The organism is Stenotrophomonas sp. 1337 (assembly GCF_031455455.1).
Classification (GTDB): Bacteria; Pseudomonadota; Gammaproteobacteria; order Xanthomonadales; family Xanthomonadaceae; genus Stenotrophomonas; species Stenotrophomonas indicatrix.
This window is the reverse complement of sequence record NZ_JAVDSR010000010.1, coordinates 1-56,024: the sequence shown is the minus strand read 5'-3', so window position 1 is coordinate 56,024 and position 56,024 is coordinate 1. Positions and strand designations below refer to the sequence as shown.

Below are 56,024 nucleotides of genomic sequence, written 5' to 3'. Positions count from 1 at the left end.
CCAGCGTGCGCAGGCCGCAGCTTCGGCGAAGCTGATGCAGGGCATGGCGCCGCTGTTCCGCCGCGCGCTGCCCGACGGCCTGGCGAGCCGCGCCTGCGCCCGCGTGGGTGTGCCGGTGGAATCGTTGCGCGAGTGGCCGGCATTGCCCCGGTAGGCGCCGACCTTGGTCGGCGCGCCTTGCCGCGGTGCCCATCCACGCCACGTGTGGATGGCGAAAAACTGCCAACCGAGGTTGGCGTCTACCCATGGAAATAAAACGGGCGCCTTTCGGCGCCCGTCTGCGTTACATCACCACACCTTGACCCGCTTGTCCGGGGCCAGGTACAGCTTCTGGCCTTCCTTCACTTCAAACGCCGGGTACCAGGCGTCGATGTTGCGCACCGTCAACGCGCGGAACTGGCCCGGTGCATGCACGTCGGTCAGCAGCGAATTGCGCAGCGCCTGCTCGCGGCTCTTGCTGCGCCAGGCCTGGGCGAAGCCGAGGAAGAAGCGCTGGTCCGGGGTGAAACCTTCCAGGGTCTGGCCCGGCTTGCCCTGCAGCGACAGCTGGTAGGCGTCGTAGGCGGTACCCAGGCCGGCGACATCGGCGATGTTCTCGCCCAGCGTCAGCTTGCCGTTCACATGTACACCCGGGAACGGCTCGTAGCTGCTGAACTGCGCGGCCAGTGCATCGCCGGCCGCGTTGAACTGCTTGAGGTCTTCGGCCGTCCACCAGTTGTGCAGCTTGCCGGTGTCGTCGAACAACGCACCGGCGTTGTCGAAGCCATGGCTGATTTCGTGGCCGATCACCGCGCCGATCGCACCGTAGTTCACTGCGTCGTCGGCGGCACCGTCGAAGAACGGCGGCTGCAGGATCGCCGCCGGGAACACCAGGCGGTTTTCCAGCGGCACGTTCATCGCGTTGATGGTCTGCGGCAGCATCGCCCACTCGCTGTGGTCGACCGGCTTGCCCAGCTTGGCGATGTTGCGCTGGTACTCGAACAGCTCGGCGCGCTGCGCATTGCCCAGCGGATCATCACGACGGATGTCCAGGCCGGTGTAGTCGCGCCACTTGTCCGGATAGCCCATGCCCACGGTCAGGCCGGCCACCTTGGCCTTGGCGCTGGCCTTGGTCTGCGGTGACATCCAGGCCAGTGCATCGATGCGCTTGGCGAAGGCGGCGATGATGTTCTTGGCCATCTCGTCGGCACGTTCCTTGGTCTTCGCATCGAAGTGCTTTTCGACGTAACGCTTGCCGATGGCCTCGCCGACGGCATGGTTGGCGTCATCCACGGCACGCTTCCAGCGGTCGCTCTGCTGCGGCGTACCGCTCAGCGCGGTGCCGTGGAAGGCGAAGCGCGCATCGGCGAACTTCTTCGGCAGGTAGGCAGCGGCGCGGTCCAGCGCGTGGAAGGTCATGTAGTCCTTCCAGGCATCCAGCGGCTCGGTGGCCACCAGCTTGGACAGGCCGGCCACGGCCTTGGGCTGCCACACGATGAAGTCCTGCTGCTGGCCAAGCTTGGCGGCGTCCAGGAACGCGGCCCAGTCCATGCCCGGGGCCTTGGCGTTGAAGTCGGCCTGGGTCCAGGGGTTGGCGCCCTTGGTCACGTCATTGGTTTCTTCCTGCGTGGCATGCGCCTGGGCGATCTTCGTTTCCAGGGCGAGGATGCGCTGCGCCTTGCCGGCCGGGTCGGCCACGCCGGCCAGCTGCAGCACCTGCGCGATGTAGGCCTGGTACTGCTTGCGCAGGTCGGCCATGCGGCCACCGCCCAGGTAGAAATCGCGGTCCGGCATGCCCAGGCCGCCCTGCACCAGGTACGGCGCGGTACGGTCCGGCTGCAGCAGGTCCACCGACACCCACAGGCCGAACAGGCGGCCGGTGTAGAAGTTGGTGGCATTGAGCAGGTCGACGTCGGCGCGCACGTCGCCGCCGAGGGCGCGGGCCAGGCCGGCCTTGTCGGCGATCGCATCGATGTTCTTCAGCTGCGGCTGCACCGGTGCCAGGCCGCGCTGCTCGATGCCGGCCTCGTCCATGTAGGCGGCGTAGTAGTCGCCGATCAGCTTGTCTTCGCCGCTGGCCTGGGCGTTGCCGGCAGCGCCTTCCAGGATCGCGCGGGTGTCGGCCTGGGTCTTCTCGGCAATCACGTTGAAGCTGCCGAAGCGCGAGCGGTCGGCCGGAATCTCGGTGTTCTTCACCCAGCTGCCGTTGGCGAAACCGAAGAAGTCGTCACCGGCGGCGATGCTGCGGTCCATGCCACTGGCATCGAAACCAAAGCTGCCCAGCATCGGCTTGGCGGCAGCGGGGGTCGCCTCGGCCGGTGCGGCGGTGCCGGCGGCCGGATCGGCCGGGCGGTCGCAGGCGGCCAGGGACAGGCTGGCAACGATGGCCAGTGCCAGGGTGGGGCGGCGCAGCTTGGACATGGACTTCTCTTGCGGCGGAAAACTCCAAGTCTAATCCGCTGCGGGCCGGCTGGACGTGCTCGACAGGGCCAGCACTGTGCGTGATCTGGCTGAACACGCCGCAGCGATCTTCACGCGGTCACCGGCGTGGTGCATGCTGCGGGCTGGATGTCTGCAGCACCCGGGGGAGGGCGCATGCAGGACGGGTCGAGGCGTCAAGAATGGCGTCCGCCGGCCGTTGAGGTCGGGGATGTGGAGGAATCGTTCGCGCATGAAGCCAGCCGACTGCACAGGGAAGACCGACCGATGCCGGCGCTGAGACACGCGCTGGCCCGGCCGTTGCGTGCCATTACCTGGGGCGGCGTGGTGCTGGGCGTGCTGCTGGCGGCAGGCCTGGCCGCGATGCTGGCCAACGATTACCAGCGCCGGCTGGAAGCCGCGCAGCGGCAGAGCCGGGCGCTGGCGATAGGCAGCGAGCGCCTGCTGGCACTGGAGCTGCGCAACCTGGAACGGGCGATGGCCGGCATCGCCGCCGATGCCGCCGAGCTGTTCCGCACGGTGCCTGCGCAGGCGCCCGCGCTGCTGGACGCCGCCATAGCCGGCGTGCTGCGCCGGCACGCCGAACTGCACAGCATTGTCGTGCTCGATACCTATGGCCGCGCCCTGACCGCCGGCAAGGGCGACCTGCAGCTGCCACTGTGGACCGATCCGCAGCGACGGGGGCAGGGCAGTGCGCTGTACATCGGGCCGCCGCAGCGTGCCAGCGACGGTGGCTGGGTGGTGCCGCTGGCGCTGCCGATGGCTGGCGATCGCTGGCTGCTGGCACGGCTGCGCTGCGGCGAACTGCAGCGGATCGTGGGCGGTCTCGATGTGGGGCCCAGTGGCCTGGCCTCGATCAGCGACGCCGATGGCTACATGCTGGCCCGTGTCCCCGATCCGCACGGCACCGTCGGCCGCCGTTACACGCTGCCGGCACGCACGCTGCTGGGCCGGCAGGCAGTGGTCGAGCTGGGCAGCATTCCCGGCGCGGTGGACCAGATACCGCGCATCTCCACCATCAGCACCCTTGAGCGCAGTCCACTGGCGGTGCAGGTCGGCCTGGCAAACGAAGATGTGCTGAAGCCGTGGTGGCCGTATCTGCAGGCGGCGATTGCCATCATGCTGGCCTACGTGGCGCTGCTGCTGGTGCTGCTGTACGCGGTGCGCCGCAGCACGCACCGGCAGCAGTCGATGGCCGAAGAGCTGCGCACCGGCCACGCCGAGCTGCGCCTGGCCCATCAGGTGGGCCGCGTATGCACTTGGTATGTCGACGAAGACGCTGCGCTGCTGCGCTGGTCACCGCTGGCGCGCGAGATCTTCGGTGTGCAGACCGATGCGCTGCCGGTGGCCGAATTCTTCGCCCGCGTGCACCACGATGACAGCGCACGCATGCAGCAGGCCTTCGATCAGGCCTTCGCCGGCAACGCTGTACTCGACGAAGAATTCCGCCTGGTGCTGCCCGGCGGTGCAGTTCGCTGGGTTGCCGCGCGTGGCCAGCGGGTAGCGGTGGTCGATCGGCAGCGGCGCATGATCGGCGCACTGACCGACCTCAGCGAGCGCTACCAGGCACGCGAGCAGATGCGCCAGGTTGAACGCCGCTTCCGCCTGTTGTTCGATCGCAACCCCGCGCCATTCTGGGTGTTCGACCCGGACACCTTGCGCTTCATCGAGGTCAACGAGGCGGCCGTGCAGCAGTACGGCTACAGCCGCGATGAATTCCTGGCGATGAGCATCCTCGACATCCGCCCACGCGAGGGCTGGGACGAGGTCAAGGGCGCGATCGCGCAGGTGCGCAGTGGTGAACTGCAGGACGCTGCGGTGCGCCTGCACCAGCGCAAGGATGGCACGGTGTTCGAAGTGCGCGTGCACCTGTCGCAACTGGATTTCGATGGCCAGCCCGCGTGCCTGGTGCTGGCCGAGGATGTCAGCGAGCGGCTGGCCTACGAGCGCGACCTGGCCTATCACGCACGCCACAACCCGGCCACCGGCCTGCTCAACGTGCGCGCACTGAGCGAACAGCTGGACGAGCAGGCCGGCGCCTACACCATCGCCTATGTGCAGCTGCGCGGGCTGCAGCTGGTGGCCGATACGCTGGGCCGCGAGATCGGTGATGCGGTCCTGCAGTCGATGGCCTCGCGCCTGGGCGGGCTGGGCGCGCGCTTCGGCCTGCTGGCGTTCCAGCCGGCGGAGGATTTCGTGCTGGCGATCGCGCCGGAACACAACACCCAGCGCGTGCTGGACGATCTGCTGCAGATCGTCTCGGCACCGATGCGCGGCCAGGATTCGCTGCACCAGTTCGAACCCCGCATTGGTGTGGCCGTACATGACGCCGACGCAGGCCACAGTGCCGAACAGGCGATCGGCATGGCCGCGCAGGCGGCGCACGCGGCCCGCGCCGAAGGCAACGTGGTGGCCTGGTTCGATGCGGCGGTGACCATCCGCCTGGCCGACCGCCTGCGCCTGGCCGGGCGCATCCACGCGGCCATCGACAACGAGTTCCAGCTGTACTTCCAGCCGATCCGGCACGCCAGCGATGGCAGCCCGGCGTCGCTGGAGGCGCTGCTGCGCTGGCCGCAGGCCGATGGCAGCTTCATCCCGCCCAGCGAGTTCATCCAGTTGTGCGAGGACACCGGCCTGATCCTGGCGTTGGGACGCTGGGTGATCCGCGCGGCAGCACAGGCGCAGCGGCGTCTGGTCGAAGCGGGGTGGGGCGAGCTGTCGATCGCGGTCAACGTGTCGGCGGTGCAGTTCTTCAACAGCGATCTGGTGGCCGAGTTCGCCCGCGCGCAGCAGGATTTCGGCCTGGCCCGTGGTGCACTGCACGTGGAACTGACCGAGAGCAGCCTGATGCGCAAGCCGGCACAGGCGATGCAGACCATGCAGCGCCTGCACGAGCAGGGCATCCGCGTGTCGCTGGACGATTTCGGTACCGGCTACTCGAGCATGTCCTACCTGCAGCACCTGCCGCTGGACGTCCTGAAGATCGATCGCAGTTTTGTGGCCGACGTGGAAACCAATCCGCGCAACGCATCGATCTGCCGGGCACTGCTGTCGCTGGGCCACAGCATGGGGCTGACGATCATCGCCGAGGGCGTGGAAACGCCGGGGCAGCTGGACTGGCTGGCCGCACATGGCTGCGACCAGGTGCAGGGCTACCTGCTGGGACGGCCGGCACCCCTGGAAAAGATCATCGCGCAGCTGGATGAGGTTGTCGCCTAGGCCGCGCTTCGCGCTCGCCGGGCATGGCCCGGCGCTACCGTGTCATGGGTGCGCTTCGCGCTTCGCCGGGCATGGCCCGGCGCTACCGTGTCATGGGTGCGCTTCGCGCTTCGCCGGGCATGGCCCGGCGCTACCGTGTCACGGGCGCGCCTCTGGTAGCGCCGGGCCATGCCCGGCGGACGCACGCTTACACCCCGGTTTCCACCAGGTAGTCGATGAAGCTGCGCACCTTGGGGGCGAGATGGCTGCGGCTGGTGTAGACGGCGAAGATGCCGATCGGCTCAGCTTCCCATCCGGGCAGGATGCGCACCAGGCGGCCATCGGCCAGCGCCTCGTGCAACAGGAAGTCCGGCTGCAGGATCACGCCCATGCCGGCAATCGCCGCTTCGCGCAGGACGTCGCCATTGTTGGCGCGCAGCAGGGTGGTCACTGCAACCTTCACTTCGCCACCCGGTCCCTGCAGGGGCCAGTGGTCGCCGGCGGCCCAGTAGCTGTAGCCGAGACAGGCGTGGGTCTGCAGATCCTCGGGGGCCTGCGGTGTTCCGTGTGCGGCCAGGTAGGCCGGTGCGGCACACAGGCTGATCCGCGATTGGCCCAGGCGCCGCGCGATCAGGCTCGGGCCCGGTTCGCGGGTGATGCGGATGGCCACGTCGTAGCCTTCTTCGACCATGTCCACCAGGCGGTCGGACAGCGCCAGGTCCAGTTCGACCTGTGGGAAGCGCTCGCGGTAACCGGCCAGCAACGGGCCGAGGCGGGCGATGCCCCAGCTGACCGGTGCGTTGATGCGCAGCGTGCCGGACGGCTCCAGCGCCTGTGCGCCGATGCTGGCCTCAAGCGCATCGAACTCGGCCAGCAGGCGCACGCACTGGGCGTAGTAGGCGGCACCGGCGCTGGTCGGGCTGACCCGGCGGGTGGTGCGGTGGAGCAGGCGGGTGGACAGGCGCTTTTCCAGTGCGGCGACCTGGCGGGTGACACCGGCCGTGGACATGTCCAGCGCCTGTGCGGCGGCGCTGAAGCCGTTGCGTTCGACCACCGCGACGAACACGCGCATGGCATCCAGGGTGTCCATTGTTGCGCCTTATGAAATAAATACGGTCGATCCATCGTATTTATCGGCAATAGAGGGCGCAATAACCTGTGCCCTGTCCCTACCGAGGTGCCCCATGAACGCGACCCCCACTCCCCTGTCCCCGCTCGCCCCGTACGCCGCGACCCTGCTGCGGTTGGCCCTGGGCGTGTTGTTCCTGGTCCATGCGCTGACCAAACTGCTGGTGTTCACTCCGGCAGGTACCGCGGCCTTCTTCGAGTCGCTGGGCCTGCCCGGCGTGTTGGGCTACCTCACCATCGCCGTTGAACTGGCGATTTCCGCAGCGCTGCTGCTCGGCATCTACGCGCGCTGGATCGGCCTGCTCGGTGTGCCGCTGCTGCTGGGCACCATCGTGACGGTGCACGGCGCCAACGGTTTCAGCTTCGCCAATGCTGGCGGTGGCTGGGAATACCCGGCGTTCTGGGCGCTGGCCCTGGTCGTGCTGTTCCTGCTGGGCGATGGCCGCTGGACCCTGCGTTCGCGCTGAACGTCCCCCGGCCCGCTGCCTGTTCCTGTGATTGGAGAAGATCATGTCCCGCCTGCCTTCGCTGTACATCTCCCACGGCTCGCCGATGACCGCCCTGCATCCGGGCCAGGTCGGCGTGCGGCTGGCCGAGCTGGCCCGCGATCTGCCAACGCCGCGTGCGATCGTCATCGCCTCGGCGCATTGGCTGGCCCGGCAGCCGCTGGTCGGCAACCATCCGCAGCCGCCCACCCTCCACGATTTCGGCGGCTTCCCACGCGAACTGTTCGCGCTGCAGTACCCGGCGCCCGGTGATCCGGCGTTGGCTGAAGAGGTGGCGGGCCGCATCGCCGCCGCCGGCCTGCCGGTGGCACTCGATCCGCAACGTGGCCTCGACCACGGCGCGTGGGTGCCGCTGCGTCTGCTGCACCCGCAGGCCGACATCCCGGTGGTGCCGGTGTCGATCCAGCCGATGCTGGGCCCGCAGCATCAGTTCGCGCTGGGCCGTGCGCTGGCGCCGCTGCGCGAACAGGGCGTGCTGCTGATCGGTTCGGGCAGCATCACCCACAACCTGCACGACTGGGGCCACTACCAGGACGGCAAGCAAGCGCCCTACGTGCGCCCCTTCATCGATTGGGTGGAGCAGCGGCTGGCCGCCAATGACCGCGATGCTCTGTTCGACTACCGCCGACAGGCACCGTTCGCCGAGCGTGCGCATCCCACCGATGAGCATCTGCTGCCGCTGTACTTTGCGATGGGTGCGGCGGGGGAGGGTGGCTTCGGTGCCAAGCGCATCGATGCGGGTGTCGATGCCGGCTTCCTGGCGATGGACCTCTACCGCTTCGATGGTGCCGACCGCGCTCAGGACGCGGCATGACCCCACCGCTGCTGCCAGGGCTGGAACGCCCTGCACAAGGACGCGTGCAGGGCCGGTTGGCAGTGGTGCATGACGACGTGGCCAGCACGCCGGCCTGGATCGGGCGGCGCTTGCTGTCGCGGTCCTGACGCGCATTCAGATCGCTGGGCGCAGTGGCGGCCTGCTGTGTTAAGTTTTTTCCCGTCCCCCGGCGCACTCCGGTTTTTCCGGCCCCACGCGCCGCTCCTGTGGAAGAAGCATGCACACCATCGAAGTCGTCCTGGCGATGCTGGTGGCCGTTGTCGCCAGCGGTTACCTGGTTCGCGTCCTGCCATTCTCGTTGCCGTTGCCGCTGGTGCAGATCGGCCTCGGCGCGGTGATCGCCGGCGTATTCAACCGCGGCCATGCACTGGAACCGGAAGTGTTCTTCCTGCTGTTCCTGCCGCCGCTGCTGTTCCTCGATGGCTGGCGCATTCCCAAGCAGGGCCTGTTCCGCGACAAGGGCGCGATCCTCGAACTGGCGTTCGGGCTGGTGGTGTTCACCGTGATCGGCGCGGGCCTGCTGATCCACTGGATGATTCCGGTGATGCCACTGGCGGTGTGTTTCGCGCTGGCCGCGATCGTGTCACCGACCGATCCTGTGGCGGTCGGCGCGATCGCTGCCAAGGCACCGATTCCCAAGCGCCTGATGCACATCCTGGAAGGCGAGTCACTGCTCAACGATGCCTCCGGCCTGGTCTGCTTCCGCTTCGCGGTGGCGGCGGTGATGACCGGTACCTTCTCGTTGGCGACCGCCTCGCTGACCTTCGTGTGGGTGGCGGTGGCCGGCCTGGCCGTCGGCGTGGCGGTCACCCTGGGCGTGTCTACGTTCCAGCGCTGGCTGTGGCGCCGTTTCGGCGAAGAGCCGGGCGCGGCGATGCTGGTCAACCTGCTGATCCCGTTCGCGGCGTACCTGCTGGCCGAAGAGATCAATGCTTCGGGCATCCTCGCTGCGGTCGCAGCGGGTATTTCGATGAGCTACGTGGAAATGACCGGCCGTGTCTCCGGCAGCATGCGCGTGCAGCGCGCCGGCGTCTGGAACATGCTGCAGTTCAGCTTCAACGGCATCATGTTCGTGCTGCTGGGCGAGCAGCTGCCGGGCATCGTCGAACGCGCCACCACCACCATGAACGAGAGCGGACACCAGAGCGCGTGGTGGCTGCTGGTGTACGTGCTGGTGATCAACGCGACGTTGATCGCGCTGCGCCTGCTGTGGGTGTGGCTGTCGCTGCGCTGGAACCTGCTGCGTGCGCGTCGCCGCGGCCTGGAGCGTGGCGAGGCACCGAACTGGCGCATCGTGGTGGCCACCTCGGTGGCGGGTGTGCGTGGTGCGATCACCCTGGCCGGCGTGTTGACGCTGCCATTGTTCCTGCCCGATGGCAGCCCGTTCCCGGCACGCGACCTGGTGATCTTCCTGGCTGCTGCGGTGATCCTGTGCTCGCTGGTCGGCGCCAGCGTGGCGCTGCCGCAGCTGTTGAAGGGCCTGCAGCTGCCGGCCGATTCGGGTGAGCGCAAGGAAGAGGATCTCGCCCGCAAGCTGTCCTCGAAGGCCGCGTTGGCGGGCGTGGAGCGCATGCGCCAGCAGCTGGTGCTGAACCAGAACACCGAGAACGTGCAGCTGTACAACGACGCCGCATCGCGGGTGAGCCTGCTGTATCAGCGGCATCTGGACCGCGACAACCCGGACGTGGACCCGGAAAAGGTGAACCGGATGGAGATGGGCTATCGCCAGCTGCGCAGCGCCGGCCTCAATGCCGAACGCGAGGAACTGTTCCGGCTGACCCGCCGCGGCGTGGTGTCGGACGAGATCGCACGGCGGCTGATCCGCAACCTCGACCTGCTGGAATCGCGCAAGCGCGAGTGACCGGTATGCCGATCGGGCTGCCGATCGGGGTCAGATCCCTTTCCGCAGGAAAGGGATCTGACCCCGCCCCGGGACCGCCGGTTACTCCGGCTTCTGTTCCAGGAAATACGCCTCGACCTTGCCCTTGACCTTGATGGTCATCGGGTTGCCGCGACGGTCACGGGCCTTGCCGGCCTGCACGCGGATCCAGCCTTCGCTGACCGAGTATTCCTCGACGTTGTCGCGCTCGACATCGTTGAAGCGCACGCCGACGCCGCGCTCCAGGGCCTGCGCATCGTGGAAGGGGCTGGCCGGGTTGATCGCCAGGTGGTCGGGAGGGGTATCGCTCATCGCTTCATTCACAGTGACGGCCACCACGGCCGGCTTCAGCAGTACAGGATAAACCGTAGAATGCCCCCCTGCTCCCGAGGACGTTCCGCCATGCCTGACAACAGCGACTATTTCGACTTCGAGGAAGACGCCCACGATTTCGACGAGGACGATTTCGAGGCGCGGGTCTGGAACCTACTCGTGCTGATCAACCCGGGCGACGAAGAGCTGGCCCTGCAGCAGTTCAACCGCTGGCGCGAGCATCTGTCCGAGGACGGCCAGCCGCTGGAGGCCGACAGCGATTGGCTGCCGGCCCTGTTCACGGCCATCGCCTGGCAGTCGGGCTTCGAGGTCGAGCGTGATGATTTCGATTCGCTGCAGTCGGCGGTGAACGAGCTGTCGGCGCGCTTCAACCTGCAGCTGGACTGGGGTGGCGACCTGGACGACGAGGATTTCGCCGCGGACCTGGATGGGGTGCAGCTGATGAGCACCGCCTTCGACCGCCTGCGCGAGCACAACTACACGCTGTGGAGCGTGGATGCCGGCAACGACGGCTTCAGTGGCTGGATGGCGCTGACCCGCGATGACGACGCCCTGCTGGCGCTGTGCTCGCTGCTGAACGTGGAAGTGCGCCTGGGCAGCGACCCGTTCTGAGATTCACCGGGAGCGCCGGGCCATGCCCGGCGGCTTCCCGCCGCGCTGCGCGCTCGCTGGGCGCGGCCCGGCGCTACCTGTACCAGCCTAGGGCCGGTACTGCGCCCTGGCGTTGGCGATTACTGCCTTCACCTGCGCCCGGTCCACATGCCGGGAAATGGCGACCGCACCCAGCGCGAGTGCCTGCGCACGCAGCTCGGCGGTGACATCGTAATGCGCCCCGCTCGCCTTGTTCTGGAAGGCCCGTGGAGGAATGCCGAGCTGCGCCGCCATCGCGTGCAGCTCGGCCAGGGTATCGGCCATCAGGTGCGCCCAGCGCTGACCGCGCCAGGGATGCACCGCGTCATCGACGTAGACCGACACCGCCGCCGCCGGATCAGGCCTGCGGCTTGCCGTCGGCGTCGGCGGCCGGAGTGGCCTCGGCGTCGGCAGCGCCTTCGGCGTCGGCAGTGACTGCAGCCGCTTCATCGGACGCTTCGCCTTCAGCGGCTGCATCTTCAGCCTGCTCGCTGGCGAACTCGGCCACCAGCTTGTCCAGGTACTCCTCGGCGGTCTGGCCCGCTTCTTCGGCCAGGGTGTCGAGCAGCTTCTGCATCAGCTCGGAATATTCCAGGGTGACCTTGCGGCCTTCGGCTTCCTGCACGTTGGACAGGTGCTTGAGCATGGCCAGCATCGGCACCGGGTTGTCGGCGTTGCCCATGGTCTGGCCGCCGATGGCCAGCAGCCACTCGCGGCCCTGCAGGCCGATGGCGGCCACGGCCTGGCCGTCTTCGTTGACCAGCACGGCATGGTTCTGCACCTGCTGCTGGGCGTTCAGACGGAGGAACGGACGCTTGGTCTGCTGCTTCTTGCGCTTGTCGCGCTTGGCCTTGGACAACTTGGACATGGGGGTGTGATCACCTGGAGTCGGAAAGACCGCCATTGTAGCGGCCGCGCGTAGGTGGGGTCAGATCCCTTTCCATGGGAAAGGGATCTGACCCCGGTTCAGCGCTGTGCGGACAAGGGTCCGCACCCACGGATTACTTTCCTGCCCCCTGCGCGGCCTGCACGTCCGGGTCCACGGTGGTTGCCGACAGGCCTACCTGCGGCCCGGCGCCGGCCAGCGCAGCTTTCTCGGCGGCCTTGGTCATCACCACGATGCTGATGCGGCGGTTGATCGGGTTCTGCGGATCGGCCTTGTCAAACAGCACCGACGAAGACAAGCCGACCACGCGGGTGATCTTGCTGTCTTCCAGGCCGCCATCGATCAGCGCGCGGCGCGCGGCATTGGCGCGGTCGGCGCTCAGTTCCCAGTTGCCGTAACCGCGTGCGGCCGAATAGGCGGTGATGTCGGTGTGGCCGGTCAGGCTGATCCGGTTCGGCACGTGGTTCAGGTACTCGGCCAGTTCGTGCAGGATCTGCTGCGTGTACGGCTTCAGGGTGGCGCTGCCGAGGTCGAACATCGGCCGGTTCTGCTTGTCCACGATCTGGATGCGCAGGCCTTCCGGGGTCAGGTCCAGCAGCAGCTGGTCCTTGAACGGTTCCAGCGCCTGGCTGCGGCTGATCGCTTCCTGCAGTTCCTTCATCAGCGCTTCCAGCTGCTGCTTGTCGCGCTGCTGCTCGTCCACCGGCTGCGGTATCGACTTCTGCTGGTTCTGGAAGGGATCGTTGCTGTTGCCACGCGAAACATCGGTGGCGCCGCCGAGCTTGATCATCGAGGTGCTGGCACCGCCCGGCCCGGCCATGCCCGGCGCCGGCGTCGCGCTGGAGCCGACCAGCGGGCTGGGGTTGCGGAAGTACTCGGAAATGGCTGCGCGCTCGGGCTTGCTGGTGCTGGCCATCAGCCACAGCACCAGGAAGAAGGCCATCATCGCGGTCACGAAGTCGGCATAGGCCACCTTCCACGAACCGCCATGGTGGGCGGCGTGGCCGGCCTTCTTGACCCGGCGGACGATGACGGTGGGCTTGGTCTCGGCCATGGCTTACTTGACCGTCTTCAGGTGCTGCTCGAAGTCGGAGAACGCCGGGCGCACGTTCGACGGCAGCGTCTTGCGGGCGAACTCCAGCGCGATCTTCGGGTTGTAGCCGCGCAGGCAGGCCAGCAGGGCGGTCTTCACCGACTCGTAGATGCGGCTGTCCTGCTCGGCACGGGCTTCCATCGCCGAGGCCATCGGGCCGACGAAGCCATAGCCCAGCAGGATGCCGAGGAAGGTGCCGACCAGCGCGCCGGCCACGTGGCCACCCACTTCGACGATGTCGCCGCCGATCGAGCCCATGGTGATGACGATGCCCAGCACTGCCGCCACGATGCCGAAACCGGGCAGGCCGTCGGCGACCTTGGTCAGCACCTGTGACGGCGCCATCGCTTCGGCGTGGTGCTTTTCCAGCTCCAGCTCCAGCAGCGGCTCCAGCTCATGCGGCTCGATGTTGCTGCCGATCATCAGGCGCAGGCAGTCGGTGATGAAGTCGATCAGGTGGTGGTCGGCCTGCACCTTCGGGTAGTTGCCGAACAGCGCGCTCTCGGCCGGGCGCTCGACGTGGTCTTCCAGCGCCATGAAGCCTTCACGGCGGGCCTTGTTGAGCAGTTCGTAGACCAGGCTGAGGACGTCGATGTAGTCCTGCTGCTTGTAGCGCGGGCCCTTGAACACGCCGACCATGGCCTGCAGCGTCTGCTTGACCGTCTTGGCCGGGGTGCCGACCAGGAACGCACCCAGCGCGGCACCGCCGATGATGACCAGTTCGTAGGGCTGCCACAGCGCCCCAAGGCGGCCGTGTGCGCCGAGGTAGCCGCCCAGCACGCTGATGATGACGACCAGGAATCCAACGATGATGAGCATGGCGCGACGCAAGGAGGGGGGATATCTCCTTGTCGGCCTGACACCGGTGTTTCTGAAGAGGGAATTCTGTGAAGTCGGTCAGCGGGGCATTGCGGCGCGTGTCAGCCCGCCACGCCGGCCTCCGCGCCGCCACGCTGCAGCGGATCGGGCCACGGCTCGCCGTTGCCGGTGAATGAAAGTGAGACCGAGTTCAGGCAGTGGCGCTCGTAGGTGGGCGGCGGACCGTCCGGGAACACGTGGCCCAGATGGCTGCCACAGCGGGCGCAGGTGATCTCGGTGCGGACCATGCCATGGCTGGTGTCGCGGATCTCGCGCACGTGCGACGGGTCGAACGGGGCGAAGAAACTGGGCCAGCCGGTGCCCGAATCGAACTTGGTGCTGGAGCGGAACAAGGGCAGGGCGCACAGGCGGCAGCAGTAGACGCCCTCGCGCTTGTTGTCGAGGAATACCCCGCAGAACGGCGCCTCGGTGCCGTGCTGCAGCAGCACGCGGCGCTCCTCGGCGCTGAGCCCGGCGACCAGGGCGTCGGTCTGCGTGGCGGTGGGGGGCGTCAGATCGAAAGCGCTCATGCCGGCTCTCCGTGGGGTTGTGGCCTGGGATGCCAGCAGACGTGGGGGTGTCGGCACACGCTTGCAAGTGTGATGGCCGTTCATGGCCGGCACACAGGGGCAGGCGCAGGGTAAGGGTGGCCCACCCTGGAGCGCGCGATGAAACCCCGCCTTGTCCTGTTGCTGTCGGCCCTGTTGCCTCTGCTTGCCCAGGCGCAGGTTCCCACCGGCAGTCCGACCGCCACCCGCAGCAGCGCGACGGTGGCACCGCCGCCTGTCGCCCCGCCACCACAAGCGGCGCGCCCGCAGCCGCAGGTGCTGCCCTCGCCGCAGCCGGCACAGCCGATCCGATCAACCGGCCCGGCCCAGGTGACCCCCACGCCCGCGCCGGCGCTGCCGGACAAGGTCTACGACCGCAACGGCCGCATCGTTCCCGGCGTCAAACCGGTCGGCCCCAACCGCGTGTTCGACTCGCGCACCGGCCGCTACTACGACAGCGTACCGACCGGCGACGGCCAGCAGATCAAGCGCTGACCCCAGCGCCCGCAACCAATCGCGCAACCCAAAGAGCGCGCAGCGACCCGCTGTCGCTCTTTTTTTTCTTTTTCTTTTCCGTGGCTGGCGCCCGCATGAACCTGTCCAAGGCCGGGCGGGTGGGCTGTGCAGGGGCGTAAGCGCCATGGGCCCGAGGCATGCCTCGGGCGGATTGGGCAGGACGCCCAACCCCGGTCTTGCCGTGTGCGCAGGACAGCGCACACGAGCAAGGCGCGCCCGAGCCTACAGGGGTGAGGGCGCTTTGCTTGCGAAGCACTGCTTCGCAAGCGCCCGAACGCACAGCCGCTAGCGGCTGGGCCGGTCTGGGGATTCACGGCGTCCCCTGCACAGCTCACCCGCCCGGCCTCACCCGCAATGCTGGAAGTATGCGCAGCCATGAGGGGCTCAGCCGTTGGCAGGAAACCCGCCACCCACATGAACGCCGGAAAACAGCCCCCGCCCTGCACACCCCGCATCACCCGTTTTTCGCCTGCGATTAACCGTGCCAGGACCACGGTGGACCTGCGCCGGCATCCCTGTCGTCGCGCTTCCCTCGTCCCCTTGGAATACGATCATGGCCAACCAGCAGAACCGTCATCCTGGCAAGGAACAGCAGGGCAAAACACCGCAGGAACAGCAGCGCCAGCAGCAACAGCAACAGCAGCCGAACGAGCAGCAGAAGAAGAATCCGCAACAGGGTTCCATGAAGAACCCGCAGCAGCGCTGATGCAGCCAGGGGCCAGAGCCCGCGTTGCGGGGTCTGGTCCCGCTGCCGCCAGTCGGTTCAATCCGGAATCGGCAGCGCCCAGGTCTCCTTGACCTCTTCCATCACGATGTAGCTCTTCGACTCACGCACATGTGGCAGGGTCAGCAGGGTGCTGCCGAGCAGCTTGCGATAGGACGCCATCTCGCTGATCCGTGCCTTCAGCAGGTAATCGAAATCGCCCGACACCAGATGGCATTCCAGCACGTTGGGCAGCTTCAGCGCCGAACGCCGGAACTCCTCGAAGATGTCGCCGGACTTGTAGGCCAGGCTGATCTCCACGAACACCAGCAGGCTCGCTTTCAGCGCACTGGGGTCCAGGTGCGCGTGGTAGCCGGTGATCACCGCTTCGCGCTCCAGCCGGCGCACACGCTCGGTGCACGGGGTGGTCGACAGGCCGACCCGTTCGCCCAGCTCGGTGAAGGAAATGCGGCCTTCGGCCTGCAGGATGCGCAGGATCTTGCGGTCGATCTTGTCCAGCTCGCGGGGACGGGTGGCCATGGGCGTCAAGCTCGGGGAATGAATCACAGGGAAATATCCTGACTGCATTGCTGAAATCAGGCAAATCATCTGGATACGGAAGAATATACTTCCCCGATTATGGCCCCTGCGCACGCAAATGCAGGGAATGATCGGGTTGGAGAATTCCCATGCGAGTCCTAGTCCTCGGCAGCGGCGTGATCGGCACCACCAGTGCCTGGTACCTGCGACAGGCCGGGTTTGAAGTCACGGTCGTCGACCGCCAGCCCGGTCCCGCGCTGGAAACCAGCTTCGCCAATGCCGGCCAGCTGTCCTTCGGCTACACCTCGCCGTGGGCTGCCCCGGGCGTGCCGAAGAAGGCGATCGGCTGGCTGTTCGAAAAGCACGCACCGCTGGCGATCAAGCCGGGCATGGACCTGGCCCAGTACCGCTGGCTGTGGCAGATGCTGCGCAACTGCACCCACGAGCGCTACGCGATCAACAAGGCGCGCATGGTGCGCATGTCCGAGTACAGCCGCGACTGCCTGAACGAGCTGCGTGCGCAGATCGGCATCGATTTCGAAGGGCGCGACCTGGGCACCACCCAGCTGTTCCGCACCCAGCAGCAGCTGGATGCATCGGCGCAGGACATCGAGATCCTGGCCCAGTACGGTGTGCCGTACGAAGTGCTGGATCGCGCCGGCATCATCAAGGCCGAGCCTGCGCTGGCCCACGTCGATGGCCTGGTGGGTGCGCTGCGCCTGCCGCGCGACCAGACCGGCGATTGCCAGCTGTTCACCCGCCGTTTGGCGCAGATGGCGGCCGAAGCGGGGGTCGAGTTCCGTTACGACCAGGACATCACCGGCGTGGAATTCGACGGTGACCGCATCACCGGCGTGCGCATCGGCGGCAAGCTGGAAACCGCGGACCGCTTCGTGGTCGCACTGGGCAGCTATTCGCCGGGACTGGTCGCGCCGCTGGGCATGCGCCTGCCGGTGTATCCGCTGAAGGGCTATTCGCTGACCCTGCCGATCACCGACCCGGCGATGGCGCCCACCTCGACCATCCTCGATGAGAGCTACAAGGTGGCGGTGACCCGCTTCGACAACCGCATCCGCGTCGGTGGCATGGCCGAGGTGGCCGGTTTCGACCTGTCGCTGTCGCCGCGCCGCCGCGAGACGCTGGAGCTGGTGGTGCGCGACCTGTACCCGAAGGGCGGTGACCTGGCCAAGGCCGAGTTCTGGACCGGCCTGCGCCCGGCCACGCCGGACGGCACGCCGGTGATCGGCGCCACGCCGTTCCGCAACCTGTTCCTCAACACCGGCCACGGCACGCTGGGTTGGACCATGGCCTGCGGCTCGGGCCGCTACCTGGCCGACCTGATGAGCGCGCGCCAGCCGCAGATCAGCACCGAAGGCCTGGATATCTTCCGCTACGGCCAGTATCGCCACGCCCCGCAACATGAGAACCGCACATGCGTCCTGCCCGCGCGCTGATCGACCTGGGCGCACTGCGCAGCAACTATCGCCTGGCCCGTGAACTGGGCGGTGGCAAGGCGCTGGCGATCCTCAAGGCCGATGCCTATGGCCACGGTGCGGTGCGCTGTGCGCAGGCACTGGAAGGCGAGGCCGACGGCTTTGGCGTGGCCACCATCGAAGAAGCGCTGGAACTGCGCCAGGCCGGCATCCGTGCGCCGATCCTGCTGCTGGAAGGCATCTTCGAGCCCAGCGAAATGGCGCTGGTGGCCGAGCATGACCTGTGGTTCTCGGTCGGTTCGCCGTGGCAGCTGGAAGCGCTGGTCGCGTTCGACAGCCCGCGGCCGCTGACGGTGTGGCTGAAGCTGGACAGCGGCATGCACCGGCTGGGCCTGGACGTTCCCGGATTCCGCGCCGCGCACGCGCGTTTGTCTGCACTGCCGCAGGTGGCGCGCATCGTGATGATGACCCACCTGGCACGCGCTGATGAACTGGACAGCGAGCGTACCCGTGAGCAGGCCGCGACCTTCGTCGAGGCCATCGATGGTCTTGAAGGCGAGACCAGCATCTGCAACTCGCCGGCGCTGCTGGGCTGGCCGGACGTGCGCAGTGACTGGGTGCGCCCGGGCCTGATGCTGTACGGCGCCAATCCGCTGCCGGACAACAGTGAACTCACCGCGCGCCTGCGCCCGGTGATGACGATGCAGTCCAAGGTGTTCGCCGAGCGCTGGATCGAAGCCGGCGAGCCGGTCGGCTACGGTGCGCGCTTCGTGGCCAAGGCGCGCACACGCGTGGGCGTGGTCGCACTGGGCTATGCCGATGGTTATCCGCAGTTCGCCCCCAATGGCACGCCGGTGCTGATCGATGGCCAACCCGGTGGGCTGATCGGCCGCGTGTCGATGGACATGCTGACCGTGGACCTGACCGCGCATGCGCAGGCCGGTGTTGGCAGCGTGGTGGAACTGTGGGGTACGGCGCCGACGCTGTCCGAGCTGGCGCCGCGCTGCGGTGTCAGTGCCTACCAGCTGCCGTGCGGCGTCAAGCGCGTGGCACGCATCTACCAGGACTGACCGGCTCTGGTAGCTGCCGACCTTGGTCGGCGCTGTAGCTGCGTGTCGACCAAGGTCGACACCTACCGGATCGGATCAGCGCTGCGCACGGCTCTGGTAGCTGCCGACCTTGGTCGGCGCTGTGGCTGCGTGTCGACCAAGGTCGACACCTACCGGATCGGATCAGCGCTGCGCACGGCTCTGGTAGCTGCCGACCTTGGTCGGCGCTGTGAATGCGTGTCGACCAAGGTCGACACCTACCGGATCGGATCAAACCCTGGTCGGCGCTGTGGCTGCGTGTCGACCAAGGTCGACACCTACCGGATCGGATCAGACCCTGGTCGGCGCAGTGGCTGCGTGTCGACCAAGGTCGACACCTACCGGGCAGCGGTAACGCGTGAGGTCAGCTGGCGCTTCACCCAGTCATCGATCAGGCGCTTTTCATAGCGCAGCGGATCGGTATCGCTCTTCAGGCCGATGTTGTGCAGGTAGCCGCTGTCGCTCAGGCGGGCGTCGCCTTCATCGATGATGCGCCCGCTGGCGTCCTTCAGCGTGTATTGCAGGGTGATCCGCGGCGGGTAGATGTCGCGCATGATCCGGATGTCGCGGCCACGCGGGCCGTGCCAGGGCTCGTAGTCGCCTGCGCGCTTGACGTCCACCAGGGTCACCTCCAGCGTCTGCCCGGCCTGCAGGGGCTTGGCGGCGCTGGTCTGCACGTAGCGTGCCAGCTGCTGCACCCAGTCCCCGCGTTCGGCCTCGAAGCGGTTGGTGCTCTGGCGGATCTCGGTGAATTGCGCCGGATCATTCCATTGCACGCTGACCGGGCCATCGGCCTGTAGTGCGCGCGGCGCATCGGGCGCGGTCACCGTCCGCGGCGCGGCGGCCACGCTGCCCACGGCAAGCATGCCGGCCAGCAGCAGGGCGGTTGAAAGCGAACCTTTCATGGCAGTCTCCTGCGTCCCCGAAGCGGGGAGGATGATGATCTCGGATCGAGTGTGATCCCGCCGCGGGGCCGCAGCAATGGCCAGTAGCGTCAAATGCGTCAACAGTTGCCGCCAATTCATGGTCGTCAACCCTGACTGACGGCGCTTGACGCTGTGAATACGCACTCTGGAAGATGCTGTACCTCCATCCGGTCTTTTCCTCCCACGCCCTTGTCCACACTGCCGCCCCTCGTGGAGCGCTCACCCTTGATGGTGCCGACGCCCGAAACCGACCTGCACCATGGCGTGCTTGAGCGCATCCACGCAGGTTTCTGTGTGATCCAGGTGCTGTTCGATGGCGACGAGGCGATCGACTACCGCTTCCTCGAGGTCAACGATGCCTTCGAGCGCCACACCGGCCTGAAGGATGCCTGTGGCAAGCGCATGAGCACGCTGGAGCCACACCACGAAGGCGACTGGTTCCGGATCTACGGCGAAGTGGCGCGGACCGGGCGGCCGGCCCAGTTCGAGATGGATGCCCGTGCCCTCGGGCGCGCGTTCGCCGTGGATGCCGTTCGGGTTGGCCAGCCGGGCGAGGACAAGGTCGGCATCCTGTTCTTCGACGTGACCGCGCGCAAGCAGATGGAAGTGGAACTGGGCGAGAGCGAGGCCCGTTTCAGTGCGTTGGCCGATGGCCTGCCGATGCCGGTGTGGGTGCTGGACGAGCGCGGCCACGCCCGCTTCGTCAACAGTGCCTTCAGCGAGTTCTTCGGCGGCGACGAGAACCGGGTTCCGGAAGATGTCTGGCGCGGCCTGGTGCATCCCGACGATGCGTCGGTATTTGAATACGAACTGCAGGAAGCACTGAAGGCGCAGCGTTCGATGCATGCGTTGGTGCGTGCCCGTCGTGCCGATGGGCAGTGGCGCTGGCTGGAAATGAACGCACGTCCGCGCTTTTCGCGGATGGGCCGCTTCATCGGCCTGGCCGGCAGCAGCCCGGATGTCACCGAGCGCCGCGAGATCGAACTGGCGCGCGAGGAACTGCTGCAGTCCGAGCGTGCCGCGCGCAGTGCGGCCGAAAACATGGCGCGGCTGAAGGATGAGTTCCTGGCCACGCTGTCGCACGAGCTGCGCACGCCGCTGACCACGATCCTGGGCTGGAGTGAACTGCTGCTGCAGCGCGTCGATTCCACCAGCCCGCTGTACAAGGGCCTGGGCGTGATCGCCAACAGCGCGACCGCGCAGAAGCGGTTGATCTCGGACATGCTCGACCTCAGCAGCATGCTGCTGGGCAAGGTGCAGCTGGAAGTGGAAGTGCTGGACCTGCGCGACCAGTTGAACGAAGCGATGGGCGCACAGGAGCTGGTGGCCGAGGGCAAAGCGCTGGACGTCACCCTGCAGTTGCCGGCACAGCCCTGCCAGGTGCTGGGCGATGCCACCCGGCTGCAGCAGGTGTTCTGGAACCTGTTGTCCAACGCGATCAAGTTCACCCCGGCCGAAGGCCGCATCGACGTGCAGCTGCAGGCCGATGGCAACTATTGGACGATCACCGTGCGCGATACCGGCGACGGCATCGCGCCGGAGTTCCTGAACCATCTGTTCAGCCGCTTCCGCCAGGCCGACGGCACCACCACCCGCCGCCATGGCGGTCTGGGCCTGGGCCTGGCCATCGTGCAGCAGCTGGTCGAGCTGCACGGCGGTTCGGTCAGCGCGGCCAGCGATGGCCACGGTCACGGCTCCACCTTCACCGTGCGCCTGCCGCAGCATCTGCCCGATGCCGAACGGCGTCCGCTGCGTGAGGTCGTCAGCGGTCCGATCCTGGAACCGATGGTGGTCGAGCCGTACCCGCTGCGCGGCCTGCATGTGCTGGCGGTGGAAGACCAGCCAGAAGTGCTGGAGTACCTGCGGCGCATGCTGGAAGAGCAGGGCGCCAGCGTGTCCGCCGCCAGTTCGGCGGGCGAGGCGCTGGCGCTGCTGGCCGACAATGGCCACCTGCAGTACCAGGTGCTGCTGACCGACATCGGCATGCCGGGCATGGATGGCTATGGCCTGGTAAGCACGTTGCGGCAGGACCTGGGCGTAGACGCGGCAGCGCTGCCGGCGGTGGCGGTGACTGCGCTGGCGCGTGCCGATGACCGTCGCCGTGCGTTGGCCTCGGGCTTCCAGGAGCATGTGGCCAAGCCGTATTCGGTGGCCCAGCTGGTGGGTGTGGTGCGGCGCGTGCAGGCCACGCGCGGGGACAACCTGCTGCACTGAGCATTCACGGACGATCGGCGACCCTGCAGTTCAGGAGGTCGCCGATGTCCCGTATTGCTCCCCGTATCCATACTGATTCCGCGCAGATCGCGCGCCTGGAAGCCCTGTTGCCGCAGTTGCAGGGGGAAACCGAGGTGCAGCTGACCCTGCATGATGGCCGACGCCTGCTGGGCACGGTTGCGGTGCAGCCGACGCTGCAGCAGTACCGCAACGACGCCGGCGACGAAGGCAGCAATGGCCAGCTGCGGCTGGACGATCTTGATGCGCCGGTGCAGCAGCATCACGTGTGGCTGGATGAAATCGCCAGCATCCGCAGGTTGCCGCCGAGGCTTTGACGGCAACTGCAGATGGCTGCATCCACGCATGGCGTGGATCTACTGTAGAGCCACGCCATGCGTGGCTGCGATGGTCAACGTTCGAACAGGCGTAGAGCCACGCCATGCGTGGCTGCGATGATCATTCGAACAGTAGAGCCACGCCACGCGTGGCTGCGATGATCATTCGAACAGTAGAGCCACGCCATGCGTGGCTGCGATGGTCAATGTTCGAACAGCGTTGCCGTCGCTTCGAACCTGCGCGCATACGCGCGCTCCTCGGCTACCCGGGTCACTTCATCGTCTGCCAGATCCGGCGCGCCATAGACGGCGTAGGCCACGCTGCCATCGGCGCCGTGGCCAACCTGGTGCAGGCGGTAGCGGGAATGGCCGCCGCCGGTGTCCTCCGGGTAATGCACGGGGGGATGGCTGCCTTCCAGGTCCATTTCACTGTTGTCGACGACACCTCCGACGAACAAGGCACGCATGCAGGATCTCCAGGGGTTGCGGGGGAGCTTCTACCCTGAACGCTGGCATGTTGCTGCGGCATCAAGGCAACGTTGAAGTTTCGCAAAGCGGTGGCCGGGGCCGGGCCGGGCCGGACAAGCCGGTACAATGGACGGCCCTCACGCTTCCAGTACCCGCGCCGATGGCATCCAGCGACGACGCCCCCCTGCAGACCCTGTTCCTGCCGTTCTCCAGCGGCGCCCTGCGCTGGCCGGAGGGTCCGGTGGCCTTCCTGCGCGCCCGTGACGGCTGGTCACTGCGCGAGCAGGCCGGCGGCCGCGAGGTCGACTGCGAGCAGAGCTTCGCCCCGTTCGCGCAGCCGCTGCAGCAGGCCGCTGGCTGGACCGTCAGCGGGCAGCTGGATGATGTTGCCGGCCGCGGCCGTTACCCGCTGGTGCTGGTGCTGCCGCCGCGCCAGCGCGAGGAAGCCCGCGCGCTGTTCGCCCGCGCCCTGGCGCTGGTCGCCGAGGGTGGCCGCATTGTGGCCTGCCAGCACAACAACGAAGGTGCCCGCTCCGGCGAAGGCGACCTCAAGCAGCTGGCCGGCCTCGGCGGCAGCCTGACCAAGAACCACTGCCGCGTGTTCTGGACCGCTCCGCTGCAGGGCCAGCACGATGTGGACGTAGCCAAGCGCTGGGGCGCGCTGGACGCGGTGCGGCCGATCGTCGGCGGCCGTTTCCTCAGCCGTCCGGGCGTGTTCGCCTGGGACCGCATCGACCCGGCGTCGGCCCTGCTGGCCGAGCATCTGCCGGCCGACCTGGCCGGGCGTGCAGCTGACCTCGGTGCCGGTTACGGCTACCTGTCGCGTGAACTGCTGGAGCGCTGCCCGAAGATCACCGCGCTGGACCTGTACGAGGCCGAGAAGCGCGCGCTGGACCTGGCCGAACTCAATCTGGCGCCGCCACCGCGCCCCGTGCCGCTGCGCTTCCTGTGGCGCGACGTCACCGCCGGTATCGAGCCGGACTACGACGTCATCATCAGCAACCCGCCGTTCCACACGCCCTCGCGTGCGGATCGCCCGGACATCGGCCAGCGCTTCATCGCCGTGGCCGCGCAGGCGCTGCGCCCGGGTGGGCGCCTGTACGTGGTGGCCAACCGCCACCTGCCCTACGAGTACACGCTCAACGAGAGCTTCGGCGCGGTGCGCGTGGTTGCCGAGCGCGATGGCTTCAAGCTGGTCGAAGCGGTGAAGGGCAAGGGGAAGGGCCGGTGAAGCTGGTCAAGCACATCGCCAACCTCGGCTACGGCAGCCGCAAGCAGGTGCAGTGGATGTTCCGCGAAGGCCGCGTTACCGACGCCGACGGCGACGTGCTGTACGCCGACGACCAGGTGCCGCATGAAGCGGTGCGGGTCGACGGCGAGCCACTGGACCCGCCGGTGGGCCTGTCGCTGGCGATGTACAAGCCGGCCGGCTACACCTGTTCGACCAAGGACAAGGGCCGCCTGATCTACGACCTGCTGCCGCCGCGCTTCCGCGACCGCGACCCGGTGCTGTCCACCGTCGGCCGCCTCGACCGCGAGACCAGCGGCCTGCTGCTGCTGACCGACGACGGCAACCTGCTGCACCGGATCATCTCGCCGAAGTCGAAGCTGCCCAAGGTCTACGAAGTGGAGCTGGCCGAAGACCTGCGTGGTGACGAGGTGGCGCTGTTTGCCAGCGGCACGCTGATGCTGGAAGCGGAGAAGACGCCCCTGCTGCCGGCTGAACTGCAGGTGCTCGGGCCGCGCAAGGCGCGCCTGGTACTGCACGAAGGCCGCTACCATCAGGTACGCCGCATGTTCGCTGCCGCAGGCAACCATGTGCAGGCACTGCATCGCAGCCGTGTTGGTGGCCTGGACCTGCAGGGACTGGCCGAAGGGCAATGGCGGCTGCTGACCTCCACCGATCTGGATACGTTGTTCGCTCCATGACCTCCATCGCTGCGCTGCCGTTCCTGCCCGACGCCGTCATCTTCGACATGGACGGCCTGATGATCGACAGCGAGCGTGTGTCGCTTGCATGCTGGAGCGAGGCGGCGGAGGAATTCGGCCTGCCCCTGGATGCCAGCTTCTTCGTGCGCATGGTCGGCCTTGGTGACCGCGACAGCCAGGCGCTGCTGCGCCAGCAGGGTATCGAAGACAGCATGATCGAGGCCATGGCCGCGCGTTGCCATGATCTGTACGAGGAGCGCACGCAGACCGGGCTGCCGCTGCGGCCGGGCATCCTGGAACTGCTGGAGCTGCTGAAGGCGCACGCGGTGCCGCGCGCGGTGGCGACCACTACGCGGCAGCCGCGGGCCAACCGCAAGCTGGCTGCAGCCGGGCTGCTGCCATACTTCGATGCGGTGATCACCAGTGGCGATGTGGCGCGGCCGAAGCCGGCGCCGGACATCTACCTGCTGGCCGCGCAGCGGCTGGGACAGGCGCCGGAACGTTGCCTGGCGCTGGAGGATTCGCCGGCGGGAACCCGTGCCGCGCTGGCCGCCGGCATGACCGTGATCCAGGTACCGGACCTGGTGCATCCCGATGAAGAACTGCGCGCGCTCGGCCACCGCATCGTCGGCTCGCTGGTGGACGCGCACGCCTTGCTGCTGCCGCTGCTGCCGAGGTAACTGTGGGGGATGGTGGGTGATGGTGGGTGCCGACTGTTGGTCGGCACGCTTCACCGCTCTCGCCGGGCATGGCCGGCGCTACCGCTCTGGCAGGTGCCAACCTTGAATCCGGTGGTGCCACCTTGAACCCGGTGGGTGCCGACCGTTGGTCGGCACGCTTCACCGCTCTCGCCGGGCATGGCCCGGCGCTACCGCCCTGGCAGGTGCCAACCTTGAACCCGGTGGTGCCACCTTGAACCCGGTGGTGCCACCTTGAAGCTGGTGGGTGCCGACCGTTGGTCGGCACGCTTCACCGTTCTCGCCGGGCATGGTCCGGCGCTACCGCTCTGGTAGGTGCCAACCTTGGTTGGCACGCTTTCAGATCACACTCTGCCGAACACCAGCGCCGCGTTGGTGCCACCGAAGCCGAAGCTGTTGGACATCACCGTATCCAGCTTCTGCTCGCGGCTTTCGCGCAGGATCGGGAAGCCTTCCACCCTCGGGTCCAGCTCGCCGATGTTGGCCGAGCCGGCCACGAAGCCGTCGCGCATCATCAGCAGGCAGTAGATCGCTTCATGCACGCTGGCGGCGCCCAGCGAATGGCCCGACAGCGCCTTGGTCGAGGACAGCGGCGGAATCGCATCGCCGAACACCTCGCGGATCGCACCCAGCTCGGTCACATCGCCCAGCGGGGTCGAGGTGCCGTGGGTGTTGAGGTAATCCAGTGGACGGTCGACGTTCTGCAGCGCCATCTTCATGCAGCGCACGGCGCCTTCGCCGGACGGCGCGACCATGTCGGCGCCATCGGAGGTCACGCCATAGCCGATCAGCTCGGCATGGATGTGCGCGCCACGTGCCACCGCGTGGTCGTAGTCCTCCAGCACCAGCATGCCGCCACCGCCGGCGATGACGAAGCCATCGCGGTCCTTGTCATACGGGCGCGAGGCGCTGGCGGGGGTGTCGTTGAAGCTGGTGGACAGTGCGCCCATCGCATCGAACATCACGCTCATCGACCAGTGCAGGTCTTCACCGCCGCCGGCGAACATGATGTCCTGCGCGCCGTGGCGGATGAGGTCGGCAGCCGCACCGATGCAGTGCGCCGAGGTCGCGCAGGCGGCCGACAGCGAGTAGCTGACGCCCTTGATCTGGAATGCGGTGGCCAGGCAGGCCGACACGGTCGAGCACATCGTGCGCGGCACCATGTACGGACCCACCTTGCGCACGCCACGGCTGCGCAGCAGATCCACCGCACCCACCTGCCATTCGCTGGAGCCACCGCCGGAACCGGCGATCAGGCCGGTGCGCAGGCCGCTGACCTGTTCCGGGGTCAGGCCCGCATCGGTGATGGCATCGGCCATCGCCAGGTAGGCGAAGGCAGCGGCATCGCTCATGAAGCGCTTCTGCTTGCGGTCGATCAGCGCATCCAGGTCGAGGTCGACGCGACCGCCGACCTGGCTGCGCAGGCCGGCTTCGGCGTGGTCGGCCAGCGCGGTGATGCCGGCGCGGCTTTCACGCAGGGCGGCCGAAACGGTATCCAGATCATTGCCGAGGCAGGACGTGATGCCCATGCCGGTGATGACGACGCGACGCATCAGAAGCTCCCGGTTTCGGTGAACAGGCCCACGCGCAGGTCGCGGGCGTTGTAGATCTCGCGGTCGTCCACGTACATGCGTGCGTCGGACTGGGCCATCACCAGCTTGCGGTTGATGACGCGGCTGATGTCGATCTCGTAGCGCACCAGCTTGGCATCAGGCAGCACCTGGCCGGTGAACTTCACTTCGCCGCAGCCCAGGGCGCGGCCCTTGCCGGGGGCACCCAGCCAGGTCAGGAAGAAGCCAGTCAGCTGCCACATGGCATCCAGGCCCAGGCAGCCGGGCATCACCGGGTCGCCGATGAAGTGGCAGCCGAAGAACCACAGGTCCGGGCGGATATCCAGTTCGGCGCGTACCATGCCCTTGCCATGCGGTCCGCCGTCCTCGCGGATTTCGGTGATGCGGTCGAACATCAGCATCGGGTCGTTGGGCAACCGGCCGGCGGCAGCGCCGAACAGTTCACCGCGTGCGCTGGCCAGCAGCTGGTCGCGGTTGAACGCGTGGAGACGAGTCATGGAAAGCGCAATCCTGGAAGCGAAAACAAGGCAACGAATTCCCGAGGATGCACGACGGATCAGGCGGATATCAAACCGCGTCTCCGTACGCGTGCGTAGTGTTTTCAGCTGAAACCACGCATCCCGTTGATGCACAACGACCATACTTCGGCGTCTGGACCGGTACGGTGCGGGTATCATGTGGGCCAACCATGAACGCACTGCGCAAGATCATCCACGTCGACATGGACGCCTTCTACGCGTCGGTGGAGCAGCGTGACGATCCGTCACTGCGCGGCAAGCCGGTGGTGGTGGCATGGCGCGGTGCGCGTTCAGTGGTGTGTGCCGCTTCGTACGAGGCGCGCGTGTTCGGCGTGCGTTCGGCGATGCCGGCGCTGCGCGCCGAACGCCTGTGCCCGGACGCGATCTTCGTGCCGCCGGACTTCGCGCGTTACAAGGCGGTATCGCGCCACGTGCGCGAGATCTTCCTGCGCCATACCGACCTGGTCGAGCCGCTGTCCTTGGACGAGGCCTACCTGGACGTGACCGAGCCGAAGAGTGGCATCGAACTGGCCACCGACATCGCCCGCACCATCCGCGCGCAGATCCGCGAGGAAACCAACCTGACCGCTTCAGCCGGGATCGCGCCGAACAAGTTCCTGGCCAAGATCGCCTCGGACTGGCGCAAGCCCGACGGCCAGTTCGTGATTCCGCCGCAGCGGGTGGACGCATTCCTGCTGCCGCTGCCGGTGAACCGCGTGCCCGGCGTGGGCAAGGTGATGGAAGGCAAGCTGGCGGCGCGCGGCATCGTCACCTGCGGCGACCTGCGGCAATGGACGCTGCCGGACCTGGAAGACGCCTTCGGCAGCTTCGGCCGCAGCCTGTACAACCGCGCACGCGGTGTCGACGAGCGGCCGGTGGAGCCTGACCAGCAGGTGCAGTCGATCTCTTCGGAGGATACCTTCGCCGAGGACCTGCTGCTGGAAGACCTGAGCGAGGCGATCGTGCAGCTGGCCGGGAAGACCTGGCAGGCCACGCGCAAGACCGAACGCATCGGCCACACCGTGGTGCTGAAACTGAAGACCGCGCAGTTCCGCATCCTCACCCGCAGCTTCACCCCGGAACGCCCGCCCGAGTCGATGGAAGAACTGCGCGACATCGCACTGGCCCTGCGCGCCCGCGTCGACCTGCCCGCCGACACCCGCTATCGGCTGGTCGGCGTCGGCCTCGGCGGTTTCCGCGAAAAGGAAGCCGTGGTGCAGGGCGAACTGTTCGAGCACACAACGAACGATTCCCCACGGACCTGATACATGTGTCGACCAAGGTCGACACCTACCAACAGCCGCGTGCCGACCAACGGTCAGCACCCACCCCGCCTACCCACGGAATGCCTGCTGTTGCTTTGGCTTTGAGGTTGCCGGCCAGCGGCCGGCACTACCGTTTCTGCGGGTGCAGGGCGCAGCCCTGCAAAAGAACCCCCTACCTTACGGCCACTGCATCTCGCCCTTGGCCACCTTCGCACTCAACTCCAGCGACGCCACACCCGCCAGCTGCGGATAGCGCGCCTGCATCGCCTTCACCAACGCAGCGCTGTCCTTGGCCTTGGCGGTTTCAACATCGAAGGCACGGATGTAATCCGCGGTGAAGCGCAACGCACTGGCATCCAGTACCGCACCCTCCGCGTAATGGCCGGGCACCACCACCTTCGGCTTCAGCGCCTGCAGCTGCTGCAGCGTGCGCAGCCAATCGGCATGCGACTGCGGCGTCTGCGTATCGGCCATCCACACGTGCTCGCCGGCCACCACCGGAATGCCACCGACGATCGCGCGCAGCGATGGCACCCACAGCACGCTGCGGTCCGGCGTCGGGCCATCCAGGCCGATCAACGGCAGGCGCTGGCCTTCCAGCTGCAGTGCATCGCCTTCCAGCACCGCGGGCACCACGATGCGTGCGGGAGCGTCGGCGCCCATCTTCGGCCCCCAGTACGCCAGCTTGCCGGCCTGGGACTCACGGATGTGCGCCACGGTCTGCGCGGTGGCGACGATGCGCGCCTGCGGGAACGCATCCTGCACGGTGGCCAGGCCGAAGTAATAGTCCGGATCGCCATGGCTGATGTAGATGGTGGTCAGCCGCTTGCCGCTGGCACGGATCTGCTCGACCAGCCGGCGTGCATCGCCGGCAGCAAACTGCGCGTTGACCAGGATCGCGTCGTTGCGCCCTTCGATCAGCACCGAGGACACCGAGAACATTGCCTGCGGTCCGGGATGGAAGGTCTGCAGGCGCAGCTGGGATTTGGCAGCGCTGGCGGGTGCAGGCGCGGCCGGTGCGGCCAGCAGCGGGGCGCTGGTGAAGCTGGCAGCCAGCGCGAGAGGAAGCAGCAGGGCAGCAGTACGCATGGGAGGTGTCCTTGGAGTGTCGAGCCGAGCGTTGGCTATGCCGGGCGTCCTTGCCCGGCCCCCTACGGGCCGTCGCAAGCGACGTTGGCAACGGCTCCTGCCGTTGCCTTCGGCTTTACAGGTGGGTAGCGCCGGGCCATGCCCGGCGGGCGGTCAGGCCGGCGAGTGCGTGATCAGTACGCCGCCGTGATGATCTGCCTGGGGTGCTTGTGCGCTTCCAGTTCGGCGACGAACGCGGCGCCGTAGTCGGCGTAGCTGATGCGGCTGTGGCCGCTGGCATCGGCGAGGAAGGCCTTGGGCTGCACGCGGTACTGCCCACGCTCTTCACCTGGGCCGATTTCGGCGGCCGGCGAGAAGAAGGTCCAGTCCAGGTCATCCACCGCCTGCAGGCGGTTGAACGCTTCACGGTGGGCAAGCGCGTAGGGCTTGTAGGCCTCCGGGAAGGTGGGGGTGTCGACCAGCTGCACGCCGGGGGCGACTTCCAGGCTGCCGGCGCCACCGACCACGACCAGGCGCGGCACGTTGGCCTTGCGGGCGGCGTTGGCCAGCTGTGCGGCAACCTCGCCGACGCGACCGATGTCGTCGCCCGGGCGCGGGCCGTAGGCGCTGGCCAGCACATCGTGGCCGGTGATGGCGGCGACCAGGGCGTCCTGGTCATCCAGCGAGGCGATGACCGGATGGGCGCCGGCCAGCTCGGCCGGCAGGTCCTGCGCGCTGCGCACGATGACGGTCAGTTGATGGCCGTTGGCCAGCGCGTGGCGGGCGATCTGGCGGCCGATGTTGCCGGTGGCACCGACGAGGGCGATCTTCATGGCAGGACTCCGTGGGGGTGGTGGCTGGGAATGGGGCCACTGTAGGCCGCTGCAGTCGCTCGAAAAACAGCGTATAACGCGCTTGTTTGTTGCATGGATCGAGCAGATGGACCGATTGACCGCCATGACCGTATTCGTCGAAGTTGCCGAGCGCGGCAGCCTGACCGCCGCCGCCGAGGTGCTGGACATGTCGCGGGCGATGGTCAGCCGCTACCTGGCCGAGGTGGAGGGCTGGCTGGGCGCGCGGCTGCTGCACCGGACCACGCGTCGGGTCAGCCTGACCGGGGCCGGTGAAGCCGCGCTGGCGCGTTTCCGGCAGATGCTGGCGATCGGCGAGGAACTGCAGGGTGAGCTGGCCAGCGACGATCCCGAGCCACACGGCACGCTGCGCATCACCGCCAGCGTGTCGTTCGGGCAGAGCCATCTGGCGCGTGCGGTGGCCGCCTTCGTGCAGCGCCATCCGGCCGCACGCATCGAACTGCTGCTGGTCGACCGCATGGTCAACCTGGTAGAGGAGCGCGTCGACCTGGCCGTGCGCATCGCGCGGCAGATCGATCCCAGCCTGATCGCACGTCGTTTGGCGATCTGCCGTTCGGTGCTGTGCGCGACGCCGGCCTACCTGCAGGCGCGTGGCACGCCGACCGCGCCCGAACACCTCGCCGTGCACAACTGCCTGACCCATCACTACGTCGGCAAAAGCCTGTGGCAGCTGCATCGCGAAGGGCGCTCGTTGTCGGTGGCGGTGGGCGGCAACATCAGTGCCAATGAAGCATCGCTGTTGCTGGAGGCGGTGCGCGCCAATGCCGGTATTGCCATGTTGCCGACCTATCAGGTCGCGCCGTTGCTGCGCAGTGGTGAGCTGATCGAACTGCTGCCCGAGTACAGCCTGGACGAGCTGGGCATTCATGCCGTGTACGCCTCGCGCCGGCAACAGCCCGTTATCATGCGGCGATTCCTGGATTTCCTCGCCGAGTGCTTCGCCAGCCCGGCCTTCCAGGATCTGGACTGGCGGCCTTCGGGCAAGGAGAACACATGAACCATGGACAGGCGTTGATCGACCACAACCGTGCTGCCTGGGACCGCCAGGCCAGCGAGGTGCGCGAGTGGTCGCGACCGGTGGATGCCGAAACGATTGCCGCCGCACGCGAGGGACGCTGGCAGGTACACCTGACGCCGCGTGCGTTGCCGCTGGATTGGCTGGGCGATGTGCGTGGCAGGCGCATCCTGTGCCTGGCCTCGGCCGGTGGCCAACAGGCACCCGTGCTTGCCGCGGCAGGCGCTGAGGTGACCGTATTCGATCTTTCCGAAGGGCAGCTGGCGCAGGACCGCGCCGTCGCCGACCGCGACGGTCTGTCGCTGCGCACCGTGCAGGGTGACATGCGTGATCTGCAGGCCTTTGCCAGTGACAGCTTCGACGTGGTGTTCCATCCCATATCGAACCTGTACGTGCCCGACGTGCGTCCGGTGTGGGCCGAGTGCCGCCGGGTGCTGGCACGCGATGGCCTGCTGATGGCCAGCTTCTACAATCCGGTGGTGTTCGTTGCTGCGCGTGATGCACAGCTGAGCGAGCAGGGCCTGATCCGCCCGCAGTACGCGATTCCCTATTCCGACCTGGAAGACCTGGAGCCCGCCGCGCGCGAGGCCAAGCTGGCCCGTGGCGAAGCGCTGACATTCGGCCACAGCCTGGGGGATCTGATCGCCGGGCAGCTGGATGCCGGGTTCGTCATCGACCGCTTCATGGAAGACTGGCAGCCGCAGCCGCGCTTCCTGATCGACCGTTACCTGCCGACCTTCCTGGCCACCCGCGCACGCCGGATCGGCTGAAGACGCGGGCGTACAATGGACGGCCCCACGTTGCACGAGTGAGCCGTCCCTTGTCGTATCCCTATCCGCTGGTCGTGTTCGACCTCGATGGCACGCTGGTCGACAGCGCCGCCGATATCGCCGAAGCACTGAACCGTACGCTGGAAGACATCGGCCTGGCGCGCGTACCCGAAGCCACCGTGCTGGGCTGGATCGGCGACGGCGTGCGCCGGCTGGTCGAACAGGCCGTGCAGGCCGCCGGGCGTCAGATCGATCTGGCAGCGGTGATGCCGACCTTCATGGTCCATTACCGCGAATGCCTGCTGCGCAGCCCGCAGCTGTTCGCTGGCGTAGTGGACGCGCTGGCGCAGTTGCGCGCGTTGAACGTGCCGCTGGCCATCTGCACCAACAAGCCGGCCGCGCTGGTGCCGCCGTTGCTGCAGCACCTGGGCATCGCCGATGCCTTTGCGCTGGTGCTGGGCGGTGATTCGCTGCCGCAGCGCAAGCCCAGTGGTGAGCCGTTGCGGCATATCGCCGCGCACTTCGAACTGCCCGTCGACGCGTGCCTGATGGTTGGCGATTCGCTCACCGACTATCGTGCTGCCGAGGACGCCGGCATGCCGATTGTGCTGGTGCGCTACGGCTATCCGCGAGGACTGGACCTGGAAAACGCGCAGGCCGTCGCGGTAATCGACGACCTGCGTGAACTGCCGGGATTGGCTGCGGTATCGGCGATCTGACCCGCCGGTAGCGCCGGGCCATGCCCGGCTGCCCTTCGATCTGGCGCCCCGACGCCGGGCATGGCCCGGCGCTACCACTTACCTGGGCTGGTAACGCACGCTCAGCTGATACTCGCGGCCTGGCTGGTTGAACCACGCCACGGTTTCGTACTCGCGGTCGAACACATTGGCCACCCGCGCCAGCACCGACCATGCCGGGGTCAGCGCGTATTCGGCGCGCAGATCCAGCGTGCCGTAGCCGCCGACCTTCACCGCGTTGGCGGCATCGTCGTAGCGCTTGCCCGCGCCCTGCACGGTCAGGCCGGTGCGGAAATCACCGAAACGGCGGTCGATGTCCAGGCGCGCGGTCTGCTGCGCACGGCGTGCCAGCCAGTTGTCGAACTGCGCGCTGCCGTTGGTGCGGTTGCGCGGGTCGGTGAAACTCAGCTGCGCGTTGATGTCGAAGCCGGCCACGGTGGCGCCGCCGGTCAGTTCCGCACCGCGGATGCGCGCCTTTTCGACCTGCTGCATGCGGAAGGTGGCCGCGTCGTAGGTGATCAGGTCATCGATGCGGGTTTCGTACACGTCCAGGCCCCAGCGCCAGCCCTGGCCCTGCTGCGAGATGCCGAGATTGGCACTCTTGGACTTTTCCGGGTCCAGCGTCGGCACGCCGCTCCACGGGTCGTACAGGTCGCTGAAGGTCGGTGCCTTGAACGCGGTGCCGTAGCTGGCGTTGACGCGCAGGCCGTGGCCCAGCTCCATCGCCCAGCCGAGGCTGCCGGTGGCATGGTTGCCGAACTGCTGGTTGTCATCATTGCGTGCGCTGGCCTGCAGCTGGTGACGGCCGAAGCGCGCCTGGTACTGCAGGAACACGCCGGTGTTGCGACGGCTGTCGACCAGGTAACCGGCGCTGCTGCCATCCAGGTTGTCCTCGCTCCAGTCCACGCCGGCGCTGAGCAGCTGGCCTTCGGCAATACCGATGTCGGCCTGCAGCGAAGCGCTGTCGCGGTGCGTCTGTGCGCTGCCGCGTGCACCGAAATCACCGAAGTTGTCGGACTCGTTGTCGCTGCGGCCGACGTTGGCGGTCAGCGTCAACTGCTCGGACGGGGTGTAGCGCACCTTGCCGGCCAGCACCTGCTGGCGCGTCTCGGAGTAGTTGTAGTAGCCGTCGTAGTGGTTCTTGCCGTCGGCACGCAGGGCGCTGCCTTCCACGGTCCACTGGTCGCTCAGGTTGTAACCACCGCGCAGGCTCTTGGACAGGTTGCGGTAGCCATCGCGGTCGGGTTCATCGGCAAAGCAGCCGGTGAACAGCGTAGCCGAACCGCGGCAGGCATCGATGCCATCCGAATGCTGGTAGGCGATGTCGGCGCCGAACCAGCCGCGTTCGGTGCCGCCACCGATGCCGCCGCTGGCTTCACGCAGGCCATTGCTGCCGCCGCCCAGCTGGAAGTGCGGAGCGAAATCACCCTGGTTGCGGCGGGTGAAGATCTGGATCACGCCGCCGATGGCGTCGGCACCGTACAGGCTGGACTGCGGGCCGCGCACGATTTCCACGCGCTCGATCTGTGCCAGCGGCAGATCCTGGTACATCGCCAGGCCGAGGTCGGCGCTGTTGATGCGCACGCCATCGACCAGCACCACGGTATGCGAGGAATTGGTGCCACGCAGGAACAGCGAGCTCTGCTTGCCCAGGCCACCGGCATTGGTCAGGTTGATGCCGGCGCGGCCCTGCAGCAGTTCCTGCAGGGAGGTGGCCTGGCTGGATTCGATCTGCGCGCGGTCGATCACCTGCGCAGGCGCAATGCTGTCCTGCAGGGCGATCGGAGTACGGGTAGCGGTGACCAGCACCTGGTCGAGGTCGGCGGCGCCATCATCGGCCAGGGCCAATGCAGGAAGTGCGGCCAGCACGGCCAGGGACAGCATTCGGGACTGCAGTTTCATCGGGGGACTCCAGGTGCCGCGCACGCCCGCGCAGCGAAGGGGAGGAGTCACAACAGGCAGGCACGCGCCGATGCCGCGGCCATCGCCACAGACATCCAGCGCCATGCCCACCGCATCGCGACCTGAGGCTTCCGGGCCGGTCTCCGGGCTCGCCGCCGGGTGGCCCGAGGCCACCGTCCAGGCGCCTTCCCATGCCTGCGGCACAGTGGCGGGTTGCCTGGAACTGACGTGCTTACCGTTGCGGGGGCAGCGCCGGCATGGCGTGTTGTCACGCGTCACCGGCTTCCCGTTTCAACCTGCCGGCAGGGCCGCAGGTCACCTGGAAGTGCGCGCAGTCTACGGCATCGCGGCCGGCCCGTAGCGTCGAACCTGCACGACTGAGCAGGCGCGGATGCACCTGCACGGTGCAGCAGACCTGCGCCAGCGCCTAGAATGCAGCTCGAATTATCGTGGTGCCGTTGCCGATGTCCGTCTGTTTTCCGCTGTTCCCGCGCCGCCCTGACTGGGCACGCGCATGATCCTCGACCTGGTCCGCCATGCAGGTAATGGCCGCGATGAGTTCCTCGATGGCCGCAGCGATCCGCCGCAGCTGGCCCGCCTGCCGCAGGAGCTGGTCGATGCCTATGCCGGGCAGTCGTGGGAACGGGTGATCAGTTCGCCGCGCCTGCGCTCGCTGCATACGGCGATGGCACTGGCCACACCGCGCGCGCTGGATGTTGAGGCCGACGAGGAGTGGGAAGAGCTGGATTTCGGCGACTGGGATGGCCAATCGTTGTTCGATCTGCCGGAAGAGGCGTTGGCCGCGTTCCACGCCGATCCGCACGCGTTTCCGCCGCCGCATGGCGAAAGCTGGGGCCACTTCGAACGGCGCATCGCACGCGCGCTGGATCGCCTGCTGGATGACGACGACCCGCCGCCGACGGTCGTGGTCAGCCACGGCGGCCCGCTGCGCATGGTGCTGTCGCTGGTGTGCGGCCTGCCGATGTCGCTGTGCTGGGCGCTGCGCATCGACCACGGCACGCGCCTGCGCGTGTGGGTCGAGCGCGGAGAAGTGGGGCTGGTGGGCGAGCTGCTGGAGCTGCAGCAACCCTGATCGGACGGTAGTGCCGGCCGCTGGCCGGCAACTGCACGATCTTCGCAACGTTCCTGAGGTTGCCGGCCAGCGGCCGGCACTACCAAACAGTCAATCCTCGTCGGCGCTTTCGGCCGTGCTTTCTTCGCCGTCGTCCCCGGCGTCGAAGCGCTGCTCATGCACCGGGCCCGAGGCCGGACCTGCCGCCTTCAGCGGATGCACGGCAATCCGTGTTTCGTAGTCCTGCACCAGTGCCGTACGCTGCGGCTCGCTCAGTTCCTGCCAGTGGCAGTCCAGCAGCGCACCTTCCAGCGAATACAGTAGGTTGAGGCTGGGCTTGAAGCCGGCACGCTTGACCTTGACGAAGGCACCGACGGCACCGATGGCAACCAGGTCCTCGCGGCTGCGCAGGCCCACCTGGCGCAGCCATGCCGCGCTCTTCGGGCCGATGTTGCGCAGCTTGACCGCGCTCACGCCAACGCCCCGACGAACACCTCGGCGATGGCTTCCAGACCGGCCTGGTCCTCGGCATCGAAGCGGCCGACGACCGGGCTGTCGATATCGAACACACCGATCAGCTCCCCACCGCGGAGCAACGGCACCACCAGTTCCGAGCGCGATGCGGCGTCGCAGGCGATATGGCCGGGGAAGGCGTCCACATCTTCGATCCGCTGGGTAACGCGCTGGCTGGCGGCCGCACCGCACACGCCCTTGTCCAGCGGAATGCGTACGCAGGCCGGCAGGCCCTGGAACGGACCGACCACCAGTTCCTTGCCGTCGTACAGGTAGAAGCCCACCCAGTTCAGGTCGGGCAGGGCGTGGTAGACCAGTGCAGCGAGGTTGGCCGCATTGGCGATGCGGTCGGACTCGCCGTAGACCAGGCCACGGGCCTGTTCCAGCAGCTGGGCGTATTGTTCCGGCTTGCTGCCGGTGAGCGAGGCGTTGGCGAACATGGCCGCAGTCTAGCAAGCGTGCCGGGCCAGCGATAATGGGGGCTCTGCTGCCCTGCTGGAGCCTGTGATGTCCCTGCCTGCCACGTTGCCGACGGCCCTGTTCGTCACCGGTACCGATACCGAGATCGGCAAGACCGCCGCCAGTACCGCGCTGCTGCACGCGCTGCGCCGGCGCGGCCTGCGCGCGGTGGGCATGAAGCCGGTGGCCAGCGGCAGCCATGACGCGGGCCAGGGGCTGCGCAACGACGACGCGCTGGCATTGCAGGCCGCCAGCCTGCCGGTGCCTGACTACGCCGATCTGAACCCCTACGCATTGCGCCAGCCGTTGGCGCCCGAACTGGCGGCCGCAGAAGATGGCGTGCGCATCGAACTGGCCCCGATCGTGGCGGCCTTCGAACGCCTGCGCGCACAGGCCGACGTGGTGGTGGTCGAAGGCGTGGGCGGCTGGCTGGCGCCGTTGTCGGCGCAGCTGGACCAGCTTGACCTGGTACGTGCGCTGCGGCTGCCGGTGGTGCTGGTGGTCGGCATGCGCCTGGGCTGCGTCAACCATGCGCGGTTGACCGCACACGCGCTGCAGGCCAGTGGCGTGGAGTGCCTGGGATGGATCGGCAACCACATCGATCCTTCGATGCAGCGCCAGGATGAGAATTTCGCGACCTTGCAGCAGCGTCTGCCGATGCCCTGCTGGGGCCGGCTGCCGCATCTGCCGGGCGCCGATGGTGAAGCGTTGAGCGCGTATCTGCACAGCGACCACAGGTAGTGCCGGCCGCTGGCCGGCAACTGCACGCGTTTCACCACCTCGAGATTGCCGGCCAGCGGCCGGCACTACCGTGTTGCCGTCACCAGCTCCCGTGCGATCGCACCCAGCCGTTCCACCGCAGCGATGAAGCGCGCGTCCAGGGTCTGGCAGCACGACAACCGCAGGCAATGCCGGTAGCGCGCGCCACGCGAATACACCTGGCCCGGCATGAACACGATGTCCTCTGCCAATGCGCGCTCGAACAGCTCCCGGGTGTCTACGCCAGGCAACTCCAGCCACAACAGGAACCCTCCCTGCGGCTCGGTGGCGCAGGTGCCGGCCGGGAAATGTTCGGCCACCAGCTGCCGCAGGCGACCGACCTGTTCGCGGTACAACCGGCGCATGCGATGCAGGTGGTGCTCGTAGCTGCCTGCTTCCAGGTAGGCCGCCACCGCATCACCGAGCAGCTGCGGTTCGCCGCCGGTGGACTGGAATTTGAGCAGCGCGATGCGTTCGGCGAAGCGGCCGCCATCGAGCCAGCCGATGCGGTAGTCCGGTGCCAGCGTCTTCGAGAATCCACCGACCACCATCACCCAACCGTCGCGGTCGAACGCCTTCAGCAAGGGCGCCGGCGGCTCGCTGAACTGCAGTTCGGCATACACCGCGTCTTCGATCAGCGGCAGCTGGCGTGCGTTGACCAGTTCGGCCAGGCGCTGCTTGTCGGCGATCGGCATCGTGCAGCCCAGCGGGTTGTGCACGGTCGGCATCACCACCAGCGCCGCAAGAGGGGTGTGCTCCAGCAGTGCTTCCAGCGCATCCACGTCCAGGCCGCGCTGCGGATGGGTGGGCAGTTCGATCGGCTGCAGGCCCAGCGTGGTCAACAGGGGATACAGGTTGAAGTACGAGGGTGCTTCGATGCCGACTGCATCGCCGGGTTGGGTAACCGCGCGCAGTGCCAGTTGCAGTGCTTCCATCGCACCATGGGTCAGCAGCAGGCGTTCGGGGTGGGTATGCAGGCCCATCCGCGGGCCACGCCGCACGATCTGCGCCAGCAGGCGTGGCGAACCATTGGGACGGGCGTAGGTCTCCACGGTCTGCTGGCCATGGCGAAGTACCTGCGCGGTGTGCCGGGCCAGCTGCGCACCCGGGTAGAACTGGCGCCCACGCGGGCCGGCAAAGGCGAGGTCGATCACGCCGGGGCGCCGCTGCGCTTCCAGCACCCGCGCCATCAGCACCTGCTGCAGCGGGGCGGTGGGCGCGGACGGCGCATCACGCAGCGAGCGCTGCGGAACCGACAGTCGCGGCGCGACTTCGAAGCCGGCCTTGGGCCGCGGAATGACCAGACCGGCGTCTTCCAGCTGACGGTAGGCCGCGATCACCGTGTTCAGGCTGAGCTGGCGCTGCGATGCCATCTGCCGCAGCGACGGCAGCCGACTGCCGACCGGCAGGCGCCCGCCGTGGATGGCTTCCGCCAGCTCGTCCGACAGCCGCTGGTAGCGGGGAGGAATCATCGTGGTGGCGTCTTCTGTATCCATCGACCCGGCCCGCATCTGGTTCTGTACCCATGATGCTGACGAGCCTAGCATGTCGTTGTCGGCCGGGCCTGATCGGGGCCGGGTCGATACTTCCCAAGCGCACGGCCCTGTGGCCGTGCGTCTTTTTCATGCCGTGGTGGCGGCCAGCGGCCGGCCCCACCATGGGGTGTCAGCGCATCGGCACCAACGCGGGATCGCGGCGGTACAACGCCGGGAACTGCTTGCCCAGCGCGGTCAGCTTGGGCGCGTCGTAGTAGCGGATGTACGCGGCCTGCGGGTAGTTGCTCATGTAGTTCTGGTGGTAACTCTCGGCCGGGTAGAAGCGCTGGCCGCTGCTCACCTGGGTCACGATCGGCGCGCGGTAGCTCCCCGCCTGGCCGAGCTGGCCGATGTACGCACGGCTTGCTGCCTGCTGGCGCGCGTCTTCGGCGAAGATCGCCGAGCGGTACTGGCTGCCATGATCGGGCCCCTGGCGGTTGAGCTGGGTCGGGTCGTGCACCACCGAGAAGAACACCTGCATCAACTGTCCATAGCTGACCTGGCGCGGGTCGTAGTCCACCTTCACTGCTTCGGCGTGGCCGGTGCGGCCACCGCTGACGCGTTCATAGCGGGCGTCGGCGGCACTGCCTCCGATGTAACCGGACACCGCGTTGCTCACCCCTTTGACGTGCTGGAACACGCCCTGCACGCCCCAGAAACAACCGCCGGCGAAGACCACGCTGGCGTGGCTTGCGTCATCGCGGAACGCCGCATCACCGCTGGGCGCAGGCAGTGCCTGCAGCTGTGCGGTGGGCTCGGCCGGGGCGGCGATCGCGCTGTGGTCCACCAGCAGCACACCCGCGACAAGCGCGGTGGCGACCAGGCCGGCGACGCCGGCGGCAATGCCCTGTTCGAAGGAGAGTTTCATCGTGTGCTCCCGGTTCAACCGAAGGTGAAGGCGTAGGCCTGCACGCCTGCGTCGAGGAATTCGATCTCGAAACGATGCGGACCGATCGTGCCGCGCTGGCGGACCAGCTGGTACAGACGGTGCTCGTTGACGGTGCCGGTGCCATCGGCGGCCACGTCGGTGCCGGCATCGGCCGCAGGCAGTGGCTTGCCATCGAGCAGCACGCGGAAGCGCACCGGCTTGCCGTCCTCGCCCGGTGCCAGCACCAGATGCAGGTCGCGGGCGTGGAACTGGAACGCGATGCGGCCGCCGGCCTGCTGCAGTTGTGCAGCCTCATCGTTGACCCGCCACTGTCCAGACAGGCCCCATTGGTTCAGCGCCAGGGTGGACGGCAGCGTGTAGCCGAATGCTGCGTCGGCGCGCTGCCCGCCCGGCGAGGCGAACTGCTCGGCACGTGCGTGGCCCAGGTAGGTTTCCGGCGAGCGCAGGTTGCCCATGTCGGCCTGCGTGGCCACGCCCTGCAGGTCAGCCGCGGCCGGATCAGCAGGCGGCGGCAGCTCGGTCTGCCCGGCTTCCACCAGCAGGCGGCGGATCACCTGTTCGGAGTGCGCGTAGTTGCCCTCGCCGAACTGATGCCCGCGGATGTTGCCCTGCGCATCGACGAAGTAGTGCGCCGGCCAGTAGCGGTTGTTGAACGCGCGCCAGATCGCATACTGGTTGTCGAGTGCGACCGGGTACTCGACCTTCAGCTGCTGCACGGCCTTCATCACGTTGCGCGGGTCGCGCTCGAACGCGAATTCCGGGGTGTGCACGCCGATCACCACCAGGCCATGGTCGCGGTAGCGCTGCGCCCATTCGTGCACGAACGGCATCGCACGCAGGCAGTTGATGCAGGAATAGGTCCAGAAGTCGATCAGCACGACCTTGCCATGCAGCTGCTCGCGGCTCAGCGGCGGGCTGTTGAGCCACCCGGTGGCGCCGTCCAGCGTGGGCAGCGTTCCTTCCACCGGCAGCGGCGCGCCTGCCTGGCCGGCTGCCATCATCATCATCGGTGGTGCTGCCGGCTGCGTGCCGGGCACGGCATCGAGCAGGCCCTGTTCGATGCGTGCGGTACTGACCGCGGACAGGCGGGTCAGCAGGCCGGTGTCCCAGCCCAGGCCGATCGCCACAACCGCCAGCAACGCTGCCACGCCCAGCACCCGGCGCACCACATTGCCCAGGCCGAGCCGGGCCTGCAACGCGCGGAACACACGGCCGCCCACCCACACCGCCAGCGCCAGTGCGGTGACGGCGCCCAGCGCGTAGGCCAGCAACAGCGAACTGGTGCCGACACTGGCGCCGTTCAGGGCGGCACCGGTCAGCACCAGGCCGAGAATCGGACCGGCGCAGGGGGCCCACAGCAGGCCAGTGGCGATGCCGATCAGCAGCGAGGTCCAGGCGCCGCCACGGCCAGCCGCATCCGCGGCGTCGGCACGTGCGCTCAGGCGCGCGCCGATGCGCTGGAACGGCGCCAGCAGGTGGTCGGCCAGGGTCGGCCACAGCAGCGCGATGGCGAACACCGCCATCAGTACCAGTGCCACCCAGCGGCCGACCTGGTTGGCCTGCGCCACCCACTGGCTGCCGACCGCCGCCAGACTGGCGACCACGGTGAAGGTCAGTGCCATGCCCAGCAGCAGCGGCAGGGTGCTGCGCAGGAAAGGACGATCAGCGCGTGCGAACACGAACGGCAGCACCGGCAGGATGCACGGGCTGAGCAGGGTCAGCACGCCGCCGAGATAGGCAAGCAGCAACAGCAGCATCATCAGGCTCCAGAAGCAGGGGAAGAACCGACCGGCACGCGCCAGCCGCCAGCGGCGTCCTGTTGCGCAGTCCCGGGCATGAACGCCATCGCGGCGCCGTTCATGCAGTAGCGCAGTCCGGTCGGCCGCGGGCCGTCGTTGAACACATGGCCGAGATGGCCGCCACAGCGGCGGCAATGTGCTTCCACCCGCAACATGCCGAAGGTGGTGTCACGGTCCTCGCCGATGGCGTTGTGCAGCGGCGCCCAGAAGCTGGGCCAGCCGGTGTGGCTTTCGAACTTGGTGGACGAAGAGAACAGCGGCAACGCACAGCCGGCACAGGCGAACGTGCCCTGCCGATGTTCCTTGTTCAGCGGACTGCTCCAGGGGCGCTCGGTGGCCTGCTGGCGCAGCACGGCGTACCGCGCCGGGCTCAGCAGCCGGCGCCACTCGGCATCGCTGCGGACCACCTCGAACTGTCGCGCAGGCCGTGCCTCGGCAGCGGCCGGGGCCGCGCGGCTGCACGCGCCCAGGCCCAGCAGGCCGGCGGCGGTGACAGCACCGCCCAGGCCCAGCAGATGGCGGCGGGTGAGGGACATGGTGGACTCCGGGAAGGGGCGACGGGGCCATGCTGCGCCCCCTCCGGTCAACGAATCCTCACGCAGGATTCAATTTTTCGTGAGGTATCCACGTCGCTCCCGCGCCACAATGCGGGCAGCCTCCCCACTGGCCCGAAGCTGCCGATGTCCGCCAAACGTGTCCTGATCGTTGAAGACGATGCCCACATCGCCGACCTGCTGCGCATGCACCTGGGTGATGAGGGCTATGAAGTCGCACACGCCGCCAGCGGCGATGCCGGCCTGCGCCTGATCGAACAGGAAGGTCCGTGGGATGCACTGGTACTGGACGTGATGCTGCCGGGCGTGGACGGCCTGCAGGTCTGCCAGCGTGCACGCGCGATGGCGCGCTACGTGCCGATCATCATCATCAGCGCACGTGGCAGCGAAACCCAGCGCATCGTCGGCCTGGAACTGGGCGCGGACGACTACCTGGCCAAGCCGTTCTCGATGCCGGAACTGGTGGCGCGCGTGCGTGCGCTTCTGCGCCGCGCCGAAGCGATGGCACAGAACGCGCGCATCGATGCCGGGGCGATCGAACTCGGCGGGCTGCGGCTGGACCCGGTCGCCCGTACTGCCGCCGTCGATGGCAATGCACTGGAACTGACCCCGCGTGAGTTCGAACTGCTGCTGTTCTTCGCCCGCCACCCGGACCAGGTGTTTGCGCGGATGGAACTGCTCAACCAGGTCTGGGGCTACCAGCACGACGGTTACGAGCACACGGTCAACACCCACATCAACCGCCTGCGCAGCAAGATCGAGACCGACCCGGGCAACCCGCGGCGCCTGCTGACGGTGTGGGGGCGCGGTTACAAACTGGTCGACCCGGCCGGGGCGGCCACATGATCAAGCCGAACCTGTGGCAGAAACTGGCGCTGGTGATGTCGGCGCTGATGCTGACGTGCTGCATGGCGCTGCTGGCCTGGCAGATGCGCACCAATACCCGGCATGAGCAGGAAGTGGTGCAGCGCCTGTCGCTTGGGTTGGCCGAGCACATCGCCCAGCGCAGCGAGCTGATGGACACCAGCGGCATGCGCGATGCGGCGGTGCGCGCATTGTTCGGCCAGCTGATGGCGGTCAACCCCAGTGTCGAGGTGTACCTGCTGGATGAGCAGGGTCGCATCCTCGGCCACGATGCGCCCAGCGGCCATCTGGTGCGCAGCCGGGTGGACGTGGCACCGCTGCGGCGCCTGCTGTCCGGTGCGCCGCTGCCGATCCTCGGTGACGATCCCCGCAGTGCCGATGGCCGCAAGGTGTTCAGTGTCGCGCCGCTGGTGGTGCAGGGGCGGCAGGCGGGTTACGTGTACGTGGTACTGGTGGGCGAACACCGGCAGATGCTGGCCGACGATCTGGCCGCCGGCAGCCAATGGCACACCACGCTCTGGTCGGTGCTGTTGATCGGCGGGCTGGGCCTGCTTGCCGGCCTGGTGGCCTTCTACTGGGTGACCCGGCCCCTGCGCCAGGTCACCCGGCGCATACAGGCCTTCGACATCGACGCTCCGACGCCACTGCCCGCGCCGGTACCGCTGCGCGCGGGTGAGCGCGATGAACTGAAGATCCTCGAACATGCCCATTCGCAGATGGCACAGCGGCTGGGCGAGCAGTGGCAGCAGCTTCGCCAGCAGGACCTGCAGCGCCGCGAACTGGTGGCCAACATCTCGCACGACCTGCGCACGCCGTTGTCCTCGCTGCACGGTTACCTGGAAACGCTGGCGCTGAAAGAAGCCACGCTGTCGCCGCAGGAGCGTCGTCGCTATCTCGGTATCGCGCTGGCGCAGAGCGCCAAGGTCGGCCGTCTGGCCCGGGCGTTGTTTGAACTGGCGCGGCTGGAGCACGGTGAAGTGCGGCTGGAGTGGGAAGTGTTCGCGCTGCCGGAACTGCTGCAGGACGTACTGCAGAAGTTCGAGCTGGCCGCGCAGGCACGTGGGCAGCGCCTGCACGCTGATTTCCCGCCGGGCCTGCCGCTGGTGCGCGCCGACCTGGGTCTTGTGGAACGCGTGCTGACCAATCTGCTCGACAACGCGCTGCGGCATGCGCCGGACGGGGGCCGCGTGCAGGTGCAGCTGTCGGCGCTGCCCGACAGTGTGCAGGTGGCGGTACAGGACGATGGCCCTGGGGTGGCGCCAGCACTGCGTGGGCAACTGTTCCAGGCGCCGGCGGCACTGGGCGCGCGGCGTGGCGAGAACGGCGGGCTCGGCCTGCTGATCGTGCAGCGCATCGTGCAGTTGCATGGCCGCCGTATCGAACTGCGCGACAGCGAACAGGGCGCGCTGTTCGTGTTCGCCTTGCCGCGTGCCGATGCCGAGGCGAACTAGACGTTGTCTGCCGGTGGCGGGACACCGCTTTCCATCGGCAGCAGCAGCCGGATGCAGGCACCGCCGAGCACCGAATCGGCCACTTCCACGTGGCCGCGATGCTTGTCCGCCACCACCTGCACCAGCGCCAGGCCCAGCCCGAAGCCCGGGCTGGCCAGGTCCAGCCGCACGTAGGGCTGCAGCACCTGGCTGCGCAGTTCGACGGCGATGCCGGGGCCGTCGTCCTCCACCTGCAGGCACAGCCATCCCTCGTTGAGCGTGCTGACGATGCGGATCTGTCGGCGCGCATAGCGCAGCGCGTTGCCCAGCAGGTTGCGCAGCGCCAGTTCCAGCATGTGCCGGTTGACGTTGACCAGCCCTGCCGGTGACAGGTCCTGCTGCACCGGTATCGTCAGTGGTGCGAACTGCTCGACCACGCCGCGTACCAGCGCGGCCAGTTGCAGGCGCTGGCGGGTGACCTGATGGCAGCGGCCGAGCGCGGCGTACTCGACACCCGCATCGGTCAGGTGCTGCAACCGGTCGATGTCGATGCGCAGGCCGGACAGCGCATCGCGCTGGGCGTCGTCCAGTCCGGTGTCTTCCAGGTCGGCCAGGCCGAAGCGCATGCGTGCCAGCGGCGTGCGTACTTCGTGCGCCACCGCCTGGGCCAGCACGCGCTGGCTGTCCAGCAGCAGCTGCAGCTGTTCGGCCATGTGGTTGAACGCCTTGGCCAATGGCCGCACCAGCGCGGTACCGGCGCGTGGCGCCCGGCTGTCGAGCTGGCCATCGCGCATCCGTCGTGCGGTCTGCGCCAGCTGCGAGACATCGCGCCACAACCGGTAGACCATCACGTACATCGGCAATGCCACCGCCACCATCAGGATCAGCAGGATGATGGCCACGCCGGAGGCTTCGCTGTCCTGCCAGCCTTCTTCGGGCAGGGCCTGGTCCAGCGGCCCCAGGATCAGCGCACTGCTGCTGTTGCCGACGCGCTGCAGGCTGCGCATGCTGTCCAGCTCGATCTGCACGTGTCCGTTGAGCAAGCCCTTGCGCTGTTTCGCCGGCAGTATCGCGGCAGCTTCGGTCAGCGGCATCAGCTGCAGCGGATAGGCGAAATCGCTGTCCAACTGTTGCGCCAGGGCTGGCCACTGCGCCGGCGGCGTTTCGGCGAAGCGATGTTGCAGCATGGCGTGCGGGCCGCGCATTTCCGCCTGCAGGCTGGCCTCGGTGCGGTCTTCCAGCAGCGCATCCCAGGCCCACAGCCCGAGCACGATCAGCAGCAGATGGGCGGTGAGGAAACCGATGCCGTAGCGCAGGAAGTGGAAGGCATGGCCACGCATGGCCGACGACGGATGCTTCATCCCCATGCTGATCGGCTGAACAGGTAACCACGGCCGCGCACGGTCTTGATCCGCTCGGGCTGCTCCGGGTTGTCGCCGAGCTTGCGCCGCAGGCGCGAGATGCGTGCGTCGATCGAGCGGTCCAGGCCATCGAAGGCGATGCCGCGCAGGCCACGCAGCAGCGCATCGCGGTCGAGGATCTGGCCCGCGTTGCCGGCCAGCAGGAACAGCAGGTCGAACTCGGCGGTGGTCAGCTCCAGCAGGCGGCCCTGCAGGTGCACGTTGCGGGTGGACGGGTCGATGCTCAGTTCACCGAAGCGCAGGGCGCCATCGCGTGGCTCGACCCGGCGGTGGCGGCGCAGGTGGGCGCGCAGCCGGGCCAGCAGCACCCGTGGTTCGATCGGCTTGCCGATGTAGTCGTCGGCGCCCAGCTCCAGCCCCAGCACCTGGTCGATGTTGTCGGTGCGGGCGCTCAGCACGCAGATGATCCCGTCATAGTGGGGCCGGATCTGCCGACACACTTCGAAACCATCCTGGCCCGGCAGACCGATGTCGAGCAGGACCAGCGCCGGCTTCTCGCTGAGGATCCGGGCGATCGCGCGCTGGCCGCAGCGTTCGTGGGCGACCTGGTAACCGTGGCGCTTCAGGTAGTCGCTGACCATCGTGCCCAGCCGAGCGTCGTCTTCAACCAGTACGATATCCAGCATCTACAAGGCCTCCGGGGTGCTTCCGTACCGCCGTGGCACGAGCGCGGCGATGCTATCCCAGCTGCCGGGCCGCTCGGGTCCAAGGAGCGGGCGCCATTCAGCCGGGGTTGCTGGCGCGCGGGCCGGGCCTCAGGCCGGGCAACGACTTGGCCGCACGGTAGCAATCGGGTTGTTACAAAACGTTACGCAAGCCGCGCCTGCGGTGACGGTCGCTGACAGCGCTACGACTGACGTGGCGCTCGGCGGGGCCGAGCATGGCAGCTCTCCCCATCCGCGTGCCGCCCTCATGCCGTCCGCCTCCTGTCCCGCGCTTTTCCTTGAATGCCCTTGCCATGGAGGCCAGCGATGAGCGGCGTGGTCGGGGCCTGGCTGCCGCCTGCCGACGATGAGCAGCTGCTGCAGCAGCTGGCGCCGATGCTGCGGGCGCTGCAGCAGCGCGGCCGCGGTCGCATCGGGTACTGGACCGATGCCGACGCAGGGCTGGCCCTCGGTCATTGCCGTGCGCCGACCGACATGCCGTTGCAGCCGCTCAGCTCCAGCTGCGGGCGCTACGTGCTGTGCCTGGATGGCCGCATCTACAACCGCGCGGCCCTGCAGTCGCAGCTGCGCGACCTGCCACGCAGCTGCACCGATGCACGCCTGTTGCTGCAGGCCATCGTCGAGTGGGGCGTGCAGCGTGCACTGTCGCGCATCGAAGGGGCATTTGCGTTCAGCGTCTGGGACCGCCACGCACATGAGCTCTGGCTGGCGCGTGACCCGGTCGGCGAACGGCCGTTGTATTACGGCTGGTACCAGGGCCAGTTCCTGTTCGCTTCGGAGTTGAAGGCGCTGCAGGCCTTTGCCGGATTCGCTCCCAGCATCGACCAGGATGCATTGAGCCTGCTGCTGCGCCATGACTATGTGCCGGCGCCGCACACCATCTATCGCGGCATCCACAAGCTGGTGGCCGGGGCGATGCTGCGCGTGGACCTCAACGATCATGCCGCCGGCGGATCAACGCAGGCCACGCAGGGCGGCCATCGCTACTGGTGCGCGCGCGATGCGATGCAATCCGCGCTGCAGCAGCCGTTGCAGCCGGCGCCCAGCCTGGAGCAGGCCACCGACCAGTTGGAGGTGGTGCTGCAGCAGGCGATCGCCACGCGCATGCATTCACCCGTGGCCTGCGGTGCATTCCTGTCCGGTGGCACCGATTCGTCGCTGGTGGTGGCGATGATGCAGGCGCAGTCGGCGTTGCCGGTGGAAGCATGGACGGTGGGTTTCGACGACCCCGGTCACGACGAGAGCGACTGGGCCTCGCAGGTGGCCCGGCACCTGGGCGTGCATCACCACCTGCACAGGATGGACAGCCGGCAGGGCCTGGAACTGCTGCAACGTTTGCCGCAGGTCTGGTGCGAACCCTTCGCCGATGCCTCGCAGCTGCCTACCCTGCTGGCCAGCGAGCTGCTCGGCGCGCGCAAGCCGGTGGCGCTGACCGGCGACGGCGGCGATGAGCTGTTCTTCGGCCACCCCAGCTATGGCCGCGCGCTGCGCAATGCGCGCCTGTGCGGTGGCCTGCCGGACTGGGTGCGCGATCTGGCGCGGCGTGGCAGCAGCCGCTTGAACGTCGAGCGTGGTCGGCTTGGCGGTTGGCGCGCACTGGTGGCCGAGGTGGCCGCCAACGACGTGGAGGGGCATTACCTGCAGCGCGTCACCCGCTGGCGGCAACCGACCCAGGTGGTACTGGGGGCGCGCGAACCGGCGACGATCTTCCAGCAGCAGGACACCGCACTGCCGGCGGAAGCGCGCATCCAGCTGCTGGATTTCCGCATGGACCTGGCCGAGGGGATCCTTGCCAAGGTCGACCGTGCCGGCATGGCGGCCGGCGTGGAGACGCGCTCGCCGTTGCTGGACATGGAGGTCATACGCCTGGCCTGGCGCCTGCCGCAGCACTTGAAGTACCACGACGGCGAGCACAAGCGGATCCTCAAGCATCTGCTGGCGCGCTACCTGCCCGCGCCGCTGGTCTATCGCCCCAAGCGCGGTTTCGGCCCACCGATGGCACGCTGGCTGGCCGGCCCGCTGCGCGACTGGGCGGAAGCGTTGCTCGACCCGCAGCTGCTGCGCAACCAGGGGTGCTTCGATGCGGTACGCGTGCGCGCGATCTGGGAGGCGTTCCTGCGCGGCGAGCGCAAATGGCATACGCACCTGTGGAACGTGTTGATGTTCCAGGCGTGGTACCAGCACTGGCACGGCAACCGCGGGCGATAACCCGGAGCGATCCTTACGGGCGCGGCGAATCTTCCTGGCGCAGGGCGGAGGCCCTTGCGTGCGAATGTCCTCCGGCGCCGGCCGTTGGCCGTCACCTCCCCCTTTACTTCGCACGCAAGGGCCTCCGCCCTGCGTCCGGAGCTCGTCGGCGTCTCATTGAAGGGCCGTCGCGAGCGCTGCATCTGCGCGCCTGGTGCCGCAAGCCGAGCCTCGTCGGGGCAGGTGGGGGTTTGGGCAAAGTAAAGGAGGAGGTGGCGGCCAACGGCCGGCGCCGGGGGACATTTGCCCAGGCCCCCAACTGCCCCGACGGGGCCCTTCAGATCGCAGAGACCCGGACGAAGACGCGCTCGAGAATCCAGACGCCAGGCAAAAAAAGACCCGGCAGAGGGAGGGATCTGCCGGGTCCGGATTGCATGGGGGGAGGGACCCATGCAATGAGCGTGGGCGTCGCGCCAGTGGCTGTTGCCTGCCAGTCGCATCCGCCGTGCATTTGTATTGATGCAATGCAGCATACGCCGATCATGCGGCAATGCAACAAAAATCACGAAGGCGCCATCTCTGGCGCCTTGAGGCCTTTCAGATCAATGGGTTGATCAGGCGGCGGGGCCGCGGTAACGGCAGCCCGAGGTGCAGGTTTCGTGCACGGTGATCTCGCTCAATGCCGGCAGGGTGGGCTTGAGCTCGTTCCAGATCCACACGGCCAGATTCTCGCTGGTCGGGTTCTCCAGGCCGGGGATGTCATTGAGGTAATGGTGGTCCAGGCGGTCGTAGATCGGCTGGAAAGCCGCCTTCACGTCACCGAAATCCATGATCCAGCCGGTCTGTGCGCCCGGCTCGCCCTCGACTTTCAGTTCCACCCGGAAGGAGTGGCCGTGCAGGCGCGCGCACTTGTGCCCCGGCGGCACGTTGGGGAGGCGGTGCGCCGCCTCGAGCATGAAGACTTTGAAGATTTCCATGGCGCGATTGTACGCCGCGGGCGGCCGATCAGCCCGGCTTTGCGTTGCCTTCCCGTGAAGAAATTATTTCCATCCGGATGAAGAGATGATAGTTTCTCTTATATCCGTATGAAGAGATGTTATTGGCCGCACCCCGGCCAGGCATGGATTACTGCGGAACTTACCTCGTCCTTCCACTACCTCCCCCACATCGTCATGCCCCAGCACACCCTGCTCGTGGCGGCCCTGGCCGTCGCTCTGGCCGCGCCTTTGTCTGCCGCCGCCGAAACCCCCGCCGACGCCAGCGGCGAAGCCAGCACCCTGGCTGCCGTGCGCGTCACCGGTTCCAACATCAAACGCGCCGATACCGAAGCCTCCAACCCGGTGCAGGTGATCGGTCGCCAGCAGCTGGAACAGACCGGCAAGGCCACCGTGGCCGATGTGCTGCGTTCGATCTCGGCCAACACCGGCAACGCCAGCAACGAGACCACCAACAACGGTTGGGCCTCGGGCTCGGCCGGCATCGGCCTGCGCGGTCTTTCGCAGAAGAACACGCTGGTGCTGCTCAACGGCCGCCGCTTGGCCAACTACGGCTTCCCGTCCGGCGGCCTGTCGGACACCTTCGTCGATCTCAACGCGCTGCCGCTGGTGGCGGTCGAACGCATCGAAGTGCTCAAGGACGGTGCATCGGCGGTGTATGGCAGCGATGCGGTGGCCGGCGTGGTCAACATCATCACCCGGCAGAATTTCGAAGGCGCCGAGATCGGCGGCAGCTTCGGCGGCGCCGACCAGGGCGGCCTGCACGAGCAGAACCTGAAGTTCGTCGGTGGCCTGGGCGACATCGACAAGGACGGCTACAACATCCTCTTCAGCCTGCAGGGCTACAACCGCGAGCGACTGGACCAGGACGAGCGCAACCTGACCAAGAGCGGCATCTACAGCGACCAGCCCGGCGGCCGCTGGAACGGCTGGTCGGCCAAGGGTGCACGCTATCTGGTCAATGGCACCTCCGTGCCGATGCTCGATGCCAACGGCAACTGCCCCACCGGCACCACCCGCGTGGCCAGCGCGCCGATCGACGGCCTGGCCGGTGATACCTGCGGCTTCAACCAGGCCCCGTACACCACCCTGATTCCCTCCACCAAGCGCTACCAGGCCTACGCCAACGGCACGTTCCGCCTCGGCGACAACGTCGAAGCGTTCGGCGAAGTGCTGTACAGCCAGATCAAGAGTGCTGCCTGGTTCGGCAGCAGCCCGTTCTTCACCCTGGAAAGCGGTCGCTTCGCACTGAACGCGCAGACCGGCCTGGCCGAGCCGGTGTCGTCCAACCTGCCGGCCAGCAACCCGAACAACCCGTACGGCCGTGCGATCCCGATCGAATACACCTTCTTCGACCTCGGCGGCACCATCAAGACCAACCGGTCCACCGCCTATCGCGGTGTGTTCGGGCTGCGTGGCAACACCGAGAAGTGGGACTGGGAAGTGGCCGCGTTCGGCGCGCGCAGCAGCGAGCGCGAAACCGTCTCCGGCGGCTTCGCCAACCGCTGGGCACTGGCCAATGCACTGGCCACCGGCAGCTACAACCTGCTGAACCCGGCCGCGACGCCGCAGTCGGTGCGCGATTCGATCAACATCGCCACCCTGCGTCCGGCCGAGTCGGTGCTGCAGGGCCTCGATGCGAAGATCTCCGGCAGTCTCGGCCACACCTGGGCCGGCGACATCGGGTTCGCCGCCGGTGCCGAATGGCGCCGCGAGAAGCTTGATTCGAACAACCCATGGCAGATCGATGCTGGCCTGCAGGTGCGGCCGGCAATCGCCGAAGTGCATGGCGAGCGCAAGGTCAGCGCCGCCTACGCCGAGGTCAACGTGCCGCTGGCCTCGACCCTGGAACTGTCCGCCGCCGCCCGCGCAGATCATTACGATGATTTCGGCGACGCGTTCTCGCCCAAGCTCGGCCTGCGCTGGCAGCCGCTGGATTTCCTGCTGGTGCGTGCCTCCGCGTCGAAGGGCTTCCGTGCCCCGTCGCTGTCGGAGAACTCCAACAGCACCAGCATCGCCTACGGCAGCGTGGTCGACCCGCGTGATCCGGACGTGCCGGGCTCGCGGCAGAACCCGACCTTCTTCACCGTCGGCAACAGCGACCTGAAGCCGGAGCGCACCAAGAGCGTGAACTTCGGCGTGGTGCTGTCGCCGTGGGCGAACACCAACCTGAGCATCGACTACTACCGCATCCAGCTGGACAACCTGGTCGGTACCAACAACACCCAGACCCTGGTCAACGACAACGTCGCCGATGCCGTGCAGCGCGATGAGCGCGGCAAGCTGCAGGCGGTCTACAACCGCTACCAGAACCTGAGCGAGCTGAAGACCTCGGGCATCGACGTCGAGCTGCGCCAGCGCATCCCGACCACCGCCTTCGGTGACTTCACCGTGACCTCGGCCTACACCCACGTGCGCGACTACCGGCGCCCGACCGTGGTCGGTGGCCCGCTGGTGGACTATGCCGGCAGCAACCTCGGCGCCACCCTGCCGAAGAACAAGGCCACCACCACCTTGGACTGGAAGTACAGCGACTACACCGCCGCGGTGACCTGGTACTACACCAGTGGCTACGACCAGAAGGCCAGCACCGCTGCAGCTGCGGTGCAGAGCCGCGTCGACGCCTACAACCAGTTCGATCTCTACCTGGGCTACACCGGCATCAACAACCTGACCGTGTACGCCAAGGTGCAGAACCTGGGTGACAAGACGCCGCCGTACGATGCCTCGTTCCCGGGCATCCGCGCGCCGTACGACTTCAGCCAGTACGACCTGCGTGGCCGCTACTTCACGCTGGGCTTCGACTACCGCTTCTGATCCACCCGCCGCAGCCGGCCACCCTGTGTGGCCGGCCGTGTTGCCATGTTCCAGGGGAGTCACCGTGTCCTTCCACCGCCGTGCCGTTTTCCCGTTGTTGCTCGCCGTCGCCACCGCCGTATCGTTGCCGCCGGCGGTACATGCGCAGAGCGGCTATTTCTTCCCGCAGACCACCGATGCCGCGGCATTCGATACCGCCATTCCCACGCCGGAGCAGTTCCTCGGCTATCCGATCGGCAGCCGCTACACCCGCCATGACCAGTTGGTGGCTTACTTCCAGGAGCTGGCCAAGCACTCGGACAAGATCAGCGTGCGCGAGATCGGCCGCAGCTATGAGGGCCGACCGCTGCTGATCGCCACGGTCACTGCTGCAGGCAACCACGCGCGGCTGGAACAGATCCGCCAGCAGCACGCGACCCTGGCCGATCCGGCGCAGCCGCGCAGCGCTGCCGGTGACAGCCCGGTGGTGGTGTGGCTGGGCTACAGCGTGCACGGCAACGAGACCTCCAGCGGCGAAGCGGCGATGCTGACCGCCTACTACCTGGTGGCCAACCGCAGCGCGGAAACGCAGCAGTGGCTGCAGCAGGCAGTGGTGCTGTTCGACCCGGCGCAGAATCCCGACGGCCGCGATCGCGCCGCCAACTGGCACAACGCCTGGGCGTCCGATCCGGCCTCGGCCGATCCGGCCGACAAGGAACACGTCGAACCGTTCCCGCAGGGCCGTACCAATCACTACTTCACCGATCTCAACCGCGATTGGCTGGCACTGACGCAGCAGGATTCGCGGCCGAAGGTGGCGCAGTTCCACCAGTGGTACCCGAACGTGCAGATCGACTTCCACGAAATGGGCAAGGACAGCACGTACTACTTCGAGCCATCGCCGAAGAGCATGCATAGTCCGTTGATCCCGGCAGCATCGTACGAGTTCAACAAGACCCTGGCCAAGTACCACGCCCAGGCGCTCGATGCGCTGGGTTCGCTGTACTACACCGGTGAGAACTTCGACAATTTCTCGCCCGTGTACGGCTCGACCTATCCGGATTTCCACGGCGCGGTCGGCGTCACGGTGGAGCAGGCCAGCTCGCGCGGTCGCGTGCAGGAATCTGTGAATGGCCTGCTGACGTTCCCGTTCACCATCCGCAACCAGGTTGCCACCGGGTTGGGCACGGTGCGCGGTGCGGTGACCGAGCGCAGCGCCCTGTTCGATCTGCAGAAGCGTTTCTTCCAGAGCGCGCTGAAGCAGGCGGCACAACAGCCGGTGAAGAGCTTCGTGTTCGGCGACGCGCATGATCCGGCATTGACCCGACGCCTGCTGGAACTGCTGTTGCTGCACAGGATTGAAGTGCATGCACTGGACCGCGCTGTCAGCGTAGATGGCCAGCGTTTCGAAGCGGGCAGCGCCTACGTGGTGCCGGTGCAGCAGGCGCAGTTCCGCCTGGTCCATTCGATCTTCGCCGAAACCCCGCCGATCAAGGGCGACGTGTTCTACGGCAGCACCAGCTACGCGATCGCCCCGGCCTACGGCGTGGCTTTTGCCGGCAGCCGCAGCCGCATCGATGGCGGCGCCCGCGTGGTCGAGGTTCCCGCAGTGCAGGGCGGGCTGACCGGCGGTGAAGCGGGCTTCGCCTACGTGATCGACTGGCGCGACTACAACGCGGGCCGCGCACTGGCCGCCCTGCAGGCCAAGGGCTTGTCCACGCGTGCCACCTTCCAGCCGTTCACCGCGGCCACCGCACAAGGTGAGGTGGCCTTTGCCGGGGGCAGCATCGTGGTACCGGTGTCCGGGCAGCCGCTGCAGGGTGCGGCGTTGCAGGAGGCGGTCGCCGCCGCCGCGCGGGCCGCCGGTGTGCAGGTGCATGCGCTGGCCAGCGGTCGCAGCCGCGATGGCATCGACCTTGGCAGTGACGGCGTCAAGGCACTGCGCAAGCCCGCCGTCGCGCTGGTGATGGGCGAGGGCGTGGCAGCCACCGAAATCGGTTCGGCGTGGTTCCTGCTCGACCAGCAGCTGCGCCTGCCGGCCAGCAAGCTGGACCCGCAGCAGCTGGGCAAGGTATCTCTGGACCGCTACACCACGATCGTGCTGTCCGGCGGCACCTATGCCGGCATCGACGCGGCCGCGGTAGCGGCATTGAAGCGCTGGATCCAGGCCGGCGGGTCACTGGTCACCTATGGCAGCGCGTCGAAGTGGGCGATCGAACAGAAACTTGCCGACGGCGAGAAGCTGGGCAAGGACGAGGAAGCAACAGACACCGCGCGCCGCGCCTTCGGTGACCAGCGCGATATCGCCGCGATCGAGCGTGTCAGCGGCAACATCCTCAGCGCCGACGTCGACCCCAGTCATCCTTTGGCGTTCGGCGTGCCGCGCCGGCAACTGGCGATCAACAAGGAGAACACGGTCATCCTGCAGCCGAGCACGAACGGGTTTTCCACGGTGGTGCGGATCGACGACACACCGCGGGTGAACGGGTATCTGTCCGAGCGCAACCGCAGTCGCGTGGCTGGAAGTGCATGGCTGCTGGTGTCAGCGCAGGGGCAGGGCAACGTGATCCTGTTTGCTGATGACCCGGCGCATCGCAAGTACTGGCATGGCACTGATCGGATGCTGATCAACGCGATCTTCTTCGGGAATCTGGTGAATCCGAGTAAAACGCGGGGTTGAGGCATTACGCGCCGAACTGACGCTGGGATTGGGAGGACGGATGGGCCGCGCAGGACACGCCGCAAGTACGTCCGTGTAGGCTCGTAGGCGCCATCCATGGCGCCTGCGGTCCTGCGCGGCCCATCCGTCCTCCCCAGACAGTTTCCTGCGGGCGCGGATGCATCAAACCCAAGGCGGGAGCAAGGGCAAAAGCAAAAGCTGGAATTCCGGCTTTTGCTTTTGTCTTTGAATTGATCCTTCTTCTCTCGGCTACCCGGCGGGACAAGTAGGCGCTGGAAATGTCTGAAGCGTTGGGGAGCGGGGGCGGTGCAAAACCGCAGGCGCCATGGGCCCGAGGCATGCCCCGGGCGGGTTGGGCAGGACGCCGAACCCCGATCTTGCCGTGTGCGCAGGACCGCGCACACGAGCAAGGCGCCTACGAGCCCCCATGGTGAAGTGACCCCCAGGAGTTGGACACCTGATCCAACCCCGAGGGTTACATGAATAGATATGAGGTTTGTTTCAAATTGCAGGTCGCCAAAGAGGC

The 56,024-nt window shown here is 67.6% G+C and carries 52 protein-coding genes and 1 riboswitch (1 of these 53 running past the window's edge); of the genes, 27 read left to right on the top strand and 25 right to left on the bottom strand.

The window, feature by feature from the left end; genetic code table 11:
- On the top strand, nt 1-154 hold the final stretch of the coding sequence (locus tag J2X70_RS14480; RefSeq protein ID WP_154879243.1) for an oxygenase MpaB family protein. It extends 776 nt beyond the left edge of the window; only the last 154 of its 930 coding nucleotides appear in the window; its start codon lies off the left edge, out of view; it ends in the stop codon at nt 152-154.
- A gap of 134 nt (nt 155-288) precedes the next feature.
- On the opposite strand, the gene J2X70_RS14475 is transcribed toward J2X70_RS14480, so the two are convergent.
- Nucleotides 289-2,400: a M13 family metallopeptidase gene (locus J2X70_RS14475; RefSeq protein ID WP_309910924.1), complete on the bottom strand. Its 2,112-nt coding sequence runs from the start codon at nt 2,398-2,400 to the stop codon at nt 289-291.
- A 174-nt stretch (nt 2,401-2,574) separates the two neighbouring features.
- Here J2X70_RS14475 and J2X70_RS14470 point away from each other — a divergent pair, with 174 nt between their 5' ends.
- On the top strand, nt 2,575-5,637 hold the full coding sequence (locus J2X70_RS14470) for an EAL domain-containing protein (protein WP_032952063.1): 3,063 nt from the start codon (nt 2,575-2,577) through the stop codon (nt 5,635-5,637).
- Between the two features lie 187 nt (nt 5,638-5,824).
- Here the strand turns inward: J2X70_RS14470 and J2X70_RS14465 are convergent, their stop codons facing one another.
- On the bottom strand, nt 5,825-6,706 hold the full coding sequence (locus J2X70_RS14465) for a LysR family transcriptional regulator (protein WP_025878397.1): 882 nt from the start codon (nt 6,704-6,706) through the stop codon (nt 5,825-5,827).
- 94 nt (nt 6,707-6,800) lie between these two features.
- Between J2X70_RS14465 and J2X70_RS14460 the strand changes: the two genes are divergently transcribed.
- The 4 genes from J2X70_RS14460 (at nt 6,801) to J2X70_RS14445 (ending at nt 9,946) form a co-directional block, all read left to right on the top strand.
- Nucleotides 6,801-7,211, top strand: coding sequence for a DoxX family protein (locus J2X70_RS14460; RefSeq protein WP_033830247.1), 411 nt, complete (start codon nt 6,801-6,803; stop codon nt 7,209-7,211).
- Nucleotides 7,212-7,254: 43 nt separating this feature from the next.
- On the top strand, nt 7,255-8,064 hold the full coding sequence (locus J2X70_RS14455; protein WP_025878399.1) for a class III extradiol ring-cleavage dioxygenase: 810 nt from the start codon (nt 7,255-7,257) through the stop codon (nt 8,062-8,064).
- Nucleotides 8,061-8,192 carry a hypothetical protein gene (locus tag J2X70_RS14450; RefSeq protein ID WP_263930282.1) on the top strand — a complete coding sequence of 44 codons (132 nt, stop codon included), beginning with the start codon at nt 8,061-8,063 and terminating at the stop codon, nt 8,190-8,192. Before J2X70_RS14455 ends, J2X70_RS14450 begins: the two co-directional genes overlap by 4 nt.
- 110 nt (nt 8,193-8,302) lie before the next feature.
- Complete coding sequence (locus tag J2X70_RS14445) at nt 8,303-9,946, top strand: Na+/H+ antiporter (protein ID WP_025878400.1); 1,644 nt, start codon at nt 8,303-8,305, stop codon at nt 9,944-9,946.
- Nucleotides 9,947-10,027: 81 nt separating this feature from the next.
- On the opposite strand, the gene J2X70_RS14440 is transcribed toward J2X70_RS14445, so the two are convergent.
- Nucleotides 10,028-10,276 carry a DUF3297 family protein gene (locus tag J2X70_RS14440; protein WP_025878401.1) on the bottom strand — a complete coding sequence of 83 codons (249 nt, stop codon included), beginning with the start codon at nt 10,274-10,276 and terminating at the stop codon, nt 10,028-10,030.
- 90 nt (nt 10,277-10,366) lie between these two features.
- On the opposite strand from J2X70_RS14440, the gene J2X70_RS14435 reads away from it, so the two are divergent.
- Nucleotides 10,367-10,909, top strand: coding sequence for a hypothetical protein (locus J2X70_RS14435; protein WP_025878402.1), 543 nt, complete (start codon nt 10,367-10,369; stop codon nt 10,907-10,909).
- Between the two features lie 87 nt (nt 10,910-10,996).
- Here J2X70_RS14435 and J2X70_RS14430 read toward each other — a convergent pair whose 3' ends face one another.
- From J2X70_RS14430 to msrB (J2X70_RS14410), 5 genes are all read right to left on the bottom strand, one after another.
- Entirely contained in the window at nt 10,997-11,272 is a 276-nt protein-coding gene (locus tag J2X70_RS14430; protein WP_059065859.1) for a DUF4031 domain-containing protein, read from the bottom strand.
- Nucleotides 11,273-11,285: 13 nt separating this feature from the next.
- The gene (locus tag J2X70_RS14425; protein ID WP_140228534.1) at nt 11,286-11,795 is read right to left on the bottom strand and encodes a hypothetical protein; all 510 of its coding nucleotides are present in this window, start codon (nt 11,793-11,795) and stop codon (nt 11,286-11,288) included.
- 133 nt (nt 11,796-11,928) lie between these two features.
- A complete protein-coding gene (gene motB / locus J2X70_RS14420) occupies nt 11,929-12,867 on the bottom strand; it encodes a flagellar motor protein MotB (RefSeq protein WP_309910916.1) in 939 nt (312 codons plus the stop codon).
- A gap of 3 nt (nt 12,868-12,870) precedes the next feature.
- Nucleotides 12,871-13,725, bottom strand: coding sequence for a flagellar motor stator protein MotA (gene motA, locus J2X70_RS14415; protein ID WP_012509934.1), 855 nt, complete (start codon nt 13,723-13,725; stop codon nt 12,871-12,873).
- 101 nt (nt 13,726-13,826) lie between these two features.
- Nucleotides 13,827-14,294, bottom strand: coding sequence for a peptide-methionine (R)-S-oxide reductase MsrB (gene msrB, locus J2X70_RS14410; protein WP_025878406.1), 468 nt, complete (start codon nt 14,292-14,294; stop codon nt 13,827-13,829).
- Between the two features lie 138 nt (nt 14,295-14,432).
- Here msrB (J2X70_RS14410) and J2X70_RS14405 point away from each other — a divergent pair, with 138 nt between their 5' ends.
- On the top strand, nt 14,433-14,807 hold the full coding sequence (locus tag J2X70_RS14405) for a classical arabinogalactan protein 4 (protein WP_309910913.1): 375 nt from the start codon (nt 14,433-14,435) through the stop codon (nt 14,805-14,807).
- Between the two features lie 574 nt (nt 14,808-15,381).
- Entirely contained in the window at nt 15,382-15,534 is a 153-nt protein-coding gene (locus J2X70_RS14400) for a hypothetical protein (protein WP_025878408.1), read from the top strand.
- A 57-nt stretch (nt 15,535-15,591) separates the two neighbouring features.
- Here J2X70_RS14400 and J2X70_RS14395 read toward each other — a convergent pair whose 3' ends face one another.
- The gene (locus tag J2X70_RS14395; protein ID WP_025878409.1) at nt 15,592-16,071 is read right to left on the bottom strand and encodes an AsnC family transcriptional regulator; all 480 of its coding nucleotides are present in this window, start codon (nt 16,069-16,071) and stop codon (nt 15,592-15,594) included.
- A 149-nt stretch (nt 16,072-16,220) separates the two neighbouring features.
- Here J2X70_RS14395 and J2X70_RS14390 point away from each other — a divergent pair, with 149 nt between their 5' ends.
- Entirely contained in the window at nt 16,221-17,525 is a 1,305-nt protein-coding gene (locus J2X70_RS14390) for a D-amino acid dehydrogenase (RefSeq protein WP_025878410.1), read from the top strand.
- Nucleotides 17,504-18,574, top strand: coding sequence for an alanine racemase (gene alr, locus J2X70_RS14385; protein WP_099782682.1), 1,071 nt, complete (start codon nt 17,504-17,506; stop codon nt 18,572-18,574). Before J2X70_RS14390 ends, alr begins: the two co-directional genes overlap by 22 nt.
- A gap of 356 nt (nt 18,575-18,930) precedes the next feature.
- Here alr and J2X70_RS14380 read toward each other — a convergent pair whose 3' ends face one another.
- Nucleotides 18,931-19,497, bottom strand: coding sequence for a DUF3016 domain-containing protein (locus J2X70_RS14380; RefSeq protein WP_088101647.1), 567 nt, complete (start codon nt 19,495-19,497; stop codon nt 18,931-18,933).
- A 249-nt stretch (nt 19,498-19,746) separates the two neighbouring features.
- Between J2X70_RS14380 and J2X70_RS14375 the strand changes: the two genes are divergently transcribed.
- Both J2X70_RS14375 and J2X70_RS14370 read left to right on the top strand, forming a co-directional pair.
- On the top strand, nt 19,747-21,732 hold the full coding sequence (locus J2X70_RS14375) for an ATP-binding protein (protein WP_309910909.1): 1,986 nt from the start codon (nt 19,747-19,749) through the stop codon (nt 21,730-21,732).
- A gap of 44 nt (nt 21,733-21,776) precedes the next feature.
- Nucleotides 21,777-22,067: a DUF3247 family protein gene (locus J2X70_RS14370; protein ID WP_025878414.1), complete on the top strand. Its 291-nt coding sequence runs from the start codon at nt 21,777-21,779 to the stop codon at nt 22,065-22,067.
- 203 nt (nt 22,068-22,270) lie between these two features.
- Here the strand turns inward: J2X70_RS14370 and J2X70_RS14365 are convergent, their stop codons facing one another.
- Nucleotides 22,271-22,534 carry a hypothetical protein gene (locus tag J2X70_RS14365; protein ID WP_025878415.1) on the bottom strand — a complete coding sequence of 88 codons (264 nt, stop codon included), beginning with the start codon at nt 22,532-22,534 and terminating at the stop codon, nt 22,271-22,273.
- A 161-nt stretch (nt 22,535-22,695) separates the two neighbouring features.
- Between J2X70_RS14365 and J2X70_RS14360 the strand changes: the two genes are divergently transcribed.
- From J2X70_RS14360 to J2X70_RS14350, 3 genes are read left to right on the top strand one after another with little or no spacing between them, the layout of a single operon-like run.
- Complete coding sequence (locus J2X70_RS14360) at nt 22,696-23,766, top strand: class I SAM-dependent methyltransferase (protein ID WP_309910905.1); 1,071 nt, start codon at nt 22,696-22,698, stop codon at nt 23,764-23,766.
- Nucleotides 23,763-24,464, top strand: coding sequence for a 16S rRNA pseudouridine(516) synthase (locus tag J2X70_RS14355; RefSeq protein ID WP_154879256.1), 702 nt, complete (start codon nt 23,763-23,765; stop codon nt 24,462-24,464). Before J2X70_RS14360 ends, J2X70_RS14355 begins: the two co-directional genes overlap by 4 nt.
- Nucleotides 24,461-25,144, top strand: a complete 684-nt coding sequence (locus J2X70_RS14350) for an HAD family phosphatase (protein WP_032976401.1) — start codon at nt 24,461-24,463, stop codon at nt 25,142-25,144. Before J2X70_RS14355 ends, J2X70_RS14350 begins: the two co-directional genes overlap by 4 nt.
- 362 nt (nt 25,145-25,506) lie before the next feature.
- On the opposite strand, the gene fabB is transcribed toward J2X70_RS14350, so the two are convergent.
- Complete coding sequence (fabB, locus tag J2X70_RS14345; RefSeq protein WP_025878419.1) at nt 25,507-26,715, bottom strand: beta-ketoacyl-ACP synthase I; 1,209 nt, start codon at nt 26,713-26,715, stop codon at nt 25,507-25,509.
- Nucleotides 26,715-27,230: a 3-hydroxyacyl-[acyl-carrier-protein] dehydratase FabA gene (gene fabA / locus J2X70_RS14340; RefSeq protein WP_025878420.1), complete on the bottom strand. Its 516-nt coding sequence runs from the start codon at nt 27,228-27,230 to the stop codon at nt 26,715-26,717. Before fabA ends, fabB begins: the two co-directional genes overlap by 1 nt.
- 191 nt (nt 27,231-27,421) lie before the next feature.
- On the opposite strand from fabA, the gene dinB reads away from it, so the two are divergent.
- Entirely contained in the window at nt 27,422-28,516 is a 1,095-nt protein-coding gene (gene dinB, locus J2X70_RS14335) for a DNA polymerase IV (protein WP_309910900.1), read from the top strand.
- 177 nt (nt 28,517-28,693) lie between these two features.
- Here the strand turns inward: dinB and J2X70_RS14330 are convergent, their stop codons facing one another.
- Both J2X70_RS14330 and J2X70_RS14325 read right to left on the bottom strand, forming a co-directional pair.
- On the bottom strand, nt 28,694-29,605 hold the full coding sequence (locus J2X70_RS14330; protein ID WP_033830260.1) for an MBL fold metallo-hydrolase: 912 nt from the start codon (nt 29,603-29,605) through the stop codon (nt 28,694-28,696).
- Between the two features lie 173 nt (nt 29,606-29,778).
- Nucleotides 29,779-30,417: an NAD(P)H-binding protein gene (locus J2X70_RS14325; protein WP_033830261.1), complete on the bottom strand. Its 639-nt coding sequence runs from the start codon at nt 30,415-30,417 to the stop codon at nt 29,779-29,781.
- 106 nt (nt 30,418-30,523) lie between these two features.
- Here J2X70_RS14325 and J2X70_RS14320 point away from each other — a divergent pair, with 106 nt between their 5' ends.
- From J2X70_RS14320 to gph, 3 genes are read left to right on the top strand one after another with little or no spacing between them, the layout of a single operon-like run.
- Complete coding sequence (locus tag J2X70_RS14320; RefSeq protein ID WP_025878424.1) at nt 30,524-31,453, top strand: LysR family transcriptional regulator; 930 nt, start codon at nt 30,524-30,526, stop codon at nt 31,451-31,453.
- Nucleotides 31,450-32,241: a class I SAM-dependent methyltransferase gene (locus J2X70_RS14315; protein WP_309910896.1), complete on the top strand. Its 792-nt coding sequence runs from the start codon at nt 31,450-31,452 to the stop codon at nt 32,239-32,241. The genes J2X70_RS14320 and J2X70_RS14315 overlap by 4 nt, the downstream gene beginning before the upstream one ends.
- A gap of 50 nt (nt 32,242-32,291) precedes the next feature.
- Complete coding sequence (gene gph, locus J2X70_RS14310) at nt 32,292-32,960, top strand: phosphoglycolate phosphatase (protein ID WP_223483362.1); 669 nt, start codon at nt 32,292-32,294, stop codon at nt 32,958-32,960.
- Nucleotides 32,961-33,038: 78 nt separating this feature from the next.
- Here gph and btuB read toward each other — a convergent pair whose 3' ends face one another.
- Nucleotides 33,039-34,880 (bottom strand): TonB-dependent vitamin B12 receptor, encoded by a 1,842-nt coding sequence (gene btuB / locus J2X70_RS14305; protein ID WP_025878427.1) that lies wholly within the window; start codon nt 34,878-34,880, stop codon nt 33,039-33,041.
- A gap of 116 nt (nt 34,881-34,996) precedes the next feature.
- Nucleotides 34,997-35,218: riboswitch (cobalamin riboswitch) on the bottom strand.
- A gap of 176 nt (nt 35,219-35,394) precedes the next feature.
- On the opposite strand from btuB, the gene J2X70_RS14300 reads away from it, so the two are divergent.
- A complete protein-coding gene (locus J2X70_RS14300; protein WP_025878428.1) occupies nt 35,395-35,973 on the top strand; it encodes a histidine phosphatase family protein in 579 nt (192 codons plus the stop codon).
- A gap of 90 nt (nt 35,974-36,063) precedes the next feature.
- Here the strand turns inward: J2X70_RS14300 and J2X70_RS14295 are convergent, their stop codons facing one another.
- Together J2X70_RS14295 and J2X70_RS14290 are read right to left on the bottom strand one after the other, a co-directional pair.
- Complete coding sequence (locus J2X70_RS14295; RefSeq protein ID WP_309910892.1) at nt 36,064-36,426, bottom strand: TfoX/Sxy family protein; 363 nt, start codon at nt 36,424-36,426, stop codon at nt 36,064-36,066.
- On the bottom strand, nt 36,423-36,905 hold the full coding sequence (locus J2X70_RS14290) for a GAF domain-containing protein (RefSeq protein ID WP_025878430.1): 483 nt from the start codon (nt 36,903-36,905) through the stop codon (nt 36,423-36,425). Before J2X70_RS14290 ends, J2X70_RS14295 begins: the two co-directional genes overlap by 4 nt.
- Before the next feature lie 67 nt (nt 36,906-36,972).
- Here J2X70_RS14290 and bioD point away from each other — a divergent pair, with 67 nt between their 5' ends.
- A complete protein-coding gene (gene bioD, locus J2X70_RS14285) occupies nt 36,973-37,665 on the top strand; it encodes a dethiobiotin synthase (protein WP_032976392.1) in 693 nt (230 codons plus the stop codon).
- A gap of 65 nt (nt 37,666-37,730) precedes the next feature.
- Here bioD and J2X70_RS14280 read toward each other — a convergent pair whose 3' ends face one another.
- From J2X70_RS14280 to msrB (J2X70_RS14265), 4 genes are all read right to left on the bottom strand, one after another.
- A complete protein-coding gene (locus tag J2X70_RS14280) occupies nt 37,731-39,179 on the bottom strand; it encodes a PLP-dependent aminotransferase family protein (protein ID WP_080150123.1) in 1,449 nt (482 codons plus the stop codon).
- Between the two features lie 169 nt (nt 39,180-39,348).
- Complete coding sequence (msrA, locus tag J2X70_RS14275; protein WP_025878433.1) at nt 39,349-40,086, bottom strand: peptide-methionine (S)-S-oxide reductase MsrA; 738 nt, start codon at nt 40,084-40,086, stop codon at nt 39,349-39,351.
- A gap of 14 nt (nt 40,087-40,100) precedes the next feature.
- Nucleotides 40,101-41,864 (bottom strand): cytochrome c biogenesis protein DipZ, encoded by a 1,764-nt coding sequence (locus tag J2X70_RS14270; RefSeq protein ID WP_309910888.1) that lies wholly within the window; start codon nt 41,862-41,864, stop codon nt 40,101-40,103.
- Between the two features lie 2 nt (nt 41,865-41,866).
- A complete protein-coding gene (msrB, locus tag J2X70_RS14265; protein WP_309910887.1) occupies nt 41,867-42,442 on the bottom strand; it encodes a peptide-methionine (R)-S-oxide reductase MsrB in 576 nt (191 codons plus the stop codon).
- Between the two features lie 144 nt (nt 42,443-42,586).
- On the opposite strand from msrB (J2X70_RS14265), the gene J2X70_RS14260 reads away from it, so the two are divergent.
- A complete protein-coding gene (locus J2X70_RS14260) occupies nt 42,587-43,306 on the top strand; it encodes a response regulator transcription factor (RefSeq protein WP_032976390.1) in 720 nt (239 codons plus the stop codon).
- The gene (locus tag J2X70_RS14255; protein ID WP_117309448.1) at nt 43,303-44,775 is read left to right on the top strand and encodes a HAMP domain-containing sensor histidine kinase; all 1,473 of its coding nucleotides are present in this window, start codon (nt 43,303-43,305) and stop codon (nt 44,773-44,775) included. The genes J2X70_RS14260 and J2X70_RS14255 overlap by 4 nt, the downstream gene beginning before the upstream one ends.
- On the opposite strand, the gene J2X70_RS14250 is transcribed toward J2X70_RS14255, so the two are convergent.
- Both J2X70_RS14250 and J2X70_RS14245 read right to left on the bottom strand, forming a co-directional pair.
- Nucleotides 44,772-46,115 carry an ATP-binding protein gene (locus J2X70_RS14250; protein WP_099841841.1) on the bottom strand — a complete coding sequence of 448 codons (1,344 nt, stop codon included), beginning with the start codon at nt 46,113-46,115 and terminating at the stop codon, nt 44,772-44,774. The two genes, J2X70_RS14255 and J2X70_RS14250, sit on opposite strands and share 4 nt — an antisense overlap.
- Complete coding sequence (locus J2X70_RS14245) at nt 46,112-46,801, bottom strand: winged helix-turn-helix domain-containing protein (protein ID WP_025878439.1); 690 nt, start codon at nt 46,799-46,801, stop codon at nt 46,112-46,114. The genes J2X70_RS14250 and J2X70_RS14245 overlap by 4 nt, the downstream gene beginning before the upstream one ends.
- A gap of 345 nt (nt 46,802-47,146) precedes the next feature.
- Here J2X70_RS14245 and asnB point away from each other — a divergent pair, with 345 nt between their 5' ends.
- Entirely contained in the window at nt 47,147-49,048 is a 1,902-nt protein-coding gene (asnB, locus tag J2X70_RS14240) for an asparagine synthase (glutamine-hydrolyzing) (RefSeq protein WP_059065892.1), read from the top strand.
- Between the two features lie 593 nt (nt 49,049-49,641).
- Here the strand turns inward: asnB and queD are convergent.
- A complete protein-coding gene (queD, locus tag J2X70_RS14235; protein ID WP_025878441.1) occupies nt 49,642-50,004 on the bottom strand; it encodes a 6-carboxytetrahydropterin synthase QueD in 363 nt (120 codons plus the stop codon).
- Nucleotides 50,005-50,199: 195 nt separating this feature from the next.
- On the opposite strand from queD, the gene J2X70_RS14230 reads away from it, so the two are divergent.
- On the top strand, nt 50,200-52,839 hold the full coding sequence (locus J2X70_RS14230; RefSeq protein ID WP_309910880.1) for a TonB-dependent receptor: 2,640 nt from the start codon (nt 50,200-50,202) through the stop codon (nt 52,837-52,839).
- A gap of 64 nt (nt 52,840-52,903) precedes the next feature.
- The gene (locus tag J2X70_RS14225; RefSeq protein ID WP_309910878.1) at nt 52,904-55,498 is read left to right on the top strand and encodes a M14 family zinc carboxypeptidase; all 2,595 of its coding nucleotides are present in this window, start codon (nt 52,904-52,906) and stop codon (nt 55,496-55,498) included.
- Nucleotides 55,499-56,024: the final 526 nt, after the last annotated feature.

Coding starts and splice junctions, on each gene's coding strand:
- J2X70_RS14475 (WP_309910924.1), bottom strand. CDS start 2,400: ATGTCCAAGCTGCGCCGCCCCACCCTGGCACTGGCCATCGTTGCCAGC.
- J2X70_RS14470 (WP_032952063.1), top strand. CDS start 2,575: ATGCAGGACGGGTCGAGGCGTCAAGAATGGCGTCCGCCGGCCGTTGAG.
- J2X70_RS14465 (WP_025878397.1), bottom strand. CDS start 6,706: ATGGACACCCTGGATGCCATGCGCGTGTTCGTCGCGGTGGTCGAACGC.
- J2X70_RS14460 (WP_033830247.1), top strand. CDS start 6,801: ATGAACGCGACCCCCACTCCCCTGTCCCCGCTCGCCCCGTACGCCGCG.
- J2X70_RS14455 (WP_025878399.1), top strand. CDS start 7,255: ATGTCCCGCCTGCCTTCGCTGTACATCTCCCACGGCTCGCCGATGACC.
- J2X70_RS14450 (WP_263930282.1), top strand. CDS start 8,061: ATGACCCCACCGCTGCTGCCAGGGCTGGAACGCCCTGCACAAGGACGC.
- J2X70_RS14445 (WP_025878400.1), top strand. CDS start 8,303: ATGCACACCATCGAAGTCGTCCTGGCGATGCTGGTGGCCGTTGTCGCC.
- J2X70_RS14440 (WP_025878401.1), bottom strand. CDS start 10,276: ATGAGCGATACCCCTCCCGACCACCTGGCGATCAACCCGGCCAGCCCC.
- J2X70_RS14435 (WP_025878402.1), top strand. CDS start 10,367: ATGCCTGACAACAGCGACTATTTCGACTTCGAGGAAGACGCCCACGAT.
- J2X70_RS14425 (WP_140228534.1), bottom strand. CDS start 11,795: ATGTCCAAGTTGTCCAAGGCCAAGCGCGACAAGCGCAAGAAGCAGCAG.
- motB (WP_309910916.1), bottom strand. CDS start 12,867: ATGGCCGAGACCAAGCCCACCGTCATCGTCCGCCGGGTCAAGAAGGCC.
- motA (WP_012509934.1), bottom strand. CDS start 13,725: ATGCTCATCATCGTTGGATTCCTGGTCGTCATCATCAGCGTGCTGGGC.
- msrB (WP_025878406.1), bottom strand. CDS start 14,294: ATGAGCGCTTTCGATCTGACGCCCCCCACCGCCACGCAGACCGACGCC.
- J2X70_RS14405 (WP_309910913.1), top strand. CDS start 14,433: ATGAAACCCCGCCTTGTCCTGTTGCTGTCGGCCCTGTTGCCTCTGCTT.
- J2X70_RS14400 (WP_025878408.1), top strand. CDS start 15,382: ATGGCCAACCAGCAGAACCGTCATCCTGGCAAGGAACAGCAGGGCAAA.
- J2X70_RS14395 (WP_025878409.1), bottom strand. CDS start 16,071: ATGGCCACCCGTCCCCGCGAGCTGGACAAGATCGACCGCAAGATCCTG.
- J2X70_RS14390 (WP_025878410.1), top strand. CDS start 16,221: ATGCGAGTCCTAGTCCTCGGCAGCGGCGTGATCGGCACCACCAGTGCC.
- alr (WP_099782682.1), top strand. CDS start 17,504: ATGCGTCCTGCCCGCGCGCTGATCGACCTGGGCGCACTGCGCAGCAAC.
- J2X70_RS14380 (WP_088101647.1), bottom strand. CDS start 19,497: ATGAAAGGTTCGCTTTCAACCGCCCTGCTGCTGGCCGGCATGCTTGCC.
- J2X70_RS14375 (WP_309910909.1), top strand. CDS start 19,747: ATGGTGCCGACGCCCGAAACCGACCTGCACCATGGCGTGCTTGAGCGC.
- J2X70_RS14370 (WP_025878414.1), top strand. CDS start 21,777: ATGTCCCGTATTGCTCCCCGTATCCATACTGATTCCGCGCAGATCGCG.
- J2X70_RS14365 (WP_025878415.1), bottom strand. CDS start 22,534: ATGCGTGCCTTGTTCGTCGGAGGTGTCGTCGACAACAGTGAAATGGAC.
- J2X70_RS14360 (WP_309910905.1), top strand. CDS start 22,696: ATGGCATCCAGCGACGACGCCCCCCTGCAGACCCTGTTCCTGCCGTTC.
- J2X70_RS14350 (WP_032976401.1), top strand. CDS start 24,461: ATGACCTCCATCGCTGCGCTGCCGTTCCTGCCCGACGCCGTCATCTTC.
- fabB (WP_025878419.1), bottom strand. CDS start 26,715: ATGCGTCGCGTCGTCATCACCGGCATGGGCATCACGTCCTGCCTCGGC.
- fabA (WP_025878420.1), bottom strand. CDS start 27,230: ATGACTCGTCTCCACGCGTTCAACCGCGACCAGCTGCTGGCCAGCGCA.
- dinB (WP_309910900.1), top strand. CDS start 27,422: ATGAACGCACTGCGCAAGATCATCCACGTCGACATGGACGCCTTCTAC.
- J2X70_RS14330 (WP_033830260.1), bottom strand. CDS start 29,605: ATGCGTACTGCTGCCCTGCTGCTTCCTCTCGCGCTGGCTGCCAGCTTC.
- J2X70_RS14325 (WP_033830261.1), bottom strand. CDS start 30,417: ATGAAGATCGCCCTCGTCGGTGCCACCGGCAACATCGGCCGCCAGATC.
- J2X70_RS14320 (WP_025878424.1), top strand. CDS start 30,524: ATGGACCGATTGACCGCCATGACCGTATTCGTCGAAGTTGCCGAGCGC.
- J2X70_RS14315 (WP_309910896.1), top strand. CDS start 31,450: ATGAACCATGGACAGGCGTTGATCGACCACAACCGTGCTGCCTGGGAC.
- btuB (WP_025878427.1), bottom strand. CDS start 34,880: ATGAAACTGCAGTCCCGAATGCTGTCCCTGGCCGTGCTGGCCGCACTT.
- J2X70_RS14300 (WP_025878428.1), top strand. CDS start 35,395: ATGATCCTCGACCTGGTCCGCCATGCAGGTAATGGCCGCGATGAGTTC.
- J2X70_RS14290 (WP_025878430.1), bottom strand. CDS start 36,905: ATGTTCGCCAACGCCTCGCTCACCGGCAGCAAGCCGGAACAATACGCC.
- bioD (WP_032976392.1), top strand. CDS start 36,973: ATGTCCCTGCCTGCCACGTTGCCGACGGCCCTGTTCGTCACCGGTACC.
- J2X70_RS14280 (WP_080150123.1), bottom strand. CDS start 39,179: ATGGATACAGAAGACGCCACCACGATGATTCCTCCCCGCTACCAGCGG.
- msrA (WP_025878433.1), bottom strand. CDS start 40,086: ATGAAACTCTCCTTCGAACAGGGCATTGCCGCCGGCGTCGCCGGCCTG.
- J2X70_RS14270 (WP_309910888.1), bottom strand. CDS start 41,864: ATGCTGCTGTTGCTGCTTGCCTATCTCGGCGGCGTGCTGACCCTGCTC.
- msrB (WP_309910887.1), bottom strand. CDS start 42,442: ATGTCCCTCACCCGCCGCCATCTGCTGGGCCTGGGCGGTGCTGTCACC.
- J2X70_RS14260 (WP_032976390.1), top strand. CDS start 42,587: ATGTCCGCCAAACGTGTCCTGATCGTTGAAGACGATGCCCACATCGCC.
- J2X70_RS14255 (WP_117309448.1), top strand. CDS start 43,303: ATGATCAAGCCGAACCTGTGGCAGAAACTGGCGCTGGTGATGTCGGCG.
- J2X70_RS14250 (WP_099841841.1), bottom strand. CDS start 46,115: ATGAAGCATCCGTCGTCGGCCATGCGTGGCCATGCCTTCCACTTCCTG.
- J2X70_RS14245 (WP_025878439.1), bottom strand. CDS start 46,801: ATGCTGGATATCGTACTGGTTGAAGACGACGCTCGGCTGGGCACGATG.
- asnB (WP_059065892.1), top strand. CDS start 47,147: ATGAGCGGCGTGGTCGGGGCCTGGCTGCCGCCTGCCGACGATGAGCAG.
- queD (WP_025878441.1), bottom strand. CDS start 50,004: ATGGAAATCTTCAAAGTCTTCATGCTCGAGGCGGCGCACCGCCTCCCC.
- J2X70_RS14230 (WP_309910880.1), top strand. CDS start 50,200: ATGCCCCAGCACACCCTGCTCGTGGCGGCCCTGGCCGTCGCTCTGGCC.